The organism is Pedobacter sp. (assembly GCF_041645105.1).
GTDB lineage: Bacteria > Bacteroidota > Bacteroidia > Sphingobacteriales > Sphingobacteriaceae > Pedobacter.
Window position 1 is genome coordinate 749,102 of record NZ_JBAZQQ010000002.1, and the last position, 57,671, is coordinate 806,772.

Genomic DNA, 57,671 nt, shown 5'->3' on the forward strand with positions numbered 1-57,671 from the left:
TATTCAAAATCAATGGGTTGGTCTTGAACCTGGTAAATCAGATATCTCAATGAGTCCACGCAGTGGATTTTATTCTTACTCCAATGTTTATGATGTAAAACTTGAAAACATAAGACTGATACCTTATGAACAGGATCGGGAAGGGACTGCAAGAGATGTTTCAGCAGGAACTTATGGAATTGGCGGAGCAAGAATATTGAATGCACTGTTCAGAAATATAACCGCAGAAGGTGGACCAATACACTGGGGTGTCTTTGGTACTAACCTTAATAAAAATTTTAGGGTCGAAAATTGTAAGTTAAACCGTATTGATGTTCACTTTCATTGTTGGAATTTATATATAAAAGATTCTTCAATTGGATATAGAGGGATTTCTGTAACTGGTGGTGGAGATTTATCTATAGAAAATACTTCTTGTTTCAGTCGCAGTTTTATAAACTTTAGAAGAGATTTTGGTTCAAAATGGGATGGGAATATCTTAATGCGCAATTGCCGGTTTATTCCTTCAACATTAGGCGAAACTTCAGTTCTGGACTTTAATCCACAGGATTTTGATTATAAATATCCATTGGGTTTTGGTCGCTCAATAATTGTTGAAAATCTACTGATTGACTTTAATACAGTATCTGATTCTGTTGCTGCATGTTGGTTAATGAAGACCCCGAATTTTTCTAAAACTAAATCAGGTCATAGGCTGTTTTTCCCAAACTATGTTGAGTTTAGAAATGTAATGGTGCAAGGAAGAGAACAAGGAGTAAGGCTGTTTGGGATTATAAATCCACAAAATTATCAGGTAGATAAGGTTGGTGGTTATGATGGAGCTCATTTAAATTCAAATTCACAGATTGTATTTAACCAGGTTCAATTAGAGGATTTATCTAAAGTGGCTAGCGGAAAAATAATACCTTTTCATTTTGTAATTCTTGGCGATAAGAATAATAAGTATGAGGATCAATATGCACTTTACCCGGAAATTAGAATGGTAGATTGTAAAAATGTAGTGGCAATGTTTGGTGATAGCAAAGTAGATGTTGCTTTTGATCGATGCTCCTTATCTAGTGTATCAGGAACCAATGAAGGGAAAATGCCAGGAAGATTTACTTTCAATAATTGTTTATTTAGACCGACAAGTAAGTCTGAAATGACACATTATTATCTGTTAAAAGCTGAATTGGGGACTAGTTTAACAAATTGTACTATTTCTGCGCCTGTAATTAATGGGATGCACAAACCGGAACAAATAGATCGTTTTGATATTATAGTGCCGAATAAAACCGTTCGTTACAATCATTTAAATACACAATTGGGAAATGACATTATTGCTTATTATAAACAGAAAGGGCTTGCAATTAATCCTAAGTTTATCAGTATGCTGAAGAGTCACCATCAGCTGGAAGCAGAGAATATTTAAGTAGTTTTTAAAAAAACTGCATAAGTTTTTTAAAATAATAGATTTTTCAAATTTTTATTAATAGATTCGGGTACGTTAACGGGATAAAGTAATTCAGCATTATTTAACCTGATTAACAATAACCGAATTAAACCAAATGTATGATATCAACACTTAAAAAGGGACTACTATCTCTTGGACCTGGAATTATTACTGCCGCCTTAGTATTCGGGCCAAGCAAAATGACTATCACCTCAAAATTGGGAGCAGATTACGGCTATGACCTACTTTGGATAGTAGCTGTGGCTATTTTCTTTATGACAATTTTCACCATCATGGGGGCGAGAATAGGCGTAGCCAGTAATCAATCATTACTCAATACTATTCGCCTTAAATGGGGGAATGCTGCGGCTATAGCTGTTGGAGTTGGAATTTTCTTTGTTGCGACCTCTTTTCAGGCAGGTAATTCAATAGGCGTTGGTATTGCCGTTGGTGAGGCTACAAACACTTCTCATATTTTATGGATTATTGTATTCAATTTATTAGGAATAAGTTTGCTTTTCTTTCGTGCTTTCTATAAAGTTCTCGAAAAGTTGATGATTTTTTTAGTAGCCCTAATGCTTTTTGCTTTTGTAACTACACTATTTTTTGCAAAACCTAGCTTGTCGGGAATAGCTGGTGGATTGGTACCACAGCTTCCTATGGGTTCAACTGGTCTGGTAATTGCTTTTTTTGCATCTTGTTTTTCTATAGTAGGTGCTTTTTATCAATCTTACCTGGTTCAGGAACGTATAAAAATCAATCCTGAGATTAAAGAGACAAATAGTAATAGTATTACTGGTATTGTTATTCTGGGGGTAATGAGTGCTATTGTTATGATTTGTGCTGCTGCGGTTTTAAATGTCAAAGGCATTAAAGTGAATAATGCATCTGATATGGCTAGAGCATTAGAACCTCTTTTTGGCAGTGCCGCTTCAACATTTTTTCTGGTTGGTCTTTTTGGTGCATCTTTTTCTTCTCTAGTAGGTAATGCTACAGTTGGAGGTGCTCTATTAGGGGATGCATTTGGCAAAGGTAGTCAGCTGAATTCAAAGACAGTAAAGATCTTTATTGCTTTAGTCATGATATTCGGTGCTGCAATAGCCATCAAATTTGGTACGCTCCCTCTAGAACTCATCGTTTTTGCACAGAGTGTTACCATATTCCTGGTACCATTTATTGGTATTGCCATGTATGCCATTTCTAATGATCCTAAAATTATGGGTAAACATGTAAACTCCCTGTCTGTAAAGATAATTGGAGCAATAGGTTTACTGATATTGATTTTCCTGGCACTAAGTAATGTAAAAGAACTTTTTTTTAAATAATAAACGTGTAAGACAATGACCGAACTAGAACAACTGGAACAAGAATTATTAAGGCCATCAGATAGATTGATCGCTGATCTGTATAAAATTGAAGGTGATATTATGTTACTTGGAGTTGGTGGGAAAATGGGGCCGAGCATGGCTATGTTAGCTAAATCAGCAATAGAGCAAGCGGGAATTAAAAAGCGTATCATTGGTGTATCCCGATTTTCTGACGCATCGGCTCGCGAAGAGTTGGAAGCTGCAGGTATAGAGACCATATCAGCTGATTTATTAAATGAAGCCGATCTTGCTGCTTTACCTGATGTACCGAATATCATTTACCTGGCTGGTACTAAATTTGGAACTACTGGAAAAGAAGCGTTTACATGGGCTATGAATGCCTATTTGCCTGGTCGTGTGGCTGAGCGCTTTAAAAACTCCCGTATTGTTGCATTCTCAACAGGTAATGTATATCCGTTTACTCCAGTAACCAGTGGAGGTATGTCTGAAGAGAACCCGGTAGCACCTGTTGGTGAATACGGTCAATCTTGCCTTGGACGTGAACGTATATTCCAGTATTTTTCAGAAAAAAATAATACCCCAACTTTAATTTACAGGCTTAATTATGCAATTGATTTACGCTATGGCGTTTTATTAGAGATCGCTAAATCTGTAAATGAAGGAAGGCCAATAGACTTAACTACTGGAACTGTGAATGTTATTTGGCAGGGTGATGCAAATGAGATTGCCATTCGTGCATTATTACATTGCAGTACACCTACAAAGTTGTTGAATGTAACTGGTCCGGAAACGCTTTCAGTAAAATGGCTGGCAGAACAATTCGGTTTATTATTGAATAAAACACCATTATTTGAAAATGAAGTACAGCCTACTGCACTATTAAATAATGCCTCTGAAGCACATAGACTTTTTGGTTATCCAAGAGTAACCATTAGAGAAATGATAGAGATGACTGTAAGCTGGCTACAAGGTGGAGGGAAGATTTCTAACAAACCAACGCATTTTCAAGAAAGGAAAGGACAGTTTTAATGACAAATCAACTAAAACCTGAATTAAAGCATTTTTTGGATGCCGGAACTTTTATTCCAGCGCACCCACTTGCATTAACTGCTGATCGTAAGCTGGATGAACAAGGTCAGCGACTACTTACTCGTTATTATATGGCAGCAGGATCAGGAGGAATTGCTATTGGTGTGCATAGTACCCAGTTTGAAATTAGAGATCCGGAAATTAATCTATATGAAACAGTTCTTAAATTAGCTGCTGAAGAGATAGATAAAGCAAAACTTGATCGTCCATTTATTAAAGTAGCAGGAATTTGCGGACCAACAGAACAGGCAGTTCAGGAAGCAAAAACAGCACTTAAATATGGATATGATATAGGTCTTTTGAGTATGGGAGGTCTACAAGGATGGACAGAAGCAGAGATTATTGATCGTGTTAAAGCGGTTGCTGATGTAATGCCAGTTTTTGGTTTTTACCTGCAACCTAGCGTAGGAGGAAGGATTTTTACTTATGATTTCTGGCTGCAATTTGCTGAAATTAAAAATGTAGTAGCCATAAAGGTTGCTGCTTTTAATCGTTACCAGACATTGGATGTAGTAAGAGCAGTTTGTCATTCAAGTAGAAGAGAAGAAATAGCACTGTACACAGGTAATGACGATAATATTGTTGCCGATTTATTGACCCCCTACAAATTTGAAATTAATGGTCAGAAGATTGAAAAAGAATTTGTCGGTGGACTTTTAGGACATTGGGCTGTGTGGACACATGCTTCTGTGGCTTTATTAGAAGAAATAAAAACCTGCAAAGCCAACGGACGTTCGAATGTGACATCATTACTAGCTAAAGGTGTGGAAGTTACTGATATGAATGCTTCGATATTTGATCCGGCACATGCTTTCCATGGCTGTATTCCAGGAATTCATGAAGTACTAAAAAGACAAGGATTAATGAAAGGAATCTGGTGTTTAAATCCTGATGAGAAGATGTCTGAAGGACAAGCAGAAGAAATAACCAGGGTTTGTGCAGCTTACCCACACTTGATTGATGATGATTTTGTAAAGGATTTTCTTAGTAAACAATCGTTTTAAAATGTAGCTCTGATTGCCCCAGGAAATGATGGACAGAAGACAGTTTTTAAAGAATACAGGACTTATTACAGCATTTTCTGGAGGCAATTTTTCCGAGATGATTCATCCTATACCACAAACTATGAAGAATATTAAGGTCATTAAAACAGATTCAGATTTTGAACGTGAAAAACTTGTACGACCATTTGGCTTTAAAGGAGGGTATCTTTCGGAGCTATGGCAGGTAGCTTCGAAGCTGGAATCTTCATCAGGACATAGCAAAATAGGTGTTGCTACTCAAAGTGTGTTGTATGGAGATGCCGATTTGTTTAGTAGTTATTCTGAAGCTGGAGGAAATGCATTAATGTATCTGGTAGTCAATAAGGCACTGGAATTAATTAAAGAAACTCCTTTTACAAACCCTGTATCTTTACTTGATGCCATATTTCCGGAATTGCTTGTTCAGGCTGAACAGATAACAGGAAGGCAGGATCTGAACGTTAATTTTATATACAACGCCCTGGTTAGTACAGATAATGCTGCATGGTTATTGTATGCCGCCGAAAATCAATATAAAAACTTTGATGAAATGATACCTGAAAATTATAAAAAGGGGCTTTCTCATCGTAATGATAAAGTGGCTATTATGTATCAGATACCTTATGGTATGCCGATGCAAGAGATAAAAGATGCAGCAAAAGCTGGCTTCTTTGTTTTTAAGATAAAGACAGGATACCCAGGTAGTCAGGAAGTAATGTTGCAAAATGACATGGAAAGACTTACTGAAGTACACAAAGCGCTTAAAGGACTCAGGACAAATCAAACTAAAGATGGTAAGCTTATCTATACTATGGATGCAAATGCCAGGTATGAGCGTAAGGAGACCTTAATGCGTTATCTTGATCATGCCAAAAAGATTGGGGCATATGAACACATTCTTTTTTATGAAGAACCATTTACAGAGCATAATGAAGAGAATGTTTCGGATGTGGGTATCAGGATTGCAGCAGATGAAAGTGTGCATAATGAAATGGATGCCATACGCAGAATTGAACAAGGTTATGGAGCGATGGTATTAAAGGGAATAGCCAAGACACTTAGTCAATCAATGAAAATAGCTAACCTCGCTGCAGAACGGAAAATTCCTTGTTTATGTGCTGATCTTACTGTAAACCCAATTTTGATTGATTGGAATAAAAATCTAACTGCACGTTTGATGCCTTTTCCTGGAATAGGAATGGGATTCATGGAAACCAATGGTGATATGAATTACCGGAACTGGAAGAATATGTTGGGGTATCACCCTTTATCAGGGGCTTCGTGGACAAAAGCCAAGAATGGGGTGTTTGAATTAAATGATGATTATTATAAGCGTAGTGGTGGCATTCTTGAACCTTCAGCACATTATACTGAAATGTTTAACCCATAAATTGATTATAAGCATTTTATACTGATAAAAAACAAAATGACTGAACAAAATGATACCTCAGGCAGACGGAGTTTTCTAAAAAAAATATCTTTGGCAGGGGCTATGACACTTGGTATTCCCGAAATCGTATCCGCAGCTTTAATAACTGAAAAGAAAGCTGATAAAGTAAGCTTAAGAGCAAATGATATTATTCTTTTTCAAGGTGACTCTATTACGGATGCTAAGAGGAAAAGAACTGATCTGATTTTCAATAGTGCTCAGGGAATGGGCTCGGGATATGCCTTTCTGGCAGCATCAGAATTGCTGAGTAAACACTTTAATAAAGATCTCAAAATATATAATAGAGGTGTTGGTGGCGATAAGGTATATCAATTGGCTGACCGATGGGAAGAAGATTGTATGAAATTAAAACCTACTGTATTAAGTATTCACATAGGTGTAAATGATCACTGGCACGTGAAATCAAAAGGATATACCGGAACTATAAAGACATATAGGGATGATTTTAAAAACTTGTTAGACAGAACGAAACAAAAGAATCCAGATGTACGACTTATCATAGGAGAGCCATTTGGTGTAGCTGGAATTAAAGGAAATTATGAAGTATGGGATCCTGCGTTCAAAGAATTTAGAGTAGCTGCTAAAGAAATAGCCGATCAGTATAGTGCATTCTTTATTCCTTATCAAAAGGTCTATGATATGGCACAAAAACAGGCGCCTGGTATATATTGGACCTGGGATGGTGTACATCCAACAATGGCCGGGGCGCAGCTGATGGCACAGGCATGGTTAACTTCAATTAAAGGATAGAATATGTGCTTGAATAAAAATTATATTTTGCTATTGGTCTTCGGGCTACTTAGTATTAAAACAAATGGACAGGCTGTTAATAATGCGGTGAAAACCATTCAAATGAAGGTCGAAACCGGTTTGCAATTTGATGTAGTGCGCTTTAATGTCAAACCTGGTCAGGCAGTCAAAATTGTATTTGAAAATACAGATGACATGGATCATAATATGCTCATTACTAAACCTGGTGCACGTGAAGAGGTGGTTATGGCAGCTTTGAACCTAGGTGAAAAAGGGCCTGAATTGAATTATATTCCTAAATCAGATAAAGTGCTTTGGTCTGTACCAGTAATTTCTCCTCATCAGAAAAAAACAATCGAATTTACAGCACCAAAAGAACCTGGAGTTTATCCTTATGTATGTACTTATCCGGGACATGGCTTTGTAATGTATGGAGCCATGTATGTAAATACAACAGGAAAAATGCCTGCATTGGAAAAGGATATGAATATTCCTCCAAATAGAAGGGGTGCAGAAATGTCTGATGGCGAAAAGCATGATGATATGCATGCTGGGCATAAAATGCCTGCAAAACCTAAGCCGCTGCATCCTTATAAACCCATTGCACCTTATTTATACCGGGTGTTTATTGCCGGTGCAAGTCCAGCGGCTATTGCTGTAAGCTTACCGGATGACTTGTCTTACTGTTGGGATGCTGGAACTTGTAGGTTACGTTTTGCATGGAAAGGTGGATTTTTGGATAATTCAGAGTTGTGGAAAGGTAAAGGTGATGTTTTAGCAAAAGTAGTAGGTAAGGTATATTTTCGAGATAATGCTTTTCCTTTTCGACTAGCTCAAAATGGCAAAGAACCTGTAGCAGCTTATAAGGGGTATAAGTTGATTAATCGTTACCCTGAATTTCATTATACAATAGATGGAATTTCAGTGTATGAAATGGTAAAGCCTGGCAATAATAAAAATGGATTGGTAAGGACATTCAGAATACCTCAAGCAAATAAAACAATCTGGTTTGTTACCAATGAAAATGATGGCGTGAAATATGCATCATCCAAAGGTAAATGGACCCAAAACAAACTTAAACTTACTGCAGCTGAAGCCAAAAGTTTTACGATTACGTTAACTGCAAAAGAAGGAGCTGAATTATGAAATTAAAACTAATCACAGGATTATGTATTGCAGTTCTTTTTAGCAGTGCTGTCAACATACATGAAGATCCGGAAAATAAAGTATCATATAGGGTAGAAACAATAAAAATGCCCGAGGGCTTAACCAGTGAGAATGGGGCTGTTGAGTTTTTACCGGATGGACGATTGGTAGCTTGTTTTACTCGTGGCGAAGTAATGACTTACAATACTAAAACAAAAAAATGGAAACTATTTGCAGAGGGCTTCCATGACCCATTAGGCATATTGGTAATTAGTAATAGTGAAATGTTAGTTATCCAGCGCCCTGAACTGACCAGAATCAAAGATACAAATGGTGATGGTGTGGCCGATTTGTATGAGAATGTAACTGATGACTTTGGTATATCCGGTAATTATCATGAATATAATTATGGACCGGTTAAAGATAAAAATGGCAACCTTTTTATAGCACTGAATTCATCCTCACCAGGAGGAAGCATGCGTTCTGAAGTTAGAGGGAAAATTGATACAATGGGTAGAGATGGTGCTAATGGATTACGACAAATGTTTTCGGCTGTCCCTTATAGGGGATGGATTATGAAACTTACACCAGATGGAAAACTACATCCGTATGCATCAGGTTTTCGTTCACCAAATGGTCTTGGTTTTGATGGTAAAGGAAATTTATTTGCTACCGATAATCAAGGGGATTGGGTTGGGACTAGCCCTCTTTTTCATATCAAGGAAGGAAATTTTTACGGACATCCGGGAAGTTTAATCTGGACAAAAGGCTGGAATAAAGGAAACCCCTATCATTTATCAAGGGAAGTCTTAAATGAAATGCGTACAAAAGCAGCAGTTCTTTTTCCGCATGGTATAATGGCTAATTCTCCAACACAGCCATTGTGCGACAATACAAATGGCAAATTTGGACCTTTCGGAGGACAGCTTTTGATCGGAGAAATGAATAAAGAACGTATTGTAAGGGTAATGTTAGAAACTGTTGATGGTGAAATCCAGGGTGCATGTATTCCATTTTTGGATGGTCATGGTCTTAGAAAAGGAAACAATAGAATTGCTTTTGCTCCAGACGGAAGCCTGTATGTAGGTCAGAATTCTCATGGCTGGCTTGGAGATGAGGGAATTCAACGAATTGTTTTCACAGGTAGAACACCAGTTGATGTATATACCATGAGTTTAACAAGTACTGGCTTTGATCTTACTTTTACTCAACCTATTGATCGTAATTCGGCTATGAATAAGAGTAATTACAAAATGAGACATTATTATTATGAATACCATAAAAAATATGGCTCCGACCAGTTTGGTTTACAGAGTGATTTGATAAGAAATATCACAGTGTCTGCGGATGGAAAGAAAGTTTCATTGACTATTGATGCGCTAAAGGCAGGATATGTATACGAATTGGGCTTGGATAACATCAAAAGTCAAAAAGGAGAACCTCTTGATAATAAGTTGGTTTGCTATACATTAAATAGATTAAGGAAGTAAAAACACTGAAAATTCACAAGAAATTGAAAATATTTAGATATTTATTCAATTGGTAAACAGAAATATTATATTTTAGCTGAAACACATAATCCTAAAATACACACAAAATGAACAGAACCTTAATATTTTCATGTTGCTTTGCTATCGGTTTATTAGGTAGCGGAGTGGCAAAGAGTCAAACGACAGATCCTAAAAAGGACATAGAGCTTGGTAAAGCATTGATTGCAAAATCAGACTGTTTTGCTTGCCATAAGCCAGATGGTAAACTAGTAGGTCCATCATATGCTGATATTGCAAAAAAGTATAAGAACACAGATGCTAATACTACAATGTTGGCTGGGAAAATAATTAAAGGAGGTAGTGGTACATGGGGACAAATTCCAATGGCTGCGCATCCAAAAATTACACAAGTAGATGCGAAGAAAATGGTAGCATTTATTCTTTCACATAACACTGAGAAAAAATAAACTAAATAGTTTGTTGCAATCTATTAGAATGCTTTATTTCATTTGATTTTATCAATTTGGGATAAAGCATTTTTTTTTATAATATTTTGTTTTTATATAAAATATTATTTCATTTTTTGAATTATAATAAATATCTTCGGTAACGTACACGGCTTTGATATTACTTTAATATTGACAGCTTTAGCATTAAACTTTTATTATCCTAAGAATGGCACATTTTAATATTTCCAGAAGAAAATTTTTATCTAACGGTTCTATAGCATTGTCTGGTTTGGCAATGGCAGGTTTACCTAATCTTGCTTTCGGGCAATATGATCAACAAGTAAGGATTGGTTTGGTAGGTTGTGGACAGAGAGGAGCAGGGGTCGCAAGTATTATTAAAACTTTGCCTGGAATGGATCTTGTTGCTTACTGCGATATTGTTGATGCGCATTTGCAGCCAATGAAACAGTATTCTAAATCTTCAAATCCGAAGTATTATAAAAATTACCAGGAGATGTTAAGAAATAAGGAGGTTGATGCGGTGTACATTGCTACACCACTTAATTTACATTATCAAATGGTAGTTGATGCATTGGATGCTGGAAAACATGTTTATGTGGAAAAGACCATGACTTATGATATTCAGCAGGCGATGAATCTGGTTCATAAAATGAAAGGTAAAAACCTGGTGTTACAAGTAGGTCATCAATATCGCTATTACGCTATGTACCATAAGATAAAACAGATTATTGATGACAACTGGCTTGGTCAGGTTACTCATATAGAGAGTCAGTACAATAGGAATGACAACTGGCGCAGACAGGTTACTGATCCAAAAATGGAACGTCAGATCAATTGGAGGATGTATCGTGAGTATTCTGGTGGTGTTATGGCAGAACTTGCTGCTCATCAGATAGATATAGCAAACTGGATGCTTGGTGGTCACCCTTTAAAAGTTGTAGGACTGGGAGGGATAGACTTTTGGAAAGATGGAAGAGAAACCAATGATAATGTTCGCGCTATCTATGAATATGCAAATGGAGTAAAATCCAGTGTTACTTCAATTTTAAGTAATCAAAATAATAGTTACGCTATAAGAATTCTTGGATCTAAAGCTACTCTTGATATCAGACGTGGCAGTGCTGTAATTTATCCAGAACCAACAAAAAAAGTTTTGGGGATTGTAGATGGTGTAACTGGAGCAACAATTGAGTCTATAAAGCCAGGACAAGGCAAACCTTTATTGTTTGAAAGTCCAGACAATAAAAACTTAGACCCGACTGCTTATGCTTTTATGGCATTTGCTGATTGTATTAAAAATGGTAAAAAACCTGAATCAAATGTATTTACAGGACGTGACGCTGCAATAGCGGTTCATATGGGAAATACAGCGGCAGATACTGGAGTGATGCAGCTGTGGAAACCAGAATACTCGGTATAGGCCACCACACTAAAAATAAAAATTAACCAATAAACCAAACCACATGAACAAATCATTTAACCAAATTAAAAGTTGTTTTGCAGCAGCTCTGCAAGCACTTGTAGTAATTTCTCTTATGACTTTTGCTGCATCAGCTCAAAATGCTATAAAAACTGGTAAAAACAGCCTGTCATTTTCCACTCAGGTAATGTTTGGTGCACAAAAAAATAATCTCTCTATTGTTGTTTCTACAGATTTCAACGGAGATTATTCTATGGAAGGAATAAACAAAGCTACTTGGACTGACATCACTAAAATGTTTGAACTTGCGGATTCTAAAGAATGGAAAAAATCTGGTGAAGCTGATATTTCAGCATTGATTGCTTCGGGAAAACCTTTTTATGTAGGATTGAAATACATTGGTAACAAATCGAGTGTTGGTCCTACTCAAAAAATGTGGGGGATAAATGAAATGTATTTTAATGGAAAAGAGCTGCCTTCAGCAGATTGGAAGATTGTAAATGATCCTAATAATTTTGAAGGTTCAGGCTATTTTAGGCCAAAAGCAGGAGGCATAGTTTTTAAGTCAAATCTGTCAATAATTAGGTCTGAAAGCTGGGGTATTGTTAAAGTAATATAGTTTAGGAAATGGTGATGAATTTTAAAAGTAAACTATTGTCAGTATGGATCTTTTCAGCTATATTATTACAGCTAGGTATTACTAAAGTATGCTTTGCACAAGTAAAGATTGTAGTCAATGCTGATCGCTCTGACTGGGTGTATAAAGTCGGTGAACCAGTAACTTTTACGGTTTCTGCAATGAATGGTAATCAACTACTCAAAGATGTTAAACTAAATTATTCCATTGGACCGGAAAGGATGGTGCCAACTAAAAAAGGTTCGTTGGTTCAGAATAAAGATCTGGAACAAATAGAAGGGGGAAGTTTAGATAAGCCGGGGTTCTTGCGCTGTGTTGTTACTGCACAGATAGATGGCAAGAACTATAAGGGGATGGCCACTGCTGCTTTTGATCCAGAAAAGGTTAAACCGACTACCAATATGCCAAAGGATTTTGTAGCCTTTTGGAACAAAGCAAAAGCTGATTTGGCAAAAATCCCCATGGATGCTAAAATGGAACTTATCCCTGAAAAAAGTACCGCTACTGTAAATGTTTACGAGGTAAGTTTTCAGAATTACAAATTAGGTTCAAGGATCTATGGAATGTTAAGCGCCCCAAAAAAGGAAGGGAAATATCCTGCAATATTAAGGGTACCTGGAGCTGGAGTGAGAAGGTATAGTGCAGATATTGCAACTGCAGATAAAGGTTTCATTGTACTTCAGATTGGCATTCATGGCATTCCGGTAAACATGGCTGATAGCGTTTATAACCGTATGGCAAATACTGAGTTAAAAGGATATCCATTTTTCAATAATAACAATCGCGATGAATATTATTTTAAGCGTGTTTTTATGGGGTGTGTAAGGGCTAATGATTTCTTATTTAGCTTACCTCAATTTGATGGGAAAAATCTGGCTGTTGCAGGTGGAAGTCAGGGTGGAGCACTTACTATAAGCACTGCAGCTTTAGATAGTAGGGTGAAATATATGGTAGCTTATTTCCCTGGATTATGTGATCAGACAGGTTATCTATCTGACAGAACAGGTGGTTGGCCACATTCATTAAGGGATGTTAATAAGGTGAGCAAAGAACAGATTGAAACCTCTAAATATTATGATATGGTTAATTTCTCCAGTCTGCTGAAAATACCAGGTTTTTACAGCTGGGGTTTTAATGATGAAACTTGTCCCCCAACTAGTTGTTATGCTGCATATAATATGATAACCTCACCTAAAGAGTTATTGATTGTAAAGGAAGCGGAACACGAATACAAACCTGAACAAAGAGTAAAAATGAACGAATGGCTAGTTAAAAAGTTGTCGGGTAAATAATTGTATATTATATCTCCGATAAAATGATATACAATCTGAACAGTCAAACAAGTGTATTATGGATAAAGAATGGTATCGCAGCCACTAAGCCGCTGGTTTTACTATTTTTTTTTGTTTTTTTGCATCCCATGAAATTTTTGCTCAAAGTGGTTCAAGAGGGATAAAAGCCAGAATTTATAAAATAAGCTCTGCTGCTGAATTATCGACTATCATGTTAAATGCAGGGGATAAGGTAATCCTAAAAAATGGAGACTGGAAGAATCAAAGGCTTATTTTTAAAGGAAAGGGGACGAAGGTTTTACCCATTGTTTTGGTTGCTGAAAAAGCTGGGAACGTCGTGCTTAGTGGATCCTCATCGTTGTTAATTGATGGGAGCTGGTTGGTAGTTGATGGGTTGAACTTTAAAGACGGATATACACTGGCTGAAAATGTAATTACATTCTCAGAACAATCTGAAAATTGCAGGTTGACGAACACTGCTATAGTTGATTATAATAATCCAGAGAAGAAAGTAAGAAATAGCTGGATAGTACTGTATGGCGTGAAAAATAGAGTTGATCATTGTTATTTAAAAGGAAAAACACATGTTGGTACAACAATAGGAATATACGTTTCGAATACCCCTAATTACCATCGTATTGATCATAATTTTTTTGCTGACAGGCCACCATTAGGCCGAAATGGAGGTGAAATTCTAAGGATAGGAACAGACGTTTGGTCTATGCACGATTCTTTCACTGTTGTTGAAGAAAATATATTCACTCATTGCGATGGTGAGGTAGAGATTGTTTCCAATAAATCTACTAACAATACTATAAGGAACAACCTGTTCTATGAAAGTAAAGGTGGACTGGTATTGCGACACGGTAATAAAGCTAATGTCTATGACAATTATTTTATTGGCAATGGGATAGAGGGGGCAAATGGGATTCGTATTATTGGAGAAGGTCACCGAATTTATAACAATTATTTCCAAAACCTCACATCTGCATTTCTAATCAGAAATGCCTGGGTTAATCCACCTCTTTTTGGTTATTGGCAAGTTAAGCATGCAGAAATTACCGGTAATACGATCATAGATTGTAAAGAAAATTTTGTGATTGGTGCAGGTAAGGATGAAAAATCGGTGCTTCCTCCAATTACCAGTATGATTGCAAACAACCTTATTTATACGAATCAATCCATAATATCATGGTTGGAAAAAGAAGCTGAAATAGTTTTTAAAGAGAATGTGGCGTATGGTATGCATGATACAGCTTTACCAGCTGGAATTAAAGTTTTAGATCCAAAGCTAAAACGAATTAAATATGGATTATATCAGTCAGAGAATGGGGATATATCAAGCGCTGGTTCAAAAAAAATGAATGAAATTCAAAAAGCTGTTTTTGAGATTAATGGAATAGGTGTTTCCTGGATGAAGAAGCCTGTATTGTTTAACGTTGGTTTGATTAAATAATTAATAGATGATAAATTATAAATTTTTATTGCTCTGCTTTCCTCTTCTTTTTGGAAGCTCAGTGATGGCACAAAAGATGGTTTCAAATGCTAAGCTCGGAGGAACTATAGTTTATGATGCCGAGGATAAGGGAAGTTTAACTGCTGGTAATTTAAGTGTTGGTAAGTTTTATCGCTTTTCAAGAGAGCCGGATACTACTTACAAAGACGAATTCTCTAATAACTGGTCTGATGGTGCCAAACTTACAGACGAAGTTTTAAATACAGGTCCTGAATTGAATACTGCGCAATATGTAGGCTGGAAAGGAACCCGTGATCTGGAAATTACAGTAGACCTGGGACGTATCCAAAACTTGGAAAAACTAAATGTGAATGGGATTTCATCTGCTCAGTTGAATGCCTATACACCAGTTAGTGCAGCTGTTTTTGTAAAGCAAGAAAAGAATGATAAATGGATTCTTTTTAAGAAACAGAGCTTTGTCAGCAATAAGACCAATATTGGAAATAAACCTTATTCTGTTGAGGCTGCAGGACCGGCAATGAAAGCAAGGTTTGTAAAGCTGGTTTTAAAACCATCGGCTTCTGGAGGAAAGTCGGGATTGATACTCTTAGATGAGCTTAGTTTAATGGGAAAGATAAAGAATACCTGGCGTTCTGTTCCAGCTGAAGGTTGTTTTCATGGAGCATTTCCAACTTCCGTAGGATACAGCAAAGAAGAACTTGCAGGACGTAAAGGTATGGTCGTTGATCTTTTCGAAAAACAGGTTGGCAAGCAGCTTTCAATGGTTCTTTGGTATCAGGGTATGGCAAAAGGAAGAGATTTTCTGGAAATACAGAAACATAGGGAAATTCATTTGAATAAAGACTATAACGGTGTAAGACACCTTTCTGTAGGCTGGCTGCCTAAAGAATTAAAACCACTGGCGACAGGGGGGTATGATGAGTTTTTCACGAAGTATTTTAAAGATTCAGTAGATCCGGCGATTTTAAAAGGAATGAACGATCCCATCTGGATAAGACCAATGAATGAGTTCAATGGTGGTTGGGTGCCTTATGGATTAGATCCTGTCACCTTCAGAAAAGCCTGGCGCAGAATGTATAACATTGCAGAACAACTCGGTGCCGCTGCACATCATATTTTTGTATGGTCGCCTAATTACCTGAGTTTTCCAGATAAAGACTGGAATAAAATGGAGAAATATTATCCAGGTGATCAGTATGTAGACTGGGTTGGGATAAGTTCTTATCCTCCTGGAAAAAAGGCCGCTAAGAGTGAAGATATGAGGTATCCCTTAGAAAATATTAAGGAGGCATATGAGAAGTATGCACATTATAAGCCTTTTATGATTAGTGAGGGTGGCTTCTCTGATGATATTGATCCGGTTAGGTGGGTTAGAGAATGGTTTGAATTTAAAACTAAAAGACCGAATGTAAAAGCTGTAATCTGGGAAAATCACAACGATCGTGTAATTGCACGTAGTCCAGAAGCCCTAGAACTTTATCGGAAAATGGTTCAAGATAAATACTGGCTGGCAAATTAATTTTTATTTTAAAAACGGGAATGGTGCAGAATGATTATTGAAAGGTGAATTAATCAAATAATTAATCATAAAACCAATAAGCATGAAAAGATTATTATTATCAGTAACTGCAATCACTTTGATGGCATTTCAATCTTGTAAGAAGTCGGATACACCTTCGGCTTTGCTAAATGAGCAATTAGATAGAAAATCTAACAGTGAAATGTTAGGCATACTCTCAACAACCACTATTAATGTTAATCCGTCAACCACTTTAAATGCAGCATTTTGGACTGGAGTACAGACCGCACTAGCTAGTGGGCCTGTGGATGTCATTTTTGATGATGGTACTTATAATGTCGCTTCTACTATTGCTATTAATAACATCGGACATACCACTAATCTTTTAACGCTTAAAACCGCGGTTACAGAAGGTGGGGCTATTTTTACAGGCTCAATTGCTACTTATTTATTTTTTACTTCATGCAAGAATATAAAAGTAGAGCGTTTAAAATTTACAGGAGCGTCGTCAGGTTATGCAATGAGGATGTCAAACTGCATTGATTTCAGTCTTGAAAAGTGCTTTTTTGTAGATTTGCCCAGCGTAGCATATGGGGCACTTGGCATTCATTACCCTTCAACTAATCGTATCCTGGTTAAGAATTGTACATTTGAAAACATTGGTACTACTTCTTCTGCACACATGATTTATTGTGCGTATGGAGTGCAAAGGGTAAGTTTGATAGGCAATTATTTTAAGAATTGTGCAGGATCATTTGTACGCTTTAGGGGGGATCTTTCGGATAAAGGTGTCGTGTATGATAATGATTTTATTTCTACAGGAACATATTTAACAGGTTTTAATCCACCATTTATAGAGATTCCGGTTTTTAATGATGTGAATCCTGGAGATGAAAAGATGGGTACTAACTTTATGATTACTAAAAATACATTTAGCTATGGTACAGTTGGATCTCAGGCAACGCGTTACAATCTTGTTTTTCATAGTTCCGGTTATAATCCTACTGGAAGAACTTATTTAATCAGTACCGCTGATGCAGGATTGTTATCAAGTGGTACAATATTGCAGAAAAGAAGCATAATGTCAGGACAGCTTGGTCTTGATGGTGATGCTATTCGTTTTGGTGGAAATACCAATACCAATGTACAATACAATGTAATTTACCGTTGTTGGAATGCTTATGGGTCGACAGGACCATGGACTGGTCTTGCCAGTATTGGTACCGCAATAAATTCAACTGGGCTTGCAACCACTGAATCTGCAGCCATCGGATATTATCCGTAAATTTTATTATTTTCCTTCATAAGTGCCTGTATTGTATAATTATATAGGTGCTTATGGGGGTTTTTCTTATGGCTGATTGACCATCAGTAAATTATAGATTTATACTTCTATGAAAAATAGTATCCAAATAAATTTGCTTGTTAAATAATTAGTGTGTATTTTCGGGTACGTACACGAATGGTAGCAAGATTAAATGGGTTAATGGAGAAAACGGAGGAAATGAACGAGGTATAGGTGTATTTTATGATAGGTTATAAACAAAATTGTAAATTAAATTTATAGATAAAATAATTATGAGTAATTACGATCGAAGAAATTTTATAAAAATGGTAACTATAGCCGGTGCTGGTTTAGGAGTATCAGGTAGTTTAAATCCTTTGTATGCCATGTCTGGTTCACTTGCCGGGAAAAAAGTAGGGATCATTGGTTTGGATACTTCCCACGCGGTTGCATTCACTAAAACCCTTAATGCAGCTGATTCACCTGCTATATACGGAGGTTATAAAGTAGTGGCAGCTTATCCAAAGGGAAGTAATGATATTAAAAGCAGTGTCGAGCGTATCCCCGGATATATTGAAGAAGTAAAAAAACTGGGAGTAGAAATTGTAGGCTCTATAGCAGATCTTTTGAAAAAGGTAGATGTAGTGTTTCTGGAAACCAATGATGGTCGTTTGCATCTTGAACAAGCTTTGCCTGTATTAAAAGCACGCAAGCCAATGTTTATAGATAAGCCTATTGCAGCTTCATTAGCAGATGCTTCTGCAATATTTGCTGCTGCAAAAAAATATAATACTCCAGTGTTCTCTTCATCTTCTTTAAGATATATAGATGGTATTGATGAAGTGAAATCAGGTAAAATAGGTAAAGTTCTTGGAGCAGAGACTTATAGTCCAGCAAAATATGAAGTAACGCACCCGGATTTATTCTGGTATGGAATACATGGAGTAGAAATGCTATTCGCAGTGATGGGAACAGGATGTAAAACTGTAACGCGTGTTCATACACCTGATGCTGATGTTGTGGTAGGTGTATGGAATGATGGAAGGATTGGTACTTTTAGAGGAACACGAAAAGGTAAAAGTGATTACGGAGGTAGGATCTTCGGTGAAAAATCGAATACCACATTAGGTACTTTTAAAGGGTACAATCCATTATTAGAGCAAATTATCAAGTTCTTTGAAACAGGTGTAGTACCCGTGCAACCAGAAGAAACTTTAGAAATTGCTGCCTTTATGGAAGCGGCTGACGAAAGCAAAGCTAAAGGAGGCAGTCCGGTAAGTATGGAAAAACTTTTAACTAAAGCTAAATAACCAATAGCAGTAAAATTATATAATAAGAAATAATCAATTTTTGATCTAAACACAAAACACATGAATGAACTAGATGATAAAAACCGGAGAGACTTTATAAAAACTGCAGTAACTGGCGTAGCGGCACTATCTGTTGGAGGTATTCTTCCTGGATTCAGTGCAAAAAGCTATGCAAATATAATGGGGGCAAATGATAAAATCAGAGTTGCCATGATGGGGGTGAATGCACGTGGATTAGCTTTAGCTAATAACTTTGCAATACAACCAAATTGCGAAATCACTTATGTTTGTGATACAGATAGCCGCGCCGCGGAAAAATGTATCAGTCAGGTAGAAAAGAAGCAAAATAAACTTCCTAAAGCCCAGCCGGATTTTAGAAAAGCTCTAGAATATAAAGATGTAGATGCTCTTGTGGTAGCTGCTCCTGATCATTGGCATGCTCCTGCAGCAATATTGGCTTCAAAAGCAGGTAAACATGTTTATCTGGAAAAACCTTGTAGCCATAATCCAAATGAAGGGGAAATCCTTTTGGCAGCAGTAAAGAAATATAAAAATGTTATTCAGATGGGTAACCAGCGCCGCTCATGGCCAAATATTGTAAAAGCAATTAATGAACTACATGGTGGTGTAATCGGAAGGCCGTATTTTGCAAAGACATGGTATACTAATAATCGTCCGTCTATTGGAATAGGAAAAGAAACTGCTGTGCCATCATGGTTAAATTATGATCTATGGCAAGGACCAGCACCTCGCATGGCCTATAAAGATAACATTCTGCATTATAACTGGCACTGGTTCTGGAACTGGGGTACTGGCGAGGCACTAAATAATGGTACACACATGGTTGATATCGCGAGATGGGGACTTGGTGTTGACTATCCAACAAAAGTAACCTCTTCAGGTGGTCGTTACAGATACCAGGATGATTGGCAAACTCCAGATACTCAGGTAATATCTTTAGAGTTTGGTAATAAAGGTGCCATTACATGGGAAGGTAGAAGCTGTAACGGTCGTAATGTAGAAGGTGCAAGTGTTGGTGTAATTTTCTATGGCGAAAGTGGCACTCTACAAATTAATGGTACAAACGGTTATACCATTCACGATTTAAATAATAAATTGGTTAAAGAAGTTAAAAATGATGTTGTAGTTGATGCGAGAAGTCTAACGAATCCTTCTCAGGCGCTAGATGCACTTCACATCAATAACTTCTTTGATTCAATTAGAAAAGGAACGGCCTTAAATTCAGATATCTTAAGTGGACACCAAAGTACCTTACTGGTTCAGTTAGGTAACATTGCACAGCGTACAGGTAGCACACTTAATATCGATCCAAAGAATGGCCATATATTAAACAATAAAGAAGCGCTTAAATACTGGAGCAGAACTTATCAAAAAGGTTGGGAGCCAACCATCTAATTGTAATTCATGAAGAAAACAAATTTAGCTTCCGTAGACGTAAGTTCGTTAAGTAAGCGCGATACCGTAATTTCTATTCTGATTATTGGCTTGTTGTTTTTTATTTTCGGCTTTGTAAGCTGGGTAAATGCAATTCTGATTCCATACTTTAAAATTGCATGTGAACTCAATAATTTTGAATCTTATCTGGTTGCCTTTGCATTTTACATCTCGTACTTTGTCATGTCTGTTCCTTCCTCATACTTGTTAAAGTCTGTAGGGTTTAAAAAAGGAATGATGATTGGTTTTTGGACGATGGCTGTTGGTGCGGCAATTTTTGTTCCGGCAGCATTTTCACGTACCTATGAGATTTTCCTTTTGGGATTATTTACACTTGGGTCGGGACTGGCTATTCTGCAAACGGCAGCAAATCCTTACATTACTGTATTAGGGCCAAAAGAACGTGCAGCTCAGCGAATTAGTATCATGGGTATATGTAATAAAGGTGCAGGTATACTTGCACCCCTATTATTTGCTGCTGTAATATTAAGAGCTACTGATGGTGATCTTTTCAAACAGCTTCCTCTTATGGATGAAGTCGCAAAAAATGCGGCACTTGATGAATTGATCAGAAGGGTAATTCTACCTTATTCTGTTGTGGCAGCTGTATTGGTAGGATTGGGGTTATTTGTACGCTTTTCTCCTCTTCCAGAAATTAATACCGAGGAAGAAAGCGAAGATGTAGCATTGGCTAACTCTGGTAAAACCAGTATTTTTCAGTTCCCGCATTTAATTCTTGGTGCCTTTGGTATTTTTTTACACGTTGGCACACAGGTTATCGCAATCGACACGATTATTGGATATGCCGGATCTATGGATATTCATTTGCTTGAAGCTAAAGCTTTTCCATCTTATACCTTGTTTGTAACTATATGTGGTTACTTACTGGGGATAGCTACAATTCCAAGATTTATCAGTCAGGCAACAGCATTAAAAATATGTACATTTTTAGGCGCAATTTTTACCCTACTCATCATCTATGCTAAAGGCAACATCACACTTTTTGGCCATACTGCTGATGTGTCTATCTGGTTTGTAGTTTTACTGGGTTTCGCTAACTCAATGGTATGGGCTGGAATTTGGCCTTTGGCTCTAGATGGTTTGGGACGTTTTACTAAAGTAGGAGCTTCTTTAATGATTATGGGCTTGTGCGGGAATGCAATAATGCCGCTTTTTTACGGTTATTATGCCGATCTTTTTGATTTGAGAGTAGCATATTGGGTTTTATTTCCTTGCTATCTATACCTCATATTTTATGCAGTTTATGGTCATAAAATCAGAAGTTGGTCTTTTAAAACAGCTAAAACAATTTAAAACTATTTTTATGCTTTCAAGTAAAAAATACAACTATAAATACGGCCAAAAACGTGTTTCATTGGTGCTGGGAATGATTACAATGTTGGCTTTTGGGTGCCAGAATAAGGAGCAAAAAACTGATGAACTTCAGATTAATTTACTAACCCTTGATCCTGGACACTTCCATGCTGCACTTGTGCAAAAGTCAATGTATAAAGAAATAAGTCCAGTAGTGCATGTTTATGCACCACAAGGACCAGAGGTCGAAGCCTACTTAAAACTGATTGAGAAATACAATACAAGAGCGGAAGAACCTACGGCCTGGCAGGAAAAAACCTATAAAGGAGAGGATTATCTTCAGAAAATGCTGGATGAGAAAAAAGGTAATCTGGTAATTCTTGCAGGTAACAATCAAAAGAAAACAGAGTATATTCTAAAATCTGTTGGTGCGGGTATTAATGTTTTGGCTGATAAACCAATGGTAATCGATGTAAATGGTTTTGGACAGTTAGAAAAAGCATTTGAAACTGCTGAAAAAAATAAGGTGGTTTTGTATGATATCATGACCGAGCGTTATGAAATTACAAATATGCTTCAAAAGGAGTTGTCTTTACAATCAGAAATATTCGGTTCGCTTGAAAAGGGGACAACAGAAAATCCTGCAATTACTAAAGAAAGTGTCCATCACTTCTTTAAATTGGTTTCGGGAGCTCCATTAATTCGCCCGCAATGGTATTATGATGTAAATCAGGAGGGTAATGGTTTGGTTGATGTAACCACACATTTAGTTGATATGATTCAGTGGGAGTGTTTCTCAGATCAGAATATTGACTATAAAACTGATGTCAACATGATTTCAGCAAAACGTTCAGCAACTGCAATTAGCCCTTCACAATTTAAATTAAGTACGGGTGCTGCAGAATATCCTGCTTTTCTTAAAAAAGATGTAAAGGATAGCATACTGAATGTATATTCAAATGGCGAAATGAATTATACAATTAAAGGAGTACATGCAAAAGTATCTGTGATTTGGAATTTTCAGGCACCAGCTGGAGCAGGAGATATCCATTATTCCGTAATGAGAGGTACAAAAGCCAACTTGGTTATTAAGCAGGGAGCAGAGCAACAATACAAACCAACTTTATACATCGTTCCTTTAAAGAAGAATGAGGCTAGTTATGAGGCCAGTCTTAAAAAAGCTTTTGAAAAAGTAAGTAAAATATATCCTGGTTTAGCATTAAAATCTAATAAAGAAGGCTGGGAAGTTGTCATACCTGAAACATATAAAGTAGGGCATGAAGCACATTTTGCTGAAGTAACTAAAAAGTATTTGGGTTATTTAAAGGAAAGAAAACTTCCAGAATGGGAAAAGAATGCTTTGTTGAGTAAATATTATACTACAACAAAAGCATTGGAAATAGCCATGAAGAGTAAATAATGTATTAATTATTAAGATCAGGACACAATTTAACAATTTACTCGGGTACGTACACAAAAACCATCATTATTGGTATATTTGTACGCAATTTCTGCCTTGAAATCACATCAATTATGCGTGACGAAAAAATAAAAATATATAACGGTACCATTATAACCCCCTATCGTCTGATAAAAAATGGAACAGTTATCATAACAAACGGTGTAATAACCGGTGTTATTGAAGGGAATGCCGATGTGGCAGATGCAATTGAAATAGATGCTAAAGGTAAATATATAGCACCTGGATTTATCGATATGCATATACATGGTGGCGGAGGTTATGATTTTATGGATGGAGATGTAAATTCCTTTCTTAAAATTGCTGAGACACATGTTAAGTATGGAACAACAGCGATGTGCCCTACTACCTTAACCAGCGAGTTGAGCAATTTATTGCAAACATTAGACAACTACGAAGAGGCTAATAAACTAAATACGTCAGGGTCTCAGTTTTTAGGAATGCACTTGGAGGGACCTTATTTTTCTAAGAATCAATGTGGAGCGCAAGATCCCAGGTATATGCGCAATCCTGATCCTGAGGAATATAAGAAAGTACTTTACCATTCTCATTCTATTAGAAGATGGAGTGCTGCACCTGAATTAAAAGGAGCTTTGGAGTTCGGAAGATACCTTAAATCATTAGGAGTAATCGCAGCAATAGCCCATACTGATGCCATTTATGAAGAGGTATTAGAAGCTTTTGAGAGCGGCTATACCTTAGCAACTCACTTTTACTCGGCCATGTCTGGTGTAAGTAGAAGAAATGCATTCAGATACGCTGGTGCAATAGAGGCGGGATATTTAATTGATGAAATGGATGTGGAAATCATAGCCGATGGAATACATCTGCCACCACCTCTATTGAAATTGGTTTATAAAATTAAGGGAGCATCGAGAACAGCCTTGATTACAGATGCTATGCGGGCAACGGGCATGCCTCCAGGTAAAAGTATATTGGGAAATATCAATGATGGCTTAGAGGTGATTGTTGAGGATGGTGTGGCTAAATTGATGGATAGAACCGCTTTTGCCGGTAGTGTTGCAACTGCAGATAGACTGGTAAGAACAATGGTTAAGGACGCTGATGTACCATTGCTGGAAGTTATACAGATGATTACTTCCACTCCAGCAAGAATATTGGGAGTGGGAGATCGGAAAGGTTCAATCCTGGAAGGAAAAGATGCTGATATCGTTATTTTCGATGCAGATATCAACATCGGTATGACTATAATAAAAGGAGAGGTGATTTACAATGCAAACAGCGAAATGAGTAAAAAATCGTTGGGAATAATAGAAGGATAGAATAATGATTAAAGAAATAAAAAAGGATAATCTTAATATACAAGTATTAGAAGATAGAAAATTATTAGGTGCGCTAGCTGCGGAACGTGTTTATAAGCAAATTACTGATTTGCTTAAAGATGAACCCTATCTGAACATGATTTTTGCAGCTGCACCCTCTCAAAATGAGTTTTTGTCAACTTTATTGGAAAAGGATATTGATTGGAGTAGAATCAATGCTTTCCATATGGATGAGTACATCGGATTAGATGCAGATGCACCTCAAGGTTTTGGTAATTTCTTAAGGTCTAGGTTGTTTAATAAAGTTAAATTCCGTACGGTCAACTATATTGATGGAACGGCAGTTAATCCAGTGCAGGAATGCGAGCGCTATGAAAGTTTATTGAAACAATTTCCGCCGCATATCGTTTGTATGGGTATTGGTGAAAACACACACATTGCCTTTAACGACCCTCATGTTGCCGATTTTGAGGATAAACTGATGGTTAAAGTTGTCGATCTTGATTTAGCATGCAGACAACAACAAGTAAATGATGGTTGTTTCAGTACAATAGATAAAGTTCCCGAATATGCCATTACTTTAACCATCCCTACACTTTTTGCTGGTAAATACCTTTTCTGTATGGTTCCCGGACAAAACAAAGCAAAAGCTGTACACAATACTGTTACGCAAGAAATAGATGAAAAATTCCCTTCCACAATATTGCGTAGACATCAAAATGCTAATATGTTTACAGATACAGAAAGCAGCATTTTTCTCTAGGTATTAAAGAATTAATTTTAACGCTCTTTTAAAAAAACGTAATTTTGTTATTTTATAATTTCATTCATTTTATTTGATAAAATAAATGCAAATTTATATTAATAAGATTACCTGATAAAATAATGAAGAAAACCGAAGAGAAGACATTAGTTGGCGTAAGGGAAATAGCTAGAAAGGCAAATGTGTCTATAGCAACTGTTGATAGGGTTTTGCATAACAGAACTGGAGTTTCTGCAAAAACAAAAGAGAAGATTGACGCGATAATAGAAGAGCTAGATTATAAACCTAATATTCTTGCCAGACGATTAGCTTCAAAGCAGATCTTAAGGTTTGCTGTTTTAATTCCATCTGTTTCAGCTGAAACAGATTATTGGTCTGCACCTTTGAGTGGTGTTGAACAAGCGGAATCAGAGATTTCAGCATATGGTATCGAGATAAGAACTTTTCTTTTTGACCAGAATGACAAGAAATCATTCACAAAACAAGCGGGAAAAATACTTGAAGCAAATTTTAACGGTGTCCTTCTGGCACCGATGTTTATTGAGGAATCAAGCCGTTTTGTTGATGAATGCTCAAAAAAGAATATTCAATGTGTATTTATAAATTCGGACATACCTGATAAAAATAGCTTATGCTATATCGGACCAAATTTGTACCATAGTGGTTATCTTACGGCACATATTTCAGGTTATCTTTTAAAAGAAAATGATAGAGTATTAATTGTAAATATTTCAAAAGAAATAGATAATCATCACCACTTACTTAGAAAAGAAGAAGGATTTAGGAAATATTTTGTTGACAATAATAAAACAAATGAAATTCTAAAGGTTGACATTAGAGATACAGCTTATGAATCTGTAAAAAGCAGCTTATCAGAGACTTTGAAAAAGAATGATATAAACCTGATTTTTGTAACCAATTCACGTGTATCTTCTGTAGCTCGTTATCTGGAGCAGGAAGGTATAGAAAATATCAAACTGATAGGATTCGACTTTCTAAATGACAACATAGAATATCTTAAAAAGCAGACTATCGATTTTCTTATCTGTCAGAAACCAATAGAGCAAGGTTATAGAGGTATAATGGCACTTTATACACATTTCGTTCATTCAGGGACTATAGAAAAGCTATATTATATGCCAATAGACATTATTACTAAAGAAAATTATCAGTTTTATAGAAACTAAAGTATGATGAAAGTGATTGATGTTCCTAATGTTGGGGACAATGGAGAGGATTTACATACCCTTGGTTTACTGTTAAATAAACAACCTTTACGACTTATCGATAATAGTCCCTGGCCAGAATATAAAACTACTGCTAAGGCTGGCTTTTCTATTGCTCATAATGGAAATTCTATTCTGATCAGATATGAGGTAGAAGAAAAAGAATTAAAATCAGTTTCTAGGGACTACAATCAAAATGTTCACAAGGATAATTGCGTAGAGTTTTTTATATCCTTTGGTACTAATGGAGTCGCTTATTATAACATTGAGCTTAATTGTTTAGGCTCATTAAAAATAGGTTATGGAGTAGGTAGAGGAAAAAGATTGCCAATAGCTGCAGAGTTTTTAGACCAGGTAAGAATAAATACTTCAATCAATTATACACGGGATAATGGTAGTAATGTGGTTAAATGGCAGCTTTTGCTGAGCATCCCTGCAACAGTATTTTCTGAAGATAATATTACATCCTTTAACGGAGTAAATTGTAAAGCGAACTTCTATAAATGTGGTGATGGTCTTCCTGATCCCCATTTTCTATGTTGGAATCGGATTGAAGTTGAAAGTCCGGATTTTCATCGTCCCGAATATTTTGGACAATTGAATTTCCTTTCTAAATAATACCTAAGCTACTGATAAGGATTTTTGTTCCGTAAGTACTTTAACGTGATCAAGAGCTTCCCTAATCTCTTCTATAGGGAAGTCGCCTCGTTCACCATAAGTCAGTAATCTCAAATATTCGCCCCATATTAATCCACGTCCATATTCTGTTTTAGACCACATTTGTCTGCTGATTGGATATTTCAAAAAATCAGTAGGTAAGGGAAGTGGAATACAGTGCAGTTCAATTTCAGGAAAGTATTTCTTCAATGATAACGCTGCTCTTGTAGAGGCATAAGAATGGGCTAAGAAAGTCATGCTTCTAATGTTTTTGAAAGAAATGATTTTCTTAGCTTCAATTATATTTTCAATGATATTTTTTGATTTGTTTTCTGTATAAATTCTTTTGTCTTTATATTTTTCCAGCGGAATAAAAGATTTAATCTGTTCTGATTCTGCCTGTTTTTTATAGAAGGAACCATTGTAATTGGCAATTCCACCTGTAATTAGAACCTGGTCAACAAGTTCATTATCTAGCATGTATTTGATGATATCAGCAATTTCCCTGTGTTGAACATTAGAACCAAAAACAAAAAGCAAGTCAGACCCTGTTATGCTTTCTTCTTGAAAACATAGATCTGTTAAGGCTGAAATTAGTTCATTGTCCATATCAGGACATTCAGGAACTTTTGAAATTTCCCGTTGTAATTCTTCTGACATATTGCTAGATAATTTTTACATAGACGTATCTTTTATAAGAATCGCTACAGACAACAAGAAATATTTCCTGAACCTTTTATCAAACCACTTGTTTAAGTATAAAATAGTTTTTGTGTTTTATTTAAGCATTTAAGAAATGAGATCAATTTGGAAAGGTGCGATAGGTTTTGGATTAGTAAATATTCCAGTGAAATTGTTTTCTGGTGTGCAGAATAGTTCATTGGATTTGGATATGCTGGATGAGCGAGACCATTCTAATATCAGATTTAAAAGGGTTAATGAGAAAACCCAAAAGGAGGTCCCTTATGATCATATTGTAAAAGGCTATCTTTTAAACGAACAGTATATTGTTTTAGATGAACATGACTTTGAAGAAGTAAGACCTGAAAAAACAAAGATGATAGAGATCGAGAGCTTCGTAAATATCGCCGAAATTAATCCAATTTATTACGAAACTACTTATTATACACAACCTGAGCCACAGGGTAAGAAGGCATATAGCTTATTATTAAAAGCACTTGTTAAATCAAAAATGGCAGGTGTAGCACGATTTGTTTTAAGAAATACAGAGAACTTATGCGTGATACATCCTTTAAATGGAATTATTGTCATCACTAAGATTCGTTTTCAGGAAGAGATTCGTGATACTAAGGAAATGGAAATGAAAGGCGCTGTAACCATCAATCCAAAAGAACTTGAGGTGGGGTTGGCTTTAATCAAACAATATACCACCACTTTTAATATCGATGTTTTTAAAAATGACTATTCTGCTGAGCTTTTAAAAATCATTAAAGCCAAGGCTAAAGGGCGTAGGGCGACAGTTAAAAAGATTAAACCTAAGAAAGCAGTAAGTGAGGATCTGTATGAGCAATTGATGGAAAGTTTAAATAAAAAAGCTTAACCTGATTTTAAGATATGTCTTTAGAGAAATATAAAAAGAAAAGAGATTTCAGTAAAACTGCTGAACCTGATATAGCAAGTAATAAAGTTGCCACTAAAGGTAAAGCAATAAAGGGAACTGAAAAAAACAAAGCTCTTGCTTTCGTAGTACAAAGGCACCATGCATCTCATTTGCACTACGACTTCCGTCTGGAAATGGATGGGGTTCTTAAAAGTTGGGCAGTTCCGAAGGGACCATCCTTAAACCCTGAGGATAAACGCTTGGCAATGATGGTTGAAGATCATCCTTATGATTATCGTAGGTTTGAAGGAGAAATTTCTGCTGGAAATTATGGAGGAGGTGTAGTCAATATATTTGATTCGGGAACTTATACTGCATTGAATGATGGTACTGAAAAGGATTTGAGGCATGGCCTTCATAAAGGGAACTTAAAATTCAAGTTGGATGGAAAAATCTTAAAAGGCGAGTTCGCGCTTGTTAAAATTAACAGTTCAGAGCAAAACGCATGGTTGTTAATTAAGCACAATGATAAATATGCTGTTCATAAGAAGTTCAATATTGAAGATCTAGTTTCTGCTGCTATAAAGAAAAGTGGACTGGATTTTAAAAAAAAAGTTAAAACGGGATCTAGAAGATTAGTAACTGATACAGTTGAAGAACATAATGAAATAGATCAGGCTATTTATAAGCCTATGCTGGCTAAATTATCTGCTGAAGTATTTGATGATCCCAATTGGATTTACGAACATAAACTAGATGGCTATAGGGCCTTGGCTTTTAGTACAGATAAAGGCGAAGTTAAATTGATTTCAAGAAATGGAATTGATTTTAGTAATAAATACCCATCAATTATTAAAGTCTTAAAAAAACTAGAGATGGACGCCGTGATTGATGGAGAATTGATTGTTGAGAATAATCAAGGAAAAAGTAGCTTCCAATTGCTTCAGCATTATGATCATACAAAAGATGGAGTTCCACTCAAATTCTGGGTATTCGATCTATTGTCTTTAAATGGCCATGACCTTCGTGAAATGGAACTAATAAAACGTAAAGAATTATTAAATACGGTTATTAGCAAGTTAGCCAATCCACTGGTGCTTTATAGTAAACATGTTACGGAGAGGGGAAAATTACTTTTTGAACAAGTTAGAAAAGAAGGAGGAGAGGGCATTATCGCAAAAAATGGTGAAAGCCATTATTTCAGTGGTAAACGATCCGAATCCTGGTTGAAATTTAAATTAGAACAATCTCAGGAGGCGATCATTATAGGCTATTCCAGACCAGAAGGTGGACGTCAGTATTTTGGCTCATTGGCCCTGGGGATTTATGACGAGAGTACACTGGTTTACATTGGCAATTGTGGTACAGGATTCAATGAAAAAAGTCTGAAATCAATATATCATCAGCTACAGTCGCTGATTATTAAGCAAAAGCCTGTTGATCAGCAGGTCCATAAAGAGCGCAGTTTTACCTGGGTTAAACCAGAATTGGTATGCGAAGTTACTTATGCTGAATGGACAGCAGATAGACATTTACGTCATCCTGTATTTAAGGGGCTAAGAGCAGATATAAAAAAGGAAAATGTGATTGCAGAAGTACCATTTAACTCAATCGAATCCAAAGAAAAATACAATATGGAAACAGAAAAAGTAGAGCAATTTGGAAAAAAGAAAGTAACGCTAACAAATTTAAATAAAATATACTGGCCTGACGAAAAGATAAGTAAGGGGCAGTTGATCGACTATTATAAGGCAATTGCAACATACATATTACCACATTTAAAAGATAAACCACTATCTCTTAACAGGCACCCAAATGGAATTGCAGCTCCAGGTTTTTTTCAGAAGGATTTGGATACAGATAAAATTCCATCATGGATAAAATCTGCTCCTTTGCATTCCGAAAGTAATGATAAGGATATTGATTATCTGATTTGCAATGACGAGGCTACATTGTTGTGGATGGCAAATTTGGGGTGCATCGAGATTAACCCCTGGCTAAGTACTTATAAAAAACCAGAAGTGCCCTTATATGCAGTGCTAGATCTCGATCCACATGATATAGATTTTAAGGATGTTATTTTGGTGGCTCAAACAGCAAAAAAAATACTGGAAGAAAGAGGCATTACTTCTTTTGTGAAGACTTCCGGCTCTAAGGGATTGCACATTTTTATTCCAATTAGCGGAACTTATGATTATAACATTACGAAGGAATTTATTCATTATATCGGACAACTGGTTTTCGAAGAACATCCAGATCAGACGAGTTTAGAACGTAGCCCTTCAAAGCGTAAAGAGAGAATTTATCTTGATTTTCTACAAAATAGAAAGGGGCAAACAATAGCAGCACCTTATTCAGTCAGACCAAGACCAGGCGCAACAGTATCTGCCCCATTAGATTGGATGGAAGTTAAAGATGGTTTAAGTATTCAACAATTTGACATTTCTAATATGGTACAGCGTGTAAAAGAAAAAGGGGACCTGTGGAAAAACATCAATAAGGTTAAAAATAACCTTAAAAATGCTTTAAAAAAAATCTAGTTGCTGTTACAAATCTAATTTATTATGCACTGAAGTTGCTTGTTTATAATTCCATTCCAGTGTTTTTAAAACTCCTTTTGCAAAGTTTTGGAGTGGGCTATCTCCAGACGTTGCTGCTCCTTTATAAAGATCAAGTGTCTTGATATGGTTTTTTACGATCATCCCCATGTAATGCTTCTCAAATCCTGCAACATCCATTTTTTGTAATTCAGCAAGGTGTGCCTGATCTGCTTCGGGTAATGTAGTCGCTAAGGTTATTTTTTTACTCTCCGCAAGTTTTTTGAGCTTTTCTGTGATTTTGGTATAGTCTTTTACCATCATTTTTGCAAAGTCCTTAACCTTAGGATTTGTTGCTTTTTGTAAAGCTGCTTTGCTAAGTTCAAGTTCTAGTAATCCAATATGGCCAGCATCATTTATAAATTCAGTTGTACCCGCTCCTCGATTAATGCCTGCAGTATCAGTAATCACATCTGCTTTCATGGCAGAGTCAACTGCGGCCGAATGAGCTGCTGACTCTTTAGTGCCGGTATCACGACAGGCTTGAGCCATCAAAAGGCCAAGCAAGGCAATGCTGAGTAAACTTTTTCTTTTCATGATTTAAAATATTAAGTGTTAAGTTTAATAATTACAGTTCAGGAGCAAAAATGTTTTAAAATAGAGTGATTAAATCTCTAATGACTATGGTTTCTCATCCTGGAATTGACTTTTTAGCATAATAGTGTAATAAAGATAACCAAAAGTTACCTATATTTTTTTATCTTACTTATAAGGCTATCTTTGTAAGAATGAATCCGTATAAGCAATTAAATATACTATCCGATGATCAATCTGCAGTACAGCTGCAGGTGGCTAAGGCTATATTTAATCGTTTTCTATCCCTTCAATCCGAATTAGGGGATGCTTTTCTTAAAAGCAGCAAAGACTTTATTAATTAGGCCCCACCTTTTTTCAAAGGTACGGGGTAAAATCTGCTAATTATACTTTCAGTTGGTTGTCCTGCGGCTTATTGCTGTGCAGGCTTTAATTATTTCACATTTAATTTTAGCTATGTCAGATCATATTACATTTTCTCTTATTCTTATTGCTGTAGCTTTTGTAATCCTCCTGATCAAAAACTACAGAAAATGGAATACAAATAGAGGAGAACGTTTAGATACTTTCTCTACACAAATCGCTTCAAGCAATCGAATGAAGCTTTCTATAACAGATCATTTTCAGAAGAAAACATTAGGTTTTGATGAACATAAAAATAAGATGCTCTACATAGACCTAGGAAATAATATTGTACAGGTTATCGACATGAACGATGTTGGCAATTTTAAACTCATTAAAAAGCAGGTAAGTATCCAACTTGAACTGAACTATCAGGATCAGGAAAAGCCCCCATTAACCATTACATTTTATAATAAGTTCCGAGACTATAAATGGATGAGAAGTAAACTGGAAAAAAAGGCAGTTTATTGGGAATCACTAATGAACCGGGTACTGACAGACAGAATAAAACAAATCACTTATTAATTAAATATTATGACTACATCAATCGTATTATCAACAGGTATATTTGACCTTTTAAAAGATCACATCAGAAGAAGGCAATTAAGCAAGTATAATCAGGAAAAACTTGAACTTGAGCTTAAAAATGCTACACAGATTCTGAATAAAGATATTCCGGAAAACGTAGTAACAGTAAACACAAAAGTGCGTGTTAGGGAATTGGAATCAGGTGAGGAGTTTACGCACATTATTCTTCCTCCGGCAAAAGCAAGAAGAAAGCATAACACTATTTCTATTTTATCTCCAATTGGTGTAGCGATTGTTGGTTATCCTCAAGGTGCTGAGCTAAAATGGGAGATGGGAGATGGTATAAAATCTTACAGAATAGAAGAAGTAACAAGACTGTAATAAGTGCTTCTACTTATTAGTGTTTTTATTAAAAATAGCGTGCCGATTTGTTCTCGGTGCGCTATTTACATCGCTGATTTTACGATATTTCCTAGCCGTTTTAGATCAAAATCTATGTCTTCGTTCCATTCTTGACCATAATTCAATCTCATACAGTTATTGTACTGATTGTGTAGCGAAAACATCCTGCCAGGTGCAAAACTTATTTTCTGTTTAATAGCAATATCGAACAGCTTCGCAGTATCAATTTTTTTATCCAGCTCAAGCCATAACATAAAACCGCCCTGAGGTTGAGAAATTTTAGTGTTATGTGGGAAGTAATCTTCAATCGCTCCCTGGAATTTCAGGCAACTCATATACAGTTTTGTCCTTATCATCCGTAAGTGATGATCATATCTTCCGTGCTCTAAAAAGTCGGCAATCACCTCCTGATACAAGCTGGGTGTAGATATTGTCTGTAAAAGTTTCTGCCTGATGATTTTATCTTTAAATTTTCCTGGTGCTACCCATCCCACCCGATACCCGGGAGCCAGCGTTTTAGAAACCGATCCGCACCACATTACAATACCGGCTTCATCAAAAGCTTTGCAGGGTTTTGGACGTGTAGCTCCAAAGAAGAGGTTCCCGTAAAGGTCGTCTTCAATTAAGGGTATATTATATTCTGTGAGCATTCTCACCAGCTCTTTTTTGTGCTCATCTGGCATTAGACAGCCCAGTGGATTACTGAAGTTACTAATAAAACAACAGGCTTTGAGCTTTGGTAAAACCTTTTTAAGCGCTTCAAGATCAATACCAGTTAAGGGGTTGTTGGGGATTTCTATAACATTAAGTCCCATTGATCTGGCCATTTGAAGAATGCCAAAGTATACAGGTGTTTCTACTGCAATTGTATCTCCACGTTGTGTTACCGCTATAAGACAATTGTAAAGGGCATTCATAGTACCTGAAGTGGTAACTATATCATCTTCGGTAAGTTTGCCTTCTAATACCAGAGACCATTTAGCAACTGTTCTTCTAAGATTGATACTTCCCTGAACTGGCTCATAACTAGTACCACCGTCATTGAGCTTTTGTACAACGGCAATAATACCTTTGTTCAGTTTTGCAATTGGTAAAAGACTTTTGTCTGGAACACCAAGAGAAAATTGTCTGATATCTTTATTTTCCAGCGTATTAAATACTTTGCTAATGAGATCTTCCGGATGTTTTTCATCTCCCGAAGACTTAAGTCTGCTAACCGTTGGTAGTGAAAATTTTCGTCGCGAAGTCTTACTTACAAAATATCCGGACTTTGGCCTTGCTTCAATTAGTGACTTGCTTTCTAGCTCTAAAAATGCTTGTTTGGCAGTGTTAATGCTTACATTATAGATTTTTTGAATACTTCGAATGGAAGGGAGCTTATCACCTAGCTTTAAAGTTTCACTATCTATTTGTTCTTCAATTACTTTTGCGATTTTTAAATATAGTGCTTCCTTCTTCATTTAATTTTATTTCTATAGGCTACCAACATTTATCAACAGTATTGTTATGAGCAGTTATTTAACCATGTTACCAACCTATCAGTAGCATTTTTAATCTTTTTTACAGCCTCCGGACCGGTGTCGAAACTTGAATAGACAGTGCTTTTAGCTAATTCTTCAAGGGATGTTTGAGTATTTGATTGACAAATTCCATTTTTATAGTATGATGTGATTTCAACTTCTTCTGATTCATTACATTTTGCAGATGCAAATCCTATCAATTTATTACTATGTTCTGCAATAGCCAAGGGTAAACCAAATTGCGTTGTTAATTTATCCGTAGAAAGGTTTGATCTTGTCTCCTGATAAATATCTAGGACGGCTTTTAGGTCAGACAAATATACTTTTCGAAAGGTGATTTCATCTGTTTTTTTTGTAAATCCATTCATAACTCTAAATCTTGATCAGCAAAGTTAGGAAAGTGATAGTATTGGTTACAGATACAGAAAAGTTATTTTTTTAGGGTACAGATTGAATTGATGAAATTTAGACAATTGATATTATAAAAGATTTGATGCCTAAAAAACTACGGCCATAAATTATGGCATTTTGCAGACTGTGAAATTCAGTAGAAAAAGTCAGATTTGTCCTAACAACATATATTGAATTACAATTTAAAATTGAGTTTATGAACTTTCAGCAATATCAAGATCACTTTCAGAAAATTCTTTCCAATCCAAACCCACCTGCACCTTACGACAATGCAGACTATTTGGATTATGCAAAATTAAACTGGTCGCGCCAACAACGCTGGTTAAAAACAGCTGTGATAGATCCTGTTTTAGCTCAAACTATTGCTGATATCAAAGCACCACAAGAGTGGATTATCATTACTGAGCCATGGTGTGGAGATGCTTCTCATATTGTCCCTTTTATTCATAAAATAGCGGAGCTGAATCCCTTAATTACTGCAACCTATCAGTTAAGAGACACAGAACCTTTTTTGATTAATCAATATCTTACCAATGGTGGCAAGGCTATTCCTAAACTAATTGTTAGAGATGAGGTGGGAAAAGATCTATTGAACTGGGGACCAAGGCCAGCTGAATGCCAGGTTATATATACTGAATTAACAGCCTTAAAGGCCGATTTCGAAACTATCAAAATTGAACTCCAAAAATGGTATAATCAGGATAAGGGGAAAAGCCTTCAGCAAGAATTGAACGATGGACTGAACTAATTAATTTTCTTGTTTAGTTTCATAGATATTATTTGTATTTTTTTCTGTCATTTATTTAGATTTGTTGTATAGCCATTTTGAACATAAGAATGGTAATGGTTAATAAATACCTATAGACGTAATAGTATGAAAAGCAATAAAAAGGAATTATTACCAGAGCAACGTGAAGAATTACTCAAAACGTTGAAAGAGCGTTTTCAAAAAAATATGAGTCGTCATGAAGGAATTGACTGGACAAAGGTACAGACGAAATTAGAAGCTAACACAGAAAAACTATGGTCGCTCGATGATATGGAAGTGACTGGTGGTGAGCCTGATGTTGTTGGTTATGATAAGAAGTCTGATGAATATATATTTTATGATTGTTCGATAGAGAGTCCTAAAGGGCGCAGAAGCTATTGTTATGATCGTGCAGCCTTAGATTCCAGGAAAGAACATAAACCTGCAAATAGTGCAATGGATGCAGCAGCTGCAATGGGAGTAGAGCTTTTAACAGAGGAAGAGTATAGAGAATTACAAAAACTAGGCAAATTTGATATGAAAACCTCTAGCTGGGTAAAAACACCAGACAATATTAGAAAACTAGGAGGAGCTATTTTTTGTGATTACCGTTATGGAACAGTCTTTATGTATCATAATGGCGCTGAGTCTTATTACGCCGCAAGAGGATTTAGGGGAGTGTTAAGGGTGTGATTTAATTTAATTCCAACACTTAATTTCGCTCCATTCCTAAAAAAATCGAACTCATGAGATATTGCTCTTTACTATTTTTTCTAATTATCCATATTGTATGCCGCGCTCAACAAGATAAAAGGAAAGAAGTAGTCTCTTTCAAAGACGCTTATAAACGTACCTATAATGTCACAAAGCTTTCTGGAGAAAAACCACGGATGGATGGTAAACTGGATGAAGATATATGGCAGAACAAAGGTGAATGGTCTGAAAAATTTTCGCAGGTTATTCCTTTTGAACGTGTGCATACAGGATCATGGACGCGAATGAAGATCTTTTACGACGATGACAATATTTATGTAGGCGTTTATTGCAAAGATGATCATCCAGAGAACATGAATGCTTTTATTGGCAATAGAGACGATAATAGTAATGGTGATCTGATCAGCATTGCATTTGATACTTATCATGATTACCGCGTTGCACCAGAATTTAATATCAATTTAGGAGGAAATAAGACAGATCTTACTGTTACCGATAAACTTTCAGTAAATCTTAGTTGGAACGCTGTATGGGAGGGACGGACACATATTAACCTACCAGATTCTTCCTGGACAGCAGAACTTCGAATTCCTTTCAGTCAGCTGAGGTATAACCAGAAAAATACAGATGGAATCTGGGGCTTACATGTTAGACGCATTATCCGTAAAAATAACGAGGTCCAGAATTGGAGTCTGATCCCTATAAAGAATAATGGCCATGTTTTTTCTTTTGGAGAGATGCATGGCATGAACGATTTGCCCAAGCCTAAGGGAATAGAGTTCTTGCCTCATGTGAAGAGCAAATATATTAATGAACCTAAAATACCTAATAGCCCTTTTCAGAAAGGAAGTAGTTGGACAGGAGGTGCTGGATTAGATGTAAAAGCAGCAATAAGCGATTTTACACTTGATTTAACAGTCAACCCCGATTATGGTCAGGTGGAACTCGATCCATCTGTAATGAATTTATCTGCATATGAAATATTTTACGATGAAAAAAGGCCTTTCTTCCTTGAGGGAAAGCACATTTTAGAGTTCAATAATAATGAGGATGGGATGATGTTCTATTCTCGGAGAATAGGTGCTATGCCTACTTATAAACCTCGGGGTATAAACAATGTTGAAAATTTTGCTGGTTCTCCGAGTTTTATACCCATCATTGGGGCTTTAAAGCTGACAGGTACAAATAGAAAAGGAGTAACGATTGGTCTTTTGGAGAGTGTTACCGCTCAAACATCGTCGAAGGTGAGTCGTAATGGGGTATTTGATAGAGAGGTGACTGAGCCTTTAACGAATTATACAGTAGCACGTGTTCAGAAAAATTGGGAAGGAAATACTTTGTTGGGGGCTATGGTCACCTCTGTAAATCGAAGTCTCGGAAAAGATCATTTAAGGGAGTCGATGATTGATAATGCATTTACAACAGGAATAGACTTTACGCAATATTTTGTAAATCGTTTGTACTATATAGATGCCAAAACTATGTTTAGCACTCTACATGGTTCTCCGCAGGCTGTATTAGATAAGAAGATGAATGCGACACATTATTTTCATAGGGAATCAGGAGCTGATTATCTGAACCTTGATCCCAATAAAAATTCGTTGCAAGGCACAGGGGGATATATAAAAGTGGGTAAGAAAGGAAATGCACAATGGAATTTTTCGCAGACTTTAAGTTGGTCATCACCTGGATTCGATTTAAATGACGTGGGCTACCTTAGGGAATCTGATTTTAAGTCTAACGAAACTGAGGTTGTACTTAGAAAAACAGATCCATGGGGACCTTTCAGGTTTGCGGGGATTAATCTGACTCAGAAAAATGTTTGGAACTTTGGAGGAAAGCCAACAAATAATGGTGTTGCCCTTCGGTTCCGCAGTTTGACCATTAAACGTCGTTTTGAAATGGATGTTAAAGAAACATACAATTGGAATACTGTGGATAGTCGCAGGCTAAGAGGGGGTTCAGATATGAGATATAATTCAAATTTTCAAACTAATGTAGCTTTTAGTACTGATCGTGCTAAAAAAGTGGTTTTCAAATTGAATTATGATGGCAGACATTTTTTAGATCAGGAAACTGGTTACAATGAAATACGTCCTAGCATGATTTTCCGTTTAGGAAATCACTTTCTTGTGACAGGACAACTTAACTATGCCTGGAATAAAGACGATCTGCAGTATGTAAATACTATCGCCCCATCAGGTGCGGAGACAGATAATGCAGCATATATTATGGGACGGATGAAGCAGGAGACTTATGGACTGACTTTGAATTTGCAGATGAATATTACACCAGATTTTTCAATCCAATATTATGGCTCTCCTTTCACCTCTATTGCTAAATACGACAAGTTTAAATTATCAGCAGATACACGATCACGTAATTTTACAGAACGCTTTTTTGAATTTAATAATAATGAGATCAGTTACAATGCTGGCAATTATATTGTTGATATAGATGGCAATGCAATGTCTTTCAAAGACCCTAACTTTAGCTTTAATGAATTCCGTTCTAACCTCGTTGCACGCTGGGAATTTTTACCTGGTTCTACCATGCACATTGTTTGGGAGAATACCCGATCTAATCGAGATAATATCTATTATCCGGGTTGGGGTAGTAATTTAGATAGAATATTTGGATTGTCGGCCACCAATACTTTTATGATGAAGATCAATTATTGGTTCAGTTTGTAAGGCTTTTTTTTTGTATTAAACATAGTTACGTTGTTATTTTAACAACGCTATTTTTTTGAGTTGAGCAAGAAACTGTCTGCCAATGGGTATTTCTATTTTATCAATTTCAACATCATGATTGGTAAAAGCTGTAATTCTGTCAATTGAAATAATGAAAGATCTGTGAACTCTCATGAACTGATGCTGAGGTAATACTGATTCTAATGAACTTAGCGATTGTTTAACTAAAAGAGGGGTATCCAGGTGACGGTATATTTTGACATAAGTCCTGATACTTTCAATGTATAGGATGTTTTCCAGGCTTATTTTTACCATTTTTCCATTGCATCTTAAAAATAGGTGATCTCCCCAGGGCAGGTGATTCTTTCTTTCTAAATCTTGGGGATAAGTATTAATTGCTTTATTAACTGCCATTAAAAACCTTTCCAGTGTCACTGGTTTTAGTAAGTAATCTACAGCACCCAATTTAAAGGCTTCCACAGCAAATTCCTGATGCGAAGTGATAAAGATAACTTTAGGAAGATGATTTAAAGTTCTGATAAAACTAGTACCTAAAAGCTCTGGCATCTCTATATCTAGAAAGATTAGGTCAATTCTTTCAGTCTTAATATACTCCATAGCTTTAAAAGCACTATTGCATGTGGCTACAACTTCGAGTTGTTCAACCATTTTACTATACTTTTCAATGGTCTTTAAGGAAAGTTGTTCGTCATCCACAATTAAGCATTTCCATATCATATTACTTGCAATTGATATCTCATTTTCTGATGTATTAATGCAGTACAGTTTAATCTGAATTGCGGCAAATTAAACAATGGGGGATGACTGTTTATAACATAAATATACACGTTATTGTTTATTTTTTTAATTATTGGTTATGAATTGCACATTCTTGTATACCAACTACCTCTATTTGATCATAAAGCAGTTTATAAACTTATTAGTGTTGTATGAAGTCCAGACTTTGTTGTGTATACACGATTGATTTACAGGATTAAAAACTTATTTATATTTAATTGGTAATTAATTCATTGTGCAATGAAAAAGCAATTATTAATGTTATTATTCAGCGGATTTGTATCCCTGCTGGGGATGAATAGCATATCTGCGCAAATAAGCCTTCCTGAGGTGACAATTAGTGGTAATTTAAGTAAGACAGTCGTCAATGACCAAGTTACTTCATCTTTTAGTCGTTTATTTAAAGATGCAGAAGCCCCGCAATGGTTTGAAGTAAATAAAAGGTATGTGGTAAATTTTATTTATAACGATCAACGAAATAGGGCCGTATTTACTAAAGGTGGTCAAATGGTATACCATCTGATTTATGCAAATGAAAATGAAATGCCTACTGACATTAGGTCAATTGTAAAAAGTAAATATTACGATTACGCGATCATTTCTACAATTATGGTGAATCAGGATGGCAGGAATATCTGGGTTATTAATGTTGAAGATAAGGCTAAGATCTTAGTGCTGAGAGTTGAAGGAGCTGAAATGAGTATAATTGATACTATCAAGAAAACATAGCTGAATCATATTGGATTTAGAAGAGCCTTAGATCGTATGGTTTAAGGTTTTTTGTAATCTTCCGCAAGTTGTAATTGCTATGATTGAGATCTAAGATGTTACTAAATCTAAGCTGACAAAGAAATTGGTTCCTTTATTCAATTCACTTTCAACCCAGATTTTTCCATTCTGTAACTCAACATAGGTTTTAGTTAGTTTTAATCCTAAACCAACACCTTTTTCTTTATTCGTTCCATAAGTAGCATTACTCTTTAAAGAAAATATGAATGGCAGCTGATCCTCAGAAATACCAATGCCATCATCCTTTATGGATAAGATGCATTTGTCTTCCAGGCTAGATGTGCTGAGTTTGACTGTTCCGCCTGGTAAAGAAAATTTTATGGCGTTGTTTAATAGATTCCTGACAATGAGCTGCAGCATATCAGGATCTGCAATTACCTTAAGGTCTTTCTCTGCCAGGAAAATTAGATTGATTTCTTTCTCCTGTGCTATGCTTTTTTGTAAGCTGACAGTATGTTTCAGGGTCTCATAAATAGAGATTGAACTGAGATTTACCTTAACTTCGTCCATTTGATCTTTGGCCCATGATAATATATTCTGGAGCATTTCAGAGGTTTGCCTGGTAGATGATAGCAGTTGCTTTTCGATTTCAATTTTCTCTTCATTGCTGATATCAATTTCATTCAGCAGAGATAGATGGCTCTCTATAGATGAAAGTGGTGAATTAAGATCATGAGCAACAATTGAAAATAATCTGTTTTTAGTTTGGTTGCTATTTTCTAAAGCAACAAGGCGTTTTTTTGCCAGTTCTTTCTCCCGATTGTAGTTCTTTTTTATATAAATGGTAATGATGGACATTAGAATGACCACTTCAAAAAATGTTTGTGCGGTATCTATAAGCTTATGTTGCTTATCAACATAAATTGTTTTTACCATTTCAGGATGCAAATATTCTATGGTTAAAAGGATGGCGAGGAAAATGATGTTTAGTGGTATCCATATCCAGAATTGTTTTTTTGGGGTGACTACACTGAGGATAAAAATGATAATGATAAATGTAAACAGGTTGACCCCATTGGATCCATCTGCTGCAAAATAAGTTCCTCCACACAATAGGTTAAACGTAATGGCAAATATTCCAATAGCGATGTTTAATTTATCCTTATATCGCGACAAATAATAACCAAAGAGCAAAACGGCAATTAAAGGAAACATTAGATAACCATATAAATCTAAGCCAAGTGCAAAATTTATGATGGCATTTATGGATGCAACAATAGTTGCAAAAATACTTACAGAGTTAAAAATGCGCGATTCTATGGAATAACGCAATTCATCTCCAATTAATGCAGACCAATGTTTTATTATCTGGTTTGGGAACTTCAATTTAAATCGAGCTGAATTCAAATATAGAAATAATTTGACTTTGGGGAATGTATGCAAGCAAAATGGATGTAGAAGTATTGTAATCTTTGTAAATAGAAAAAAGAGAAAGTCAAGAATTAAAACCGATAAAAAGAAAGCGGGAATGATCTCCGACCATTCCCGCTTCATCTAAATTAACGCTCTCACATATAAAGACGTTAATTGAGGAGAGATATTGTGTTAACTCAATAAAAAAATAAAATTTTTATTGTTTACTTGTTTCAAGGTGCCATTTTGGCTCCTTGAATTTACATTATGGAGTGCCGCCAAATTGCTACAGTTTTATAATTATAACTTATTGATTTAAAGTTATTTGTTGGTGCTGCTCACTAAAATTCTTCGAAACTGTCTCTTTCCCTGATTTCCTCTCCTGTTAAAATAACCTGAAGTGTGTCTTTATCAATTGCGAAGTTCACATTTATAAAATTATCTAATTCTGTTTCCGTTAATTCACATCCGCTAAATTCTGTGGCATTGTAGTTTATTTTGAATGTGCCTTGAAGTTCAGCACCAAAAATAAGATCGGTTATTTTAAATATGGATACTTTATATCTGCCCGGCAGGTAATTGTCGATAAGGTAACTAATTTCAGTTTTGTGATTACTTAAATCCTCTTTCAGAATTTTTGGTGCATTAGAGGGTTGATCAACAATAGCTTGAATAATGTTATTTGATATAGAGAATTTTTCTAATGGAATCTTCATAAGCACTAAGTTAATAAACTAAGATAGTAATCACGTTTTTGCTATTTCAGTAACCTTGTATCTTCAATAAAAAAGTAACTAAGATAAAATACAAGAAACAAATTCTTAATCAGTTAAATGAAACATGAAATGATCATGGAATAGCCTAAAACAATCAGATAGGGGATTTTTTAGGAAATTGGCGCCCCTTGATATGCAAAAAGCCTTAAATCACATGACTTAAGGCTTTTTAGATTTTCTCTGGCGGAGAGCGAGGGATTCGAACCCCCGGACCTATGACAGTCAACAGTTTTCAAGACTGCCGCATTCGACCACTCTGCCAGCTCTCCGCTGCAAAAGTACAAATCCGATTCGATTCTGCAAATTTAGATTTACTTATTTTTAGATATTTTTAAGCTTAATAATTATTGGTTGATGAAACGCTTTTAAAATCAGTTGATTAAGATTTGTTTTTGGCTCATTTTTTTTATTAAAAACCAAAATAAAGACTAAAAAGTACCACTAAAAATGAAGTTTTTTAGGGTTTTTCCTTATCTTGTATGGCTTGAATTATTAGGATTTCGTCAGATAAGTAACTTCAAATGCTAAATAATTCCAAAAAGACACAAGAAAATGATGTGTATTTTGCTGTTCAAATGCAGTTTGGATTCTGAAATAGAAAAAGGGTATTTTTCAGAGCTTATTCGGGCTTAAAAGAGACCGGGATCAGCCTTAAAGGTAAAGTCAAATCTAATAGGCACCTCCTTGCTCTCTCGCTCTGCTTTGTTCGGGAAAATCCGATTGAAAATAATACAATATAGAAGCAATGTTAAAGCAAAACAAAAGCCGCCTATTCAGCTCATTTCAAACCTCAAAAAAATCATAAAAAACAATCAGGAAGAAGACCTATTTCTTGAACATGTTAAAGTTCGGTTTAATGATTTTTACACTCCGTTTCGACAAATCGACACTAGCATTCAGCTCAAACCCGATCAGCAAAATTAAAGAGTTTAAATAAAGCCAGATCATGAGTACGATCAATACGCTGATAGAACCATAAACTTTATTATAAGAACTAAAGTTATTGATGTAAAAAGAAAAACCCAAAATAGTTAAGAAAGCAAGAACGGTAGCAAGGCATGACCCTGCACTAAAGAAATGCCACTTTTTGGCATGAGCAGGACCATAACGATATAAAATAGAAATCGTTACAAAATATAAGATCCCCAGCAATGACCACCTGGTCAGCTGTATCAAATATTTAAAGAAGTTACCTTCAATATCTAAGTGATTATTAATATAAGTGATAGCAAATTCACCAACAAACATTGCAGTAATACAAACAATCACTGAAAAAGCAATAAGTACAGTTAGCACTATGGCAATAAGTCTCTGTTTAACCCAGGTACGTGTTTCAACAATCAGTGATGATTTATTAAATGCCATCATCAGACTATGAACACCGTTAGTGGCAAAGAATAATGATAACAAAAATCCGAAAGACAACAATCCTCCGTTTTGTTTATTCACAATCTCATTTAGGGTAGCCTCAAAGGCTTTATAAGCATCGCCAGGTAGAATAAGGAGGATAAACTCCATAAGTCGTTCCTGGAAGCCAATGCGGGTTGGTATAAAAGGAATAAGCGTAAATAAAAAGATGATGGCTGGAAACAGTGCCAACATAAAATTATAAGCCAGGGAAGAAGCTTTGTTAACTAACGAATCTTTACCTATCTCTTTAAAAAAGAAAGAAGCAACAGTATAAAGCGGGAGTGGACTAAAGCCAGGAAGGACACATACCTTGGTCCAGTCTATAAACAAAGCATAAAGTTTGATTTTTAACAGTTGCTTATGTACCCAATCCATCTACCAAATTTAATTAAAAAATCCCCTTAGTTTCTCCATGAAATTTTCCGGAGGAGAACACGGCCTGTTTTTAGCCATATCAACAAAAACAAGTGTTGTAGCACCAATATTGATCAACTCTTCAGCCTCATTAAATAATTCGTACTTAAAATGTATTCTTACACCCGGTAAATCATGAATCGTGGTCTTGATCGTGATCTCCTGATCATACAACGCTGGTTTAATATACTTGCAGTTCAGCTCAAGAACAGGCATCATTACACCACTGCTTTCCATTGATGCATAACTCATGCCTAAACTTCTAAGCATTTCTACCCTTGCAACTTCATAATATTCAGCGTAATTACCGTAATAAACATAACCCATTTGGTCCGTCTCACCGTATCTTACTCTCACCTTGGTCGTGTGTGTATACATTCTATTTGAAAATATTGCGTTTATTTAAAGCGTCTCTGTATTTCTTCGCATTACGTTCATGTTCCTGAACGGTAACGGCAAAGTTGTGGTAACCAGAAAAATCTTCTTTGGCACACATGTAAATATAATCGTTCTTTTCTCTGTTCAATACAGCATCAATAGCATTGATACTTGGCATCATTATAGGTCCAGGAGGCAATCCAGCATATTTGTAAGTATTATATCTCGAATCTACACGTAACAAAGAATTGGTAACCCTTTTAACCGTAAAATCATTATTTGCGAAAATAACAGTAGGATCGGCCTGCAACAAGATACCCTTGTTTAATCTGTTTAAGTAAAGACCTGCAATAATTGGCATTTCCTTATCATACAAAGCTTCTGCATCAACAATAGAAGCCAAAATTGAAACCTGAATAGGACTTAAGTTTAAGGCTGCAGCTTTCTGCTTACGGTCATCATTCCAAAACTTTTCATATTCTTTATGCATGCGGTCAAAAAAGTCCATCGCCGTAACATTCCAATACATTTCATAGGTATTTGGAATAAACATCACATAGCTGTTGTCTTTATTAAAGCCATACTTTTCTATCAGTGCTGCAGAATCAAGTACATTGATAAAGGAAATAGAATCTGGTTCTAGGTTATTAGATAAATAAGCTGCAAAGTTTTCCTTTTTACGTAGGTTTTGAAACTTAAGTTTTACAGGATCCTGATTGCCAGATTTCAACATGTTGATCAAGCTGCGGTTATTCATCCCTTTAGTCAGTTTATAACGTCCGGGCTTTAATGAACGCGCAAGATCCATTTTGGCTGCAGCCTGACTAAAAGTACCAATCTGAGTTAAAACGTCTTTGCGACGAATCTCTTCAAATAAGTCATCCAGGTTATGACCCGTTCTTACAAACAGGTATTTCTCTTTTCCCGTTATGTTAGGAGCGAAGTAAACGTTATAAAATTTTATTCCGAAATAGCCTCCAATAGCTAATACGGCTAATAGGCCAAGCAGTATGATTTTAGTGCTGGTCTTAATGCTTTTCTTTTCGTTAGTCATATATAGAATTAAAAATATTATTTGTTGGAAAGGGTGATGTTTACTGGAGTGCCAATCTTAACCTTGATTAATGAATCAGTAGCAAAAGGATCTTGTCTTACTACTACTGCAGTCGTTGAGTCAGTGATATTTCCCTCATAGCTGATGATACCAAGGTTTAATCTTGCACCGCTTCTAAGTGCAAACAAAGCCTCATCTTTGGTTAAACCAATTAAAGAAGGAATCTCTACTTCTTCATTTCCTTTACCATCGCCCAGTACAAGATCTATTCTTGAACCTTTAGGTAAGCTTTCTCCAGCTTTAATAGGTTGACCGCCAAATGAAGCTTGCAATACCACATCGCGACTCATATCAGGTTTGTAAGTGGTATCTCCAATTTTTAGGCCAAAACTTTCAATCAGTGCTTGTGCTTCTGTTAGCGATTTCAATTCTACATCAGGAAATTTTGCATTAGGGGCTAAGGCTGTATTTATAGTCAGGTAAATTGTACGGTTATCTTTAACAAAAGTATTCGCTACAGGATCCTGATCGATAACCATGCCCGGAGGGGAGTCCATAATATAAACAGAATCTACCTGATAACGTAAACCTAAAGCCTCAAGCTTCTCTACGGCTTGCGTAAAAGCAAGTCCTTTTAGTTCGGGTACATTTAAACCTTGTCCATGTTTGGTATAATATCTTAAACTAAAGAAAGCGACCATCAATAGCACTACAACGGTAAGCACGGCAGCAATAATGTTGTTTCTGAATGAGGAAGTCTTTAAATAAGATATGAATTTGCCCATATTGATTGTTTTCTTTTAAGGTGTAGGGGCCAAATTTAGGCTAAAAAAATATTTTAATGGAATTAAAATAACATCTCCATCAACTAATTTATATTTGTGCGTACAACCTGGAGTACCTGTCTACTCCTTTAATACGCTTAATAATGAAACCTGCATAAGCTTACTACTTATAAAACACAATGAAAAAGCTTTGCAAGCTTCATTACCATTGAATAATAAATTTATGATTCCAATGAAAAAAATAATAGCATTACTAACCGGTGGAACTACCGGAGAGTGGGTAGTCTCGGTTAAAAGCGCAGCTACGATCGCTCAGAATTTAGATCCGGATAAGTTTGAAGTATATAAAATTATGCTTACTCAGCAAGGCTGGTTCTATGAACCGGAAGGTTCAGTGAAAATTGAGGTAGACAGAAACGACTTCTCTATAACCGTTAAAGGAAAGAAAATCACTTTTGATGGTGTGTTTATTGCTATTCATGGTGCTCCGGGAGAGGATGGGAAATTACAAGGGTATTTCGATATGCTCGATCTTCCTTATACTACTTGTGATGCGCTAACATCGGCAGTAACCATGAATAAAGGTTATACTAAAGCAATTGTTAATGGTATTCCCCAATTGAATATTGCTAAGTCTGCACAGATTTTTAAAAATACTGAGTATAGTATTGATCAACTGAAGAAAGACTTGAATACGCCTTACTTTGTTAAGCCAAATAATGGTGGCAGCAGCATCGGTATGAGCAAAGTTAACCATCCGAGTGATTTACAGGTGGCTATAGAAAAAGCTTTTAAAGAGGATGATCAGGTGCTGATTGAAGAGTTTATTTCTGGAAGAGAGTTTACTGTGGGGGTGGTTAAACTGGATGGAAAGATCGTGGTACTACCTGTTACTGAAGTTGAAACTGCTAAAGAGTTTTTTGATTTTGAAGCTAAGTATACGCCTGGTGTGGCCACAGAGACTACACCAGCACCAATAAGAGCGGAAACCCGTGCAAGGGTAGAGGAGATTGCAAAAGCTGTTTATCTGAAGCTGAATTGTAGCGGAGTTGTTCGTATAGATTTTATTCTAACGGAAGATGAAGGTGATTTCTATTTCATCGAGATCAATACGATACCTGGACAAACTGCCACAAGTTTTATACCTCAACAGGTTGCTGCTGCAGGAATGAAACTGAATGATTTTTATACCAAACTAATTCGCGAAACAATCGGATAGGAGTGGTTTTTACACATAAAAAAACGTGGCACATATTTGCGCCACGCTTTTTTATTTTCTTGTAAATCGTCAGCCAGACGAAAAGCGGGTTATTATTAGAATCTAAAACCAATACTTAATCCGGCCCTAATATTTGCCCAAGGACCATCAAAGTCAACTTTAGCCCCTTCGCTATCAACAGTGTATTTTGTTTTAACTAATGGAAGTTCATCCAGATCAGCTAACGCATCTCTTAACGCTTGTTGCTCATCAGCATCAAATCCATTTTTGCTTTTGCCAGAAATGCTACCTGAAGAAGTACCATAACTACCGCCTAAAATCCACCAATCCAGGTAAACCAGTTTGCTTAGTTTCCACTGTGCACCGATCATTAAACCTGCTGTTAAGGTAGTTACATCACCGCTAAGGAAAATTTGCTCTTCTCTTCTAAGAGTTGTAGGGGGGGTAGTACTATTGTCTTCAACTTCAACTTCGAAATTAAACGGAACCTCTGCATTATATTTAGCATATCTTACGAATGGAGCTACATAAAAGCCTCTGAATACACCTTTGCCCATATAGTACCTGAATTCAGGTGTAATAGCGATGTTTCCTGTTTTAAAATCCTTAATGCTGTTCCATGTTTCCGGATCGTCAATTGCCTTCTCTAGTTGTGAGGAAAAGGGAACGTTTGACTTAGGCGCAAAACGTACACCAAGCGCTACCGACATTTTTTTGCCAATGGCACGCTCATATTGAAAGGAGTAATTTTTTAAGGCAACTGCCGGGACGTTCCATTTAACGATGTTTTTTCCATCTTCTGCTGTGGTGCTTTCTTGAGCTTTTACTGTACCTAACATGCAGATAGTAAAGCTAATTAGTAGAAGTAATGAATTTTTAGTAAAGTTTGTTTGCATACTCTAGTGTTTAAAATTTAATTTTTTCTCGTCAAAGTTATATTATATAGATTGCTTTAAAAATACCTAGTAATAGGTATTTTTAATTTGCTATGCTTAACTTCGAGGAGGCCAAAATACCTGACCTATGATCATAAAATACCTCTTAAATAATCACTATCGACCAGTTCTTTATAAAAAGGGAACAGTAATTTACGAGCCTGGTTTACAGCCTAAAGCGGTGTATTTTATCAAAAGTGGAGAGGTGAGAATGGTCACTGTAAATGATGATGGCAAGGAGTTTATACAGGGGATTTTTAAAGCAAACCAGTATTTTGGTGAACCGGCATTAATGATCGATAAACCGTACCTGGCTTATACCATTGTGAGCAGGGATGCCGAAATTATAACGGTCGACAAAGCTCAATTCTTTGAATTGCTGGATGAGGAACGCTCTTTTAGCCTGGAAATGATCAAAACCTTAAGTGATCGCTTATTTTACAAATCGATGATGTTGGAAGAATTGGCTAATGAGCAGGCAGAACATCGTGTCGTTACTCTTATCAATTATCTACTCAAAAATATTGAAAAAAATGCTGTGTTGGATATTACAAGGCAGCATTTGGCCGATATGAGTGGCTTAAGGGTGGAGACTGTAATTCGGATTGTAAAGAAACTGGCGGCAGAAAAAGCTTTAAAACTAAGGAAAGGAAAGATCGTTAAGATTTAAATATGATCTATATCATAAATGGTATGTTTTAGGTTCAGTATCTTTGTCTCAGATAACAATAACGAGGTAACAGATAATAAGAAGAGAGATGAAACCGATATCAAAATTAGACGCAGTTATACAATGTAAATGTCCACGGTGCAGAGAAGGTGAGATTTTCTCGCGGAAAATGTATTCTTTAAAAGGACAGGGTGCAAACGAGTTTTGCCCGGTTTGCAACCTGCGCTTTGAGCGGGAACCTGGATATTATTATGTAGCGATGTTTGTTAGTTATGCCATGAACGTAGCGGAGATGATTACTATTGCTGTTGCAGCTTATATACTTGGCCTTGAATTGGTTTATGAAAACTTATGGCTTTACGCCGGAATTATATTGTTAGGTGTGCTTTTGCTGGCGCCTTTTAATTACCGTTACTCAAGGGTTATCCTGATGCATTGGCTAACGCCAGGTTTAGGGTATGACCCTAAACCTTAATCGTTTTCCATTTACCTTTTTTAAACAGGATGTAACCAGCTATTGCAATGCCGGTTTCCGCAACTGGTATTGCAATGAATACGCCTGTTGGGCCAAGTTCAAAGTATTTGGCTAGTACATAGGCTAAGGGGATCTGGAATAGCCAGAATCCAAATAGATTAACCCATGTAGGTGTCCAGGTATCGCCGGCACCATTAAAGGTACTGATCAGTACCATTCCGATTCCATAACAGATATAACCTATACTCATAATTTGTAAAGCATTGACAGCTACATCCTGGATGAGCTTGTCGTTGGTGAAAAATGATATGAAGAATCTGCCACTCGCAAATGTGAATAGCATAACGATAACCATATAGATCACGATATACTTGGCAGTTTTCATCACCGATTGCTCCGCACGTAGTAATTGTTTGGCACCCAAATTTTGGCCTACCAGCGTTGCTGCTGCATTACTCATACCCCAGGCTGGTAACATAAAAAACATCATTAAACGCAATGCTGTTTGGTAGCCGGCCGAACCATGATCGCCACCTGTAGTTGCTACCAGTTGTGCCAAAAATATCCAGCTGCAGGAAGCAATAACAAATTGGAAAATAGCAGGGGTAGCGATTTTTAATAAGGCTTTAATTTGTTCCCAATGTGGTTTTAAATAAGCAAGTTTGATTTTTAAAACTCCTTTGCCATTAAATAAATGATACAATTGGTAACATACACCTATACTTCTACCGATGGTTGTAGCCATAGCTGCACCAGTTAAGCCAAAAGCGGGGATAGGGCCAAGGCCATTGATCAGTACCGGACATAAAATGATGTTCGCAATATTAGCTATCCATAAGCTTTTCATGGCAATAGCAGCATTACCGGCACCTCTGAAAATTCCGTTAATCAGAAATAACAATACAATGATCACACTGCCACCCATCATGATGCGCATAAATGGGGTGCCCTGTATAGCTGTTTCCATTGATGCACCCATCAATAGCAATATATCAGTAGCGTAGATCAACCCGAGGATGCTGATCAGAATGTTGATACATACGGCAACAAAAATGGCTTGCATACCGGCTTTACCAGCTGCTTCAGGATTTTTTTCGCCCACCCGACGGGCTACAACTGCAGTTGCAGCCATACTCATACCTATGGCAAGGGAATATATTACGGTAAGTACCGATTCTGTAAGGCCTACGGTTTGTATAGCATGGCTGCTGTTGTGTAGATGGCCAACAAAGTAGAGGTCGACCAACGCAAACACAGACTCCATTGCCATTTCCAACATCATTGGAATCGCTAAAAGGAGTACTGCTCGACGCATACTGCCTTGTGTGAAATCAAGGTCTTCGCCTTTAAAGGCTTGTTTTAAAAGTGATAAAATTTGAGATAGCTTGCCCATGGAAGCTGTTTGTTGTTCTGGCATAAAAAATGAAAAAGTAATGTATAAAACCTATTGCCAGCAGGAAATGCTGGTATCGATGTGGGGCGGGAAAATGGAGTCCTCGGTAATTAGAACCTCAAACGGACTGCAATGATCTTCATCGTTTTGCGGTTTTGTTAGAAAGCAAATATAGAAATATTTTTTAAATGCTGTAAGCTTTGATCATTTCTTCATTTACCTTGCATCCTCTGCCCGTATTGGTATCAATCATTACATAGTCAAACCAACCATCAGAAGCTATTTTCTTGCTGCGTTTGTTTTCTATTTCGAATTGTACCCTGCAACCTTTTTCGTTAATTGTAAGGATTCCGGTACGGATCAGAATTATATCACCTAATACCAACGGTCTTTTAAAATCAACCAACGCAGTACGTACTACCCAGCCATAACCGCTTTCTAAAAAAGATTCCATCGGCATTTTATAGAATTCGGCCATCTGATCGTAACGGGCAGCAAGTACATAATCAAAGTATTTGCTGTTGTGCACATGGTTAAACATGTCTATATCATCCGGACGTACTTTTAATTCACTCTCGAATATGCTATATTGATTCTTTTCCATGCTAATATATTGATGCCTCAAAAGTAGGGTTTTTATTTTCTTGTTAATCATTAAAACATACCTTATCTTTGCACCCAATTAATTAATTTATAACAACTTTAGTATCATTCAAGAATGTATTTAAGTAAAGAAGTAAAAGCCGACATTTTCAAAAAACACGGCGAAGTAGAAACAAACACGGGTTCTGCAGAAGGTCAAGTAGCGTTATTTACATACCGTATTGCGCACTTAACAGAGCATTTAAAGAAAAATCGTAAAGATTTCTCTACTCAGTTAGCACTACAGAAATTAGTAGGTAAACGTCGTGGTATTTTGGCGTACCTGTTTAAAAAAGATATTGAGCGCTATCGTGCTATCATCAAGAACTTAGGTTTAAGAGATATCATTAAGCCATTGGGGTCGAAAGACAACAAATAGTCTGCTTTATCAAAAAAAGCCATTCTTTTAGGATGGCTTTTTTACTTTGTATGGTAAAATTGTTTGAGTTTTATCCTAAATTTGAAAAACTAAAAAAAGTATATATAAACAAGGTGTATCGAAAGAGGAAAATGCACCACAACAATTATTAAATGAATGTAATAAAAAAATCGTTCGATCTGGGCGATGGAAGAACAATCGAAATTGAAACAGGTAAATTAGCGAAACAGGCAGATGGTTCAGTAGTGGTAAGGATGGGTGATACCATGCTTTTAGCAACTGTAGTATCAACTGTTGGAGCAAAAGCAGGTGTTGATTTTTTACCTTTATCGGTAGATTATCAGGAGAAATATGCTGCTGCCGGCCGTATTCCAGGTGGCTTTCTTCGCCGTGAGGCTAGGTTGTCAGACTATGAGGTTTTAATCTCTCGTTTGGTTGACCGTGCATTACGCCCAATGTTCCCTGAAGATTATCACTCTGATACGCAGGTGATGATCTCGTTAATATCTTCTGATAAAAATATAATGCCAGACTGTTTAGCTGGTTTAGCAGCTTCTGCTGCTATCGCGGTTTCAGATATTCCTTTTAACGGACCAATCTCTGAAGTACGTGTAGCTAAAATTGATGGTAATCTTGTAATTAACCCTTACGTTTCTGATTTAGAACGCGCTACAATGGAATTCCTTGTTGCAGGTACTGAAAATGATATCGTAATGGTGGAAGGTGAGTGTGATGAGATTTCTGAAGCTGAAATGGTGGAAGCAATCGAGTTTGCTCATAAAGCAATCGTAATTCAGGTTCAGGCTCAAAAAGAACTTACTGAATTAGTAGGTAAAACAGTAAAACGTACTTATTCTCATGAAGACAGCAATCCTGAATTAAGAGAACAAGTATTTGCTGCTACTTATGATAAAGTATATGCTATTGCAAAAAGCAATACTAGTAAAGGTGAGCGTGGTGATGCATTTGGTGCAATCTTAATGGATTTCATCGCTACTCTAGGTGAGGATATTGATGATGTAACTGGTTTCTTAGCTAAGAAATATTTCCATGATGTACAATATGATGCAATCCGTAACCTGGTATTAGACGAAGGAATTCGTTTAGATGGTCGTGATTCACGCACAGTACGCCCGATCTGGAGTGAAGTTGGTTACTTGCCTGCTGCTCACGGTTCTGCTGTATTTACTCGTGGTGAAACTCAATCATTAACTACAGTTACTTTAGGTTCTAAAGATGATGAGCAAATGATTGATGGTGCTTTCATCAATGGATATAACAAATTCCTTTTACACTATAACTTCCCTGGTTTCTCAACTGGTGAGGTTCGTCCGAACAGAGGTGCTGGTCGCCGCGAAATCGGTCACGGTAACCTGGCAATGCGCTCTTTAAAGAAAGTATTACCTGGATTGGAAGAAAATCCTTATACAATCCGTATCGTTTCTGATATTTTGGAATCTAACGGTTCTTCGTCAATGGCTACTGTTTGTGCAGGTACTTTAGCACTTATGGATGCTGGTATTAAAATCAAAGCTCCTGTATCAGGTATCGCAATGGGATTAATTACCGATGAGAAAACTGGTAAATATGCTATCCTTTCTGATATTCTAGGTGATGAAGATCATTTAGGTGATATGGACTTTAAAGTTACGGGTACTGAAAAAGGTATTGTAGCTTGTCAGATGGACTTAAAAATCAATGGCTTGAAATGGGAAGTATTAACAAATGCTTTAAACCAGGCTAAAGAAGCTCGTTTACACATCTTAAATGAGATGAAGAAAACGATTTCTGCTCCTCGTGAGGATTATAAAGACCATGCTCCACGTATCGTTTCTTTAAGTATTGATAAAGAATTTATTGGTGCAGTAATTGGCCCAGGTGGTAAAATTATTCAGGAAATGCAACGCGAAACCGGCGCATCGATCTCTATCGAAGAAGTTGGTAACAAAGGTATCGTTGAAATTTTTGCTGATAATAAAGCTGCAATTGATGCTGCTGTTGCACGTATCAATGCTATCGCTGCTAAACCGGAAATCGGTGCAACTTATGATGGTAAAGTAAAATCTATCATGCCATTTGGTGCATTTGTTGAGATCATGCCAGGTAAAGACGGTCTATTGCATATCTCTGAGATTGCATGGGAGCGTTTAGAAACTATGGATGGTGTGCTTAAAGAAGGTGATAAAATCCAGGTTAAACTTTTGGATGTTGATAAACAAGGTAAAATGAAGCTTTCAAGAAAAGCATTATTGCCTCGTCCACCAAGACCAGAAGCTGCTAATGCTGAAGTAAAACCAGCTTAATTTACAGCTGAATTAAATATGAAGAACCCCGCAATTAGCGGGGTTTTTTATTACATGGCATATTTTTTTATCTTTACATTTCCCGTAACTGATAATATCTAAAACCTTCAATAATATGCCACACCTTATCGCACCATCCGTACTTGCAGCAGACTTTGCAAACTTACAGCGTGATATTGAAATGATCAATTCAAGTCAGGCCGACTGGTTTCATGTGGATGTGATGGATGGCGTATTTGTACCTAATATTTCTTTTGGTTTCCCGGTTATTGAAGCAATCAAAAGACATGCAAAGAAACCTTTGGACGTGCATTTGATGATTGTTAATCCGGATCAGTATATCGAACGTTTTGCTGATGCAGGAGCTGCTATTATTACTGTGCATTATGAGGCTTGTACACATTTGCATAGAACAATGCAGGCAATTCATGCAGCGGGTTGTAAAGCAGGTGTAGCATTAAATCCACATACACCGGTGACTTTGCTAAGGGATATATTGGCTGACCTGGACATGGTATTGATTATGTCTGTAAACCCAGGCTTCGGCGGACAACAATTCATCTCTAACTCTTTAAATAAGATTGCTGAACTTAGAGCTATGGCCGCTCAGGTAAATCCCGAATTGCTGATAGAAGTAGATGGGGGTATAGGTGTTCACAATGCAGGTTCATTGTTAAAAGCAGGAGCTGACGTATTGGTTGCAGGAAGTGCTGTATTTGCTGCACCATCGCCAACTGAAATGATTGCTGCACTGAAACAAGTTGAGGGCAGATTGGTACAACATAGTTAGTATTTTGATCTTAATATAAACCATAATTAATGCTCAGGATTTGCTGGTTGCTGATTTTTATTTTACAGGGAGTGACGCAGCTGTTTGCGCAACCACTGATTAAAATATCTGGTCTGGTAACAGATGAATCAAAACGACCATTGCAGCAGGTAACTGTTAATGTATTGGGACAAAGTAAATCTACTGTAACTGATCTAAATGGTGCATATCATATTTATTCAAGTAAGAAGGTTTTTACACTTAAATATTCCCTATTAGGTTATAATCCTGTATTGGTCAACGTAAGTCAGAATAAAGCGGGCCGGATTAAGCAGGATATAGTATTGGCTGTGAATCCAAATGAGCTGGAACAAGTGACTATTACCAATAAGCAGAATCAGTTAAGCAACAGTATTACTATTAATCTTATTGATGCAGCGAACCTGCCATCAGTCTCCGGAAATTTTGAAGCGATTTTAAAAACACTGCCTGGAGTATCGCCTAATAATGAAATGAGTAGTCAATATAGCGTGCGTGGCGGTAGCTTTGATGAGAATCTGGTATATGTGAATGATGTTGAAATTAACAGACCTGTCATGATTAGAAATGCTCAACAGGAAGGCTTAAGTTTTATAAATCCGGATTTGCTCAGTTCAGCAAAGTTTTCTGCTGGTGGTTTTGAAGCCCGGTATGGTGATAAACTTTCGTCGGTGTTGGATGTGAAATACGATCGTCCAGACAGTAGCAATGCAACTTTAAATGTAGGATTGCTGGGACTGTCGTTTAGCTCAAAAATAATCAGTAAGAACAGTTATTTGCTAGCGGGTTTGCGGTATAAAGATAATGCTGGAATATTAAACAGTCAGGATACAAAAGGCGTTTACAATCCTAATTATACAGATGTACAATTGATTTACAATCAAAATCTATCAAATAAATTCAGCTTTAACTTATTAGGGAATTTTAATAGTGGAACATTTAAACTGATCCCGGAAAGTCGTGTAACTGAGTTTGGCACCTTGAACACATCGGTGCGCATGAATGTAGATTATGCGGGCGAGGAAAAGGATAATTATCAGACTGCTGGAGGGGCGGTGACTTTTAAATTTATTCCCAAATCCAATTATGTGATTAAATGGATAAACAGCTATTTCAGAATAGATGAAAAGGAACATATTGATCTGCAAGCCTGGTATGAGTTTGGTAAAGACAGGGGAGAAGGAACCTATTTAAACAATGCTATGAACTCCCTTACCTCGCAGTTTTTTAGTTCAAAACTTAAAGCCGATCAAACTTTTAAAAATCATACTTTTTCATGGGGATTAAGATTTGACTATAAAAATTACAGTGATAATTTAAATGAATTTAATATAACGGCTGCTTTGCCGGCTGATGGAGGTATTTATCAGAATGATCAGATTGCAGTGAAAAACACATTGGGTATAAAATATTTTAGTGCATATGTGCAGGATAGCTATCAATTATCAGCGAATACTGACCTGCAATTAGGGATTAGAGGTAATTTTAATGATTTCAGCAATCAGTTTTTATTAAGTCCACGGCTATTGCTTGCTTACCGTCCAGCTAGTAATAATAAAATATTGCGTTTTACTGCAGGTGTATACCAGCAGGCGCCAGATTACAGAAGCATAAGAAATTTTAATGGACTGCTTAATTTTAATCAAAGGGCTCAACGTGCTTATAATACTTCGGCTGGACTGGAT

General features: G+C 36.4%; 52 protein-coding genes and 1 tRNA gene (2 of these 53 running past the window's edge). 38 read left to right on the plus strand and 15 right to left on the minus strand.

The genetic code is table 11. The features are described 5' to 3' along the window. The 23 genes from WC623_RS09435 to WC623_RS09545 all read left to right on the plus strand — a co-directional run. Positions 1–1,411 carry the 3' portion of a hypothetical protein gene (locus tag WC623_RS09435; RefSeq protein WP_372850287.1) on the plus strand. The gene continues 977 nt to the left of window position 1, outside the view, so only the last 1,411 of its 2,388 coding nucleotides appear in the window; its start codon lies off the left edge, out of view; the stop codon is at positions 1,409–1,411. A 140-nt stretch (positions 1,412–1,551) separates the two neighbouring features. Beyond that, positions 1,552–2,757 carry an Nramp family divalent metal transporter gene (locus WC623_RS09440; protein WP_372850289.1) on the plus strand — a complete coding sequence of 402 codons (1,206 nt, stop codon included), beginning with the start codon at positions 1,552–1,554 and terminating at the stop codon, positions 2,755–2,757. 15 nt (positions 2,758–2,772) lie between these two features. Beyond that, positions 2,773–3,789, plus strand: a complete 1,017-nt coding sequence (locus WC623_RS09445) for an NAD-dependent epimerase/dehydratase family protein (protein ID WP_372850291.1) — start codon at positions 2,773–2,775, stop codon at positions 3,787–3,789. Further along, the gene (locus WC623_RS09450) at positions 3,789–4,853 is read left to right on the plus strand and encodes a dihydrodipicolinate synthase family protein (RefSeq protein ID WP_372850293.1); all 1,065 of its coding nucleotides are present in this window, start codon (positions 3,789–3,791) and stop codon (positions 4,851–4,853) included. Before WC623_RS09445 ends, WC623_RS09450 begins: the two co-directional genes overlap by 1 nt. A gap of 25 nt (positions 4,854–4,878) precedes the next feature. Beyond that, positions 4,879–6,261 (plus strand): enolase C-terminal domain-like protein, encoded by a 1,383-nt coding sequence (locus tag WC623_RS09455; RefSeq protein WP_372850295.1) that lies wholly within the window; start codon positions 4,879–4,881, stop codon positions 6,259–6,261. Between the two features lie 36 nt (positions 6,262–6,297). Further along, positions 6,298–7,071 carry an SGNH/GDSL hydrolase family protein gene (locus tag WC623_RS09460; RefSeq protein ID WP_372850297.1) on the plus strand — a complete coding sequence of 258 codons (774 nt, stop codon included), beginning with the start codon at positions 6,298–6,300 and terminating at the stop codon, positions 7,069–7,071. 3 nt (positions 7,072–7,074) lie between these two features. Further along, positions 7,075–8,217, plus strand: a complete 1,143-nt coding sequence (locus WC623_RS09465; protein WP_372850299.1) for a plastocyanin/azurin family copper-binding protein — start codon at positions 7,075–7,077, stop codon at positions 8,215–8,217. Further along, on the plus strand, positions 8,214–9,707 hold the full coding sequence (locus tag WC623_RS09470) for a hypothetical protein (RefSeq protein WP_372850301.1): 1,494 nt from the start codon (positions 8,214–8,216) through the stop codon (positions 9,705–9,707). Before WC623_RS09465 ends, WC623_RS09470 begins: the two co-directional genes overlap by 4 nt. Positions 9,708–9,814: 107 nt before the next feature. Continuing rightward, complete coding sequence (locus WC623_RS09475) at positions 9,815–10,174, plus strand: c-type cytochrome (protein WP_372850303.1); 360 nt, start codon at positions 9,815–9,817, stop codon at positions 10,172–10,174. Between the two features lie 208 nt (positions 10,175–10,382). Then, positions 10,383–11,597, plus strand: a complete 1,215-nt coding sequence (locus tag WC623_RS09480) for a Gfo/Idh/MocA family protein (protein WP_372850305.1) — start codon at positions 10,383–10,385, stop codon at positions 11,595–11,597. Positions 11,598–11,640: 43 nt separating this feature from the next. Continuing rightward, positions 11,641–12,216, plus strand: a complete 576-nt coding sequence (locus tag WC623_RS09485; protein ID WP_372850307.1) for a DUF5017 domain-containing protein — start codon at positions 11,641–11,643, stop codon at positions 12,214–12,216. A gap of 14 nt (positions 12,217–12,230) precedes the next feature. Beyond that, positions 12,231–13,526, plus strand: coding sequence for an acetylxylan esterase (locus WC623_RS09490; RefSeq protein WP_372850309.1), 1,296 nt, complete (start codon positions 12,231–12,233; stop codon positions 13,524–13,526). 211 nt (positions 13,527–13,737) lie between these two features. After that, positions 13,738–14,982, plus strand: a complete 1,245-nt coding sequence (locus WC623_RS09495) for a polysaccharide lyase 6 family protein (RefSeq protein WP_372850311.1) — start codon at positions 13,738–13,740, stop codon at positions 14,980–14,982. A gap of 7 nt (positions 14,983–14,989) precedes the next feature. After that, positions 14,990–16,522, plus strand: a complete 1,533-nt coding sequence (locus WC623_RS09500) for a glycosyl hydrolase (RefSeq protein ID WP_372850313.1) — start codon at positions 14,990–14,992, stop codon at positions 16,520–16,522. An 82-nt stretch (positions 16,523–16,604) separates the two neighbouring features. Continuing rightward, positions 16,605–17,807 carry a hypothetical protein gene (locus WC623_RS09505; protein WP_372850315.1) on the plus strand — a complete coding sequence of 401 codons (1,203 nt, stop codon included), beginning with the start codon at positions 16,605–16,607 and terminating at the stop codon, positions 17,805–17,807. 293 nt (positions 17,808–18,100) lie between these two features. Next, positions 18,101–19,117: a Gfo/Idh/MocA family protein gene (locus WC623_RS09510; protein ID WP_372850317.1), complete on the plus strand. Its 1,017-nt coding sequence runs from the start codon at positions 18,101–18,103 to the stop codon at positions 19,115–19,117. Between the two features lie 60 nt (positions 19,118–19,177). Next, positions 19,178–20,533, plus strand: a complete 1,356-nt coding sequence (locus WC623_RS09515; protein WP_372850319.1) for a Gfo/Idh/MocA family protein — start codon at positions 19,178–19,180, stop codon at positions 20,531–20,533. A gap of 9 nt (positions 20,534–20,542) precedes the next feature. Continuing rightward, positions 20,543–21,886, plus strand: coding sequence for a sugar MFS transporter (locus WC623_RS09520; protein ID WP_372850321.1), 1,344 nt, complete (start codon positions 20,543–20,545; stop codon positions 21,884–21,886). A 10-nt stretch (positions 21,887–21,896) separates the two neighbouring features. Beyond that, entirely contained in the window at positions 21,897–23,306 is a 1,410-nt protein-coding gene (locus tag WC623_RS09525) for a putative oxidoreductase C-terminal domain-containing protein (RefSeq protein WP_372850323.1), read from the plus strand. 113 nt (positions 23,307–23,419) lie between these two features. Next, a complete protein-coding gene (gene nagA / locus WC623_RS09530) occupies positions 23,420–24,649 on the plus strand; it encodes an N-acetylglucosamine-6-phosphate deacetylase (protein ID WP_372850325.1) in 1,230 nt (409 codons plus the stop codon). A 4-nt stretch (positions 24,650–24,653) separates the two neighbouring features. Next, positions 24,654–25,412, plus strand: coding sequence for a glucosamine-6-phosphate deaminase (locus WC623_RS09535; protein ID WP_372850327.1), 759 nt, complete (start codon positions 24,654–24,656; stop codon positions 25,410–25,412). A 122-nt stretch (positions 25,413–25,534) separates the two neighbouring features. Beyond that, on the plus strand, positions 25,535–26,599 hold the full coding sequence (locus WC623_RS09540; RefSeq protein ID WP_372850329.1) for a substrate-binding domain-containing protein: 1,065 nt from the start codon (positions 25,535–25,537) through the stop codon (positions 26,597–26,599). A 3-nt stretch (positions 26,600–26,602) separates the two neighbouring features. Then, positions 26,603–27,256, plus strand: coding sequence for a carbohydrate-binding family 9-like protein (locus WC623_RS09545; protein WP_372850331.1), 654 nt, complete (start codon positions 26,603–26,605; stop codon positions 27,254–27,256). A 3-nt stretch (positions 27,257–27,259) separates the two neighbouring features. Here WC623_RS09545 and WC623_RS09550 read toward each other — a convergent pair whose 3' ends face one another. Next, positions 27,260–27,955: an ElyC/SanA/YdcF family protein gene (locus tag WC623_RS09550; protein ID WP_372850333.1), complete on the minus strand. Its 696-nt coding sequence runs from the start codon at positions 27,953–27,955 to the stop codon at positions 27,260–27,262. Positions 27,956–28,091: 136 nt separating this feature from the next. Between WC623_RS09550 and WC623_RS09555 the strand changes: the two genes are divergently transcribed. Further along, positions 28,092–28,856, plus strand: a complete 765-nt coding sequence (locus WC623_RS09555; protein WP_372850335.1) for a Ku protein — start codon at positions 28,092–28,094, stop codon at positions 28,854–28,856. A 14-nt stretch (positions 28,857–28,870) separates the two neighbouring features. Further along, the gene (ligD, locus tag WC623_RS09560) at positions 28,871–31,396 is read left to right on the plus strand and encodes a DNA ligase D (protein ID WP_372850337.1); all 2,526 of its coding nucleotides are present in this window, start codon (positions 28,871–28,873) and stop codon (positions 31,394–31,396) included. A 6-nt stretch (positions 31,397–31,402) separates the two neighbouring features. Here the strand turns inward: ligD and WC623_RS09565 are convergent, their stop codons facing one another. Then, the gene (locus WC623_RS09565) at positions 31,403–31,990 is read right to left on the minus strand and encodes a DUF4142 domain-containing protein (protein WP_372850339.1); all 588 of its coding nucleotides are present in this window, start codon (positions 31,988–31,990) and stop codon (positions 31,403–31,405) included. A gap of 453 nt (positions 31,991–32,443) precedes the next feature. On the opposite strand from WC623_RS09565, the gene WC623_RS09570 reads away from it, so the two are divergent. Next, positions 32,444–32,914, plus strand: a complete 471-nt coding sequence (locus WC623_RS09570) for a hypothetical protein (protein WP_372850341.1) — start codon at positions 32,444–32,446, stop codon at positions 32,912–32,914. A gap of 9 nt (positions 32,915–32,923) precedes the next feature. Then, complete coding sequence (locus WC623_RS09575; RefSeq protein WP_372850343.1) at positions 32,924–33,298, plus strand: GreA/GreB family elongation factor; 375 nt, start codon at positions 32,924–32,926, stop codon at positions 33,296–33,298. Between the two features lie 65 nt (positions 33,299–33,363). On the opposite strand, the gene WC623_RS09580 is transcribed toward WC623_RS09575, so the two are convergent. Both WC623_RS09580 and WC623_RS09585 read right to left on the minus strand, forming a co-directional pair. Continuing rightward, complete coding sequence (locus WC623_RS09580) at positions 33,364–34,779, minus strand: PLP-dependent aminotransferase family protein (RefSeq protein ID WP_372850345.1); 1,416 nt, start codon at positions 34,777–34,779, stop codon at positions 33,364–33,366. A gap of 44 nt (positions 34,780–34,823) precedes the next feature. Then, entirely contained in the window at positions 34,824–35,207 is a 384-nt protein-coding gene (locus WC623_RS09585; protein WP_372850347.1) for a hypothetical protein, read from the minus strand. 239 nt (positions 35,208–35,446) lie between these two features. Here WC623_RS09585 and WC623_RS09590 point away from each other — a divergent pair, with 239 nt between their 5' ends. The 3 genes from WC623_RS09590 (at position 35,447) to WC623_RS09600 (ending at position 39,405) form a co-directional block, all read left to right on the plus strand. Beyond that, positions 35,447–35,998, plus strand: coding sequence for a thioredoxin family protein (locus WC623_RS09590; RefSeq protein ID WP_372850349.1), 552 nt, complete (start codon positions 35,447–35,449; stop codon positions 35,996–35,998). Positions 35,999–36,124: 126 nt separating this feature from the next. Continuing rightward, positions 36,125–36,691 (plus strand): DUF4256 domain-containing protein, encoded by a 567-nt coding sequence (locus WC623_RS09595; protein ID WP_372850351.1) that lies wholly within the window; start codon positions 36,125–36,127, stop codon positions 36,689–36,691. A 53-nt stretch (positions 36,692–36,744) separates the two neighbouring features. Further along, the gene (locus WC623_RS09600) at positions 36,745–39,405 is read left to right on the plus strand and encodes a DUF5916 domain-containing protein (protein WP_372850353.1); all 2,661 of its coding nucleotides are present in this window, start codon (positions 36,745–36,747) and stop codon (positions 39,403–39,405) included. 33 nt (positions 39,406–39,438) lie between these two features. On the opposite strand, the gene WC623_RS09605 is transcribed toward WC623_RS09600, so the two are convergent. Next, positions 39,439–40,143 carry a LytR/AlgR family response regulator transcription factor gene (locus tag WC623_RS09605; protein WP_372850355.1) on the minus strand — a complete coding sequence of 235 codons (705 nt, stop codon included), beginning with the start codon at positions 40,141–40,143 and terminating at the stop codon, positions 39,439–39,441. A 300-nt stretch (positions 40,144–40,443) separates the two neighbouring features. Between WC623_RS09605 and WC623_RS09610 the strand changes: the two genes are divergently transcribed. Then, positions 40,444–40,932 carry a hypothetical protein gene (locus tag WC623_RS09610; protein WP_372850357.1) on the plus strand — a complete coding sequence of 163 codons (489 nt, stop codon included), beginning with the start codon at positions 40,444–40,446 and terminating at the stop codon, positions 40,930–40,932. 90 nt (positions 40,933–41,022) lie between these two features. Here the strand turns inward: WC623_RS09610 and WC623_RS09615 are convergent, their stop codons facing one another. The 7 genes from WC623_RS09615 to WC623_RS09645 form a co-directional block, all read right to left on the minus strand. Continuing rightward, positions 41,023–42,318 (minus strand): sensor histidine kinase, encoded by a 1,296-nt coding sequence (locus WC623_RS09615; protein ID WP_372850359.1) that lies wholly within the window; start codon positions 42,316–42,318, stop codon positions 41,023–41,025. A gap of 368 nt (positions 42,319–42,686) precedes the next feature. Beyond that, positions 42,687–43,061: a hypothetical protein gene (locus tag WC623_RS09620; RefSeq protein WP_372850361.1), complete on the minus strand. Its 375-nt coding sequence runs from the start codon at positions 43,059–43,061 to the stop codon at positions 42,687–42,689. Positions 43,062–43,302: 241 nt separating this feature from the next. Then, positions 43,303–43,390, minus strand: a tRNA-Ser gene (locus tag WC623_RS09625). Between the two features lie 556 nt (positions 43,391–43,946). Next, positions 43,947–44,906 carry a YihY/virulence factor BrkB family protein gene (locus tag WC623_RS09630; protein ID WP_372850363.1) on the minus strand — a complete coding sequence of 320 codons (960 nt, stop codon included), beginning with the start codon at positions 44,904–44,906 and terminating at the stop codon, positions 43,947–43,949. A 9-nt stretch (positions 44,907–44,915) separates the two neighbouring features. Next, positions 44,916–45,323, minus strand: coding sequence for an acyl-CoA thioesterase (locus tag WC623_RS09635; protein ID WP_372850365.1), 408 nt, complete (start codon positions 45,321–45,323; stop codon positions 44,916–44,918). A 1-nt stretch (position 45,324) separates the two neighbouring features. Continuing rightward, a complete protein-coding gene (gene mltG / locus WC623_RS09640; protein WP_372850367.1) occupies positions 45,325–46,377 on the minus strand; it encodes an endolytic transglycosylase MltG in 1,053 nt (350 codons plus the stop codon). Positions 46,378–46,394: 17 nt separating this feature from the next. After that, entirely contained in the window at positions 46,395–47,162 is a 768-nt protein-coding gene (locus tag WC623_RS09645; protein ID WP_372850369.1) for a PASTA domain-containing protein, read from the minus strand. Between the two features lie 232 nt (positions 47,163–47,394). On the opposite strand from WC623_RS09645, the gene WC623_RS09650 reads away from it, so the two are divergent. Further along, on the plus strand, positions 47,395–48,381 hold the full coding sequence (locus WC623_RS09650; protein ID WP_372850371.1) for a D-alanine--D-alanine ligase: 987 nt from the start codon (positions 47,395–47,397) through the stop codon (positions 48,379–48,381). A 95-nt stretch (positions 48,382–48,476) separates the two neighbouring features. On the opposite strand, the gene WC623_RS09655 is transcribed toward WC623_RS09650, so the two are convergent. Continuing rightward, positions 48,477–49,277 carry a DUF3575 domain-containing protein gene (locus WC623_RS09655; protein ID WP_372850373.1) on the minus strand — a complete coding sequence of 267 codons (801 nt, stop codon included), beginning with the start codon at positions 49,275–49,277 and terminating at the stop codon, positions 48,477–48,479. Positions 49,278–49,404: 127 nt separating this feature from the next. Here WC623_RS09655 and WC623_RS09660 point away from each other — a divergent pair, with 127 nt between their 5' ends. After that, positions 49,405–49,986, plus strand: coding sequence for a Crp/Fnr family transcriptional regulator (locus WC623_RS09660; protein ID WP_372850375.1), 582 nt, complete (start codon positions 49,405–49,407; stop codon positions 49,984–49,986). Positions 49,987–50,074: 88 nt separating this feature from the next. Continuing rightward, positions 50,075–50,461, plus strand: coding sequence for a DUF983 domain-containing protein (locus WC623_RS09665; protein ID WP_372850377.1), 387 nt, complete (start codon positions 50,075–50,077; stop codon positions 50,459–50,461). On the opposite strand, the gene WC623_RS09670 is transcribed toward WC623_RS09665, so the two are convergent. Both WC623_RS09670 and WC623_RS09675 read right to left on the minus strand, forming a co-directional pair. After that, positions 50,451–51,878: an MATE family efflux transporter gene (locus tag WC623_RS09670; protein WP_372850379.1), complete on the minus strand. Its 1,428-nt coding sequence runs from the start codon at positions 51,876–51,878 to the stop codon at positions 50,451–50,453. The two genes, WC623_RS09665 and WC623_RS09670, sit on opposite strands and share 11 nt — an antisense overlap. Positions 51,879–52,038: 160 nt before the next feature. After that, positions 52,039–52,458, minus strand: a complete 420-nt coding sequence (locus WC623_RS09675; RefSeq protein WP_372850381.1) for an acyl-CoA thioesterase — start codon at positions 52,456–52,458, stop codon at positions 52,039–52,041. Positions 52,459–52,572: 114 nt separating this feature from the next. On the opposite strand from WC623_RS09675, the gene rpsO reads away from it, so the two are divergent. The 4 genes from rpsO to WC623_RS09695 form a co-directional block, all read left to right on the plus strand. After that, the gene (rpsO, locus tag WC623_RS09680; protein ID WP_372850383.1) at positions 52,573–52,875 is read left to right on the plus strand and encodes a 30S ribosomal protein S15; all 303 of its coding nucleotides are present in this window, start codon (positions 52,573–52,575) and stop codon (positions 52,873–52,875) included. A gap of 152 nt (positions 52,876–53,027) precedes the next feature. After that, the gene (pnp, locus tag WC623_RS09685) at positions 53,028–55,178 is read left to right on the plus strand and encodes a polyribonucleotide nucleotidyltransferase (protein ID WP_372850385.1); all 2,151 of its coding nucleotides are present in this window, start codon (positions 53,028–53,030) and stop codon (positions 55,176–55,178) included. A gap of 115 nt (positions 55,179–55,293) precedes the next feature. Beyond that, entirely contained in the window at positions 55,294–55,968 is a 675-nt protein-coding gene (gene rpe, locus WC623_RS09690; protein ID WP_372850387.1) for a ribulose-phosphate 3-epimerase, read from the plus strand. Positions 55,969–55,997: 29 nt separating this feature from the next. Then, positions 55,998–57,671: the 5' portion of a carboxypeptidase-like regulatory domain-containing protein gene (locus WC623_RS09695; protein ID WP_372850389.1), read on the plus strand. Its footprint extends 669 nt past the window's final position; only the first 1,674 of its 2,343 coding nucleotides appear in the window; its start codon is at positions 55,998–56,000; its stop codon lies off the right edge, out of view.

What these genes read in the sequence shown, in the direction of transcription:
- WC623_RS09440 (WP_372850289.1), top strand. Translation starts at nt 1,552, where the DNA reads ATGATATCAACACTTAAAAAGGGACTACTATCTCTTGGACCTGGAATT.
- WC623_RS09445 (WP_372850291.1), top strand. Translation starts at nt 2,773, where the DNA reads ATGACCGAACTAGAACAACTGGAACAAGAATTATTAAGGCCATCAGAT.
- WC623_RS09450 (WP_372850293.1), top strand. Translation starts at nt 3,789, where the DNA reads ATGACAAATCAACTAAAACCTGAATTAAAGCATTTTTTGGATGCCGGA.
- WC623_RS09455 (WP_372850295.1), top strand. Translation starts at nt 4,879, where the DNA reads ATGATGGACAGAAGACAGTTTTTAAAGAATACAGGACTTATTACAGCA.
- WC623_RS09460 (WP_372850297.1), top strand. Translation starts at nt 6,298, where the DNA reads ATGACTGAACAAAATGATACCTCAGGCAGACGGAGTTTTCTAAAAAAA.
- WC623_RS09465 (WP_372850299.1), top strand. Translation starts at nt 7,075, where the DNA reads ATGTGCTTGAATAAAAATTATATTTTGCTATTGGTCTTCGGGCTACTT.
- WC623_RS09470 (WP_372850301.1), top strand. Translation starts at nt 8,214, where the DNA reads ATGAAATTAAAACTAATCACAGGATTATGTATTGCAGTTCTTTTTAGC.
- WC623_RS09475 (WP_372850303.1), top strand. Translation starts at nt 9,815, where the DNA reads ATGAACAGAACCTTAATATTTTCATGTTGCTTTGCTATCGGTTTATTA.
- WC623_RS09480 (WP_372850305.1), top strand. Translation starts at nt 10,383, where the DNA reads ATGGCACATTTTAATATTTCCAGAAGAAAATTTTTATCTAACGGTTCT.
- WC623_RS09485 (WP_372850307.1), top strand. Translation starts at nt 11,641, where the DNA reads ATGAACAAATCATTTAACCAAATTAAAAGTTGTTTTGCAGCAGCTCTG.
- WC623_RS09490 (WP_372850309.1), top strand. Translation starts at nt 12,231, where the DNA reads ATGAATTTTAAAAGTAAACTATTGTCAGTATGGATCTTTTCAGCTATA.
- WC623_RS09495 (WP_372850311.1), top strand. Translation starts at nt 13,738, where the DNA reads ATGTTAAATGCAGGGGATAAGGTAATCCTAAAAAATGGAGACTGGAAG.
- WC623_RS09500 (WP_372850313.1), top strand. Translation starts at nt 14,990, where the DNA reads ATGATAAATTATAAATTTTTATTGCTCTGCTTTCCTCTTCTTTTTGGA.
- WC623_RS09505 (WP_372850315.1), top strand. Translation starts at nt 16,605, where the DNA reads ATGAAAAGATTATTATTATCAGTAACTGCAATCACTTTGATGGCATTT.
- WC623_RS09510 (WP_372850317.1), top strand. Translation starts at nt 18,101, where the DNA reads ATGAGTAATTACGATCGAAGAAATTTTATAAAAATGGTAACTATAGCC.
- WC623_RS09515 (WP_372850319.1), top strand. Translation starts at nt 19,178, where the DNA reads ATGAATGAACTAGATGATAAAAACCGGAGAGACTTTATAAAAACTGCA.
- WC623_RS09520 (WP_372850321.1), top strand. Translation starts at nt 20,543, where the DNA reads ATGAAGAAAACAAATTTAGCTTCCGTAGACGTAAGTTCGTTAAGTAAG.
- WC623_RS09525 (WP_372850323.1), top strand. Translation starts at nt 21,897, where the DNA reads ATGCTTTCAAGTAAAAAATACAACTATAAATACGGCCAAAAACGTGTT.
- nagA (WP_372850325.1), top strand. Translation starts at nt 23,420, where the DNA reads ATGCGTGACGAAAAAATAAAAATATATAACGGTACCATTATAACCCCC.
- WC623_RS09535 (WP_372850327.1), top strand. Translation starts at nt 24,654, where the DNA reads ATGATTAAAGAAATAAAAAAGGATAATCTTAATATACAAGTATTAGAA.
- WC623_RS09540 (WP_372850329.1), top strand. Translation starts at nt 25,535, where the DNA reads ATGAAGAAAACCGAAGAGAAGACATTAGTTGGCGTAAGGGAAATAGCT.
- WC623_RS09545 (WP_372850331.1), top strand. Translation starts at nt 26,603, where the DNA reads ATGATGAAAGTGATTGATGTTCCTAATGTTGGGGACAATGGAGAGGAT.
- WC623_RS09550 (WP_372850333.1), bottom strand. Translation starts at nt 27,955, where the DNA reads ATGTCAGAAGAATTACAACGGGAAATTTCAAAAGTTCCTGAATGTCCT.
- WC623_RS09555 (WP_372850335.1), top strand. Translation starts at nt 28,092, where the DNA reads ATGAGATCAATTTGGAAAGGTGCGATAGGTTTTGGATTAGTAAATATT.
- ligD (WP_372850337.1), top strand. Translation starts at nt 28,871, where the DNA reads ATGTCTTTAGAGAAATATAAAAAGAAAAGAGATTTCAGTAAAACTGCT.
- WC623_RS09565 (WP_372850339.1), bottom strand. Translation starts at nt 31,990, where the DNA reads ATGAAAAGAAAAAGTTTACTCAGCATTGCCTTGCTTGGCCTTTTGATG.
- WC623_RS09570 (WP_372850341.1), top strand. Translation starts at nt 32,444, where the DNA reads ATGTCAGATCATATTACATTTTCTCTTATTCTTATTGCTGTAGCTTTT.
- WC623_RS09575 (WP_372850343.1), top strand. Translation starts at nt 32,924, where the DNA reads ATGACTACATCAATCGTATTATCAACAGGTATATTTGACCTTTTAAAA.
- WC623_RS09580 (WP_372850345.1), bottom strand. Translation starts at nt 34,779, where the DNA reads ATGAAGAAGGAAGCACTATATTTAAAAATCGCAAAAGTAATTGAAGAA.
- WC623_RS09585 (WP_372850347.1), bottom strand. Translation starts at nt 35,207, where the DNA reads ATGAATGGATTTACAAAAAAAACAGATGAAATCACCTTTCGAAAAGTA.
- WC623_RS09590 (WP_372850349.1), top strand. Translation starts at nt 35,447, where the DNA reads ATGAACTTTCAGCAATATCAAGATCACTTTCAGAAAATTCTTTCCAAT.
- WC623_RS09595 (WP_372850351.1), top strand. Translation starts at nt 36,125, where the DNA reads ATGAAAAGCAATAAAAAGGAATTATTACCAGAGCAACGTGAAGAATTA.
- WC623_RS09600 (WP_372850353.1), top strand. Translation starts at nt 36,745, where the DNA reads ATGAGATATTGCTCTTTACTATTTTTTCTAATTATCCATATTGTATGC.
- WC623_RS09605 (WP_372850355.1), bottom strand. Translation starts at nt 40,143, where the DNA reads ATGATATGGAAATGCTTAATTGTGGATGACGAACAACTTTCCTTAAAG.
- WC623_RS09610 (WP_372850357.1), top strand. Translation starts at nt 40,444, where the DNA reads ATGAAAAAGCAATTATTAATGTTATTATTCAGCGGATTTGTATCCCTG.
- WC623_RS09620 (WP_372850361.1), bottom strand. Translation starts at nt 43,061, where the DNA reads ATGAAGATTCCATTAGAAAAATTCTCTATATCAAATAACATTATTCAA.
- WC623_RS09630 (WP_372850363.1), bottom strand. Translation starts at nt 44,906, where the DNA reads ATGGATTGGGTACATAAGCAACTGTTAAAAATCAAACTTTATGCTTTG.
- WC623_RS09635 (WP_372850365.1), bottom strand. Translation starts at nt 45,323, where the DNA reads ATGTATACACACACGACCAAGGTGAGAGTAAGATACGGTGAGACGGAC.
- mltG (WP_372850367.1), bottom strand. Translation starts at nt 46,377, where the DNA reads ATGACTAACGAAAAGAAAAGCATTAAGACCAGCACTAAAATCATACTG.
- WC623_RS09645 (WP_372850369.1), bottom strand. Translation starts at nt 47,162, where the DNA reads ATGGGCAAATTCATATCTTATTTAAAGACTTCCTCATTCAGAAACAAC.
- WC623_RS09650 (WP_372850371.1), top strand. Translation starts at nt 47,395, where the DNA reads ATGAAAAAAATAATAGCATTACTAACCGGTGGAACTACCGGAGAGTGG.
- WC623_RS09655 (WP_372850373.1), bottom strand. Translation starts at nt 49,277, where the DNA reads ATGCAAACAAACTTTACTAAAAATTCATTACTTCTACTAATTAGCTTT.
- WC623_RS09660 (WP_372850375.1), top strand. Translation starts at nt 49,405, where the DNA reads ATGATCATAAAATACCTCTTAAATAATCACTATCGACCAGTTCTTTAT.
- WC623_RS09665 (WP_372850377.1), top strand. Translation starts at nt 50,075, where the DNA reads ATGAAACCGATATCAAAATTAGACGCAGTTATACAATGTAAATGTCCA.
- WC623_RS09670 (WP_372850379.1), bottom strand. Translation starts at nt 51,878, where the DNA reads ATGCCAGAACAACAAACAGCTTCCATGGGCAAGCTATCTCAAATTTTA.
- WC623_RS09675 (WP_372850381.1), bottom strand. Translation starts at nt 52,458, where the DNA reads ATGGAAAAGAATCAATATAGCATATTCGAGAGTGAATTAAAAGTACGT.
- rpsO (WP_372850383.1), top strand. Translation starts at nt 52,573, where the DNA reads ATGTATTTAAGTAAAGAAGTAAAAGCCGACATTTTCAAAAAACACGGC.
- pnp (WP_372850385.1), top strand. Translation starts at nt 53,028, where the DNA reads ATGAATGTAATAAAAAAATCGTTCGATCTGGGCGATGGAAGAACAATC.
- rpe (WP_372850387.1), top strand. Translation starts at nt 55,294, where the DNA reads ATGCCACACCTTATCGCACCATCCGTACTTGCAGCAGACTTTGCAAAC.